The sequence below is a fragment of the Microbacterium sp. ZW CA_36 genome (assembly GCF_044987475.1).
Taxonomy (GTDB): Bacteria; Actinomycetota; Actinomycetes; order Actinomycetales; family Microbacteriaceae; genus Microbacterium.
In genome coordinates, this window is record NZ_JBJDRL010000025.1 from 1 (window position 1) to 57,671 (window position 57,671).

The 57,671-nt window shown below is 68.8% G+C and carries 46 protein-coding genes, 3 tRNA genes and 1 pseudogene (1 of these 50 running past the window's edge); 26 read left to right on the forward strand and 24 right to left on the reverse strand.

The features are described from left to right. A partial coding sequence (locus ACI3KX_RS12145; RefSeq protein ID WP_404909907.1) for a DivIVA domain-containing protein occupies positions 1-496 on the reverse strand: 496 nt, incomplete at its 3' end. Positions 497-511: 15 nt separating this feature from the next. Then, positions 512-1,714 (reverse strand): globin domain-containing protein, encoded by a 1,203-nt coding sequence (locus ACI3KX_RS12150; RefSeq protein WP_404909908.1) that lies wholly within the window; start codon positions 1,712-1,714, stop codon positions 512-514. A 163-nt stretch (positions 1,715-1,877) separates the two neighbouring features. Between ACI3KX_RS12150 and ACI3KX_RS12155 the strand changes: the two genes are divergently transcribed. Further along, positions 1,878-2,306: a helix-turn-helix domain-containing protein gene (locus tag ACI3KX_RS12155; protein WP_363356021.1), complete on the forward strand. Its 429-nt coding sequence runs from the start codon at positions 1,878-1,880 to the stop codon at positions 2,304-2,306. Between the two features lie 23 nt (positions 2,307-2,329). After that, on the forward strand, positions 2,330-2,890 hold the full coding sequence (locus tag ACI3KX_RS12160) for a hypothetical protein (protein ID WP_404909909.1): 561 nt from the start codon (positions 2,330-2,332) through the stop codon (positions 2,888-2,890). A gap of 41 nt (positions 2,891-2,931) precedes the next feature. On the opposite strand, the gene ACI3KX_RS12165 is transcribed toward ACI3KX_RS12160, so the two are convergent. Both ACI3KX_RS12165 and ACI3KX_RS12170 read right to left on the reverse strand, forming a co-directional pair. Beyond that, complete coding sequence (locus tag ACI3KX_RS12165) at positions 2,932-4,359, reverse strand: CCA tRNA nucleotidyltransferase (RefSeq protein ID WP_404909910.1); 1,428 nt, start codon at positions 4,357-4,359, stop codon at positions 2,932-2,934. 134 nt (positions 4,360-4,493) lie between these two features. After that, on the reverse strand, positions 4,494-6,017 hold the full coding sequence (locus ACI3KX_RS12170; protein ID WP_404909911.1) for a methyltransferase: 1,524 nt from the start codon (positions 6,015-6,017) through the stop codon (positions 4,494-4,496). A 159-nt stretch (positions 6,018-6,176) separates the two neighbouring features. Here ACI3KX_RS12170 and ACI3KX_RS12175 point away from each other — a divergent pair, with 159 nt between their 5' ends. From ACI3KX_RS12175 to ACI3KX_RS12195, 5 genes are all read left to right on the forward strand, one after another. After that, the gene (locus ACI3KX_RS12175; protein ID WP_404909912.1) at positions 6,177-8,501 is read left to right on the forward strand and encodes a DUF6049 family protein; all 2,325 of its coding nucleotides are present in this window, start codon (positions 6,177-6,179) and stop codon (positions 8,499-8,501) included. After that, complete coding sequence (gene murJ / locus ACI3KX_RS12180) at positions 8,498-10,111, forward strand: murein biosynthesis integral membrane protein MurJ (protein ID WP_404909913.1); 1,614 nt, start codon at positions 8,498-8,500, stop codon at positions 10,109-10,111. Before ACI3KX_RS12175 ends, murJ begins: the two co-directional genes overlap by 4 nt. Before the next feature lie 173 nt (positions 10,112-10,284). Beyond that, a complete protein-coding gene (gene trxB / locus ACI3KX_RS12185) occupies positions 10,285-11,271 on the forward strand; it encodes a thioredoxin-disulfide reductase (protein ID WP_363356033.1) in 987 nt (328 codons plus the stop codon). Between the two features lie 91 nt (positions 11,272-11,362). Beyond that, a complete protein-coding gene (gene trxA, locus ACI3KX_RS12190; protein WP_363356035.1) occupies positions 11,363-11,686 on the forward strand; it encodes a thioredoxin in 324 nt (107 codons plus the stop codon). Between the two features lie 216 nt (positions 11,687-11,902). Further along, a complete protein-coding gene (locus ACI3KX_RS12195; RefSeq protein ID WP_308866345.1) occupies positions 11,903-12,319 on the forward strand; it encodes a YciI family protein in 417 nt (138 codons plus the stop codon). A 9-nt stretch (positions 12,320-12,328) separates the two neighbouring features. Here the strand turns inward: ACI3KX_RS12195 and ACI3KX_RS12200 are convergent, their stop codons facing one another. Continuing rightward, the gene (locus ACI3KX_RS12200) at positions 12,329-12,676 is read right to left on the reverse strand and encodes a tryptophan synthase subunit alpha (protein WP_404909914.1); all 348 of its coding nucleotides are present in this window, start codon (positions 12,674-12,676) and stop codon (positions 12,329-12,331) included. A gap of 57 nt (positions 12,677-12,733) precedes the next feature. Between ACI3KX_RS12200 and ACI3KX_RS12205 the strand changes: the two genes are divergently transcribed. Beyond that, the gene (locus ACI3KX_RS12205; protein ID WP_404909915.1) at positions 12,734-14,023 is read left to right on the forward strand and encodes an RNA polymerase sigma factor; all 1,290 of its coding nucleotides are present in this window, start codon (positions 12,734-12,736) and stop codon (positions 14,021-14,023) included. A gap of 42 nt (positions 14,024-14,065) precedes the next feature. Here the strand turns inward: ACI3KX_RS12205 and ACI3KX_RS12210 are convergent, their stop codons facing one another. The 8 genes from ACI3KX_RS12210 to rpmH form a co-directional block, all read right to left on the reverse strand. Continuing rightward, positions 14,066-15,043, reverse strand: coding sequence for a ParB/RepB/Spo0J family partition protein (locus ACI3KX_RS12210; protein WP_363356040.1), 978 nt, complete (start codon positions 15,041-15,043; stop codon positions 14,066-14,068). After that, positions 15,043-15,966, reverse strand: a complete 924-nt coding sequence (locus ACI3KX_RS12215) for a ParA family protein (protein ID WP_363357036.1) — start codon at positions 15,964-15,966, stop codon at positions 15,043-15,045. Before ACI3KX_RS12215 ends, ACI3KX_RS12210 begins: the two co-directional genes overlap by 1 nt. Positions 15,967-23,591: 7,625 nt before the next feature. After that, on the reverse strand, positions 23,592-24,215 hold the full coding sequence (gene rsmG, locus ACI3KX_RS12220) for a 16S rRNA (guanine(527)-N(7))-methyltransferase RsmG (protein WP_404909916.1): 624 nt from the start codon (positions 24,213-24,215) through the stop codon (positions 23,592-23,594). 49 nt (positions 24,216-24,264) lie between these two features. Continuing rightward, positions 24,265-24,783 (reverse strand): R3H domain-containing nucleic acid-binding protein, encoded by a 519-nt coding sequence (locus ACI3KX_RS12225; protein ID WP_308866339.1) that lies wholly within the window; start codon positions 24,781-24,783, stop codon positions 24,265-24,267. Positions 24,784-24,810: 27 nt separating this feature from the next. Further along, positions 24,811-25,950, reverse strand: coding sequence for a membrane protein insertase YidC (gene yidC, locus ACI3KX_RS12230; protein WP_404909917.1), 1,140 nt, complete (start codon positions 25,948-25,950; stop codon positions 24,811-24,813). Positions 25,951-25,958: 8 nt separating this feature from the next. Further along, on the reverse strand, positions 25,959-26,315 hold the full coding sequence (gene yidD / locus ACI3KX_RS12235; RefSeq protein ID WP_404909918.1) for a membrane protein insertion efficiency factor YidD: 357 nt from the start codon (positions 26,313-26,315) through the stop codon (positions 25,959-25,961). Continuing rightward, positions 26,312-26,647, reverse strand: coding sequence for a ribonuclease P protein component (gene rnpA / locus ACI3KX_RS12240; protein WP_363356048.1), 336 nt, complete (start codon positions 26,645-26,647; stop codon positions 26,312-26,314). Before rnpA ends, yidD begins: the two co-directional genes overlap by 4 nt. An 8-nt stretch (positions 26,648-26,655) precedes the next feature. Further along, entirely contained in the window at positions 26,656-26,793 is a 138-nt protein-coding gene (gene rpmH / locus ACI3KX_RS12245; RefSeq protein WP_055952712.1) for a 50S ribosomal protein L34, read from the reverse strand. Between the two features lie 309 nt (positions 26,794-27,102). Here rpmH and dnaA point away from each other — a divergent pair, with 309 nt between their 5' ends. From dnaA to ACI3KX_RS12280, 7 genes are all read left to right on the forward strand, one after another. Further along, positions 27,103-28,536, forward strand: a complete 1,434-nt coding sequence (dnaA, locus tag ACI3KX_RS12250; protein WP_363356051.1) for a chromosomal replication initiator protein DnaA — start codon at positions 27,103-27,105, stop codon at positions 28,534-28,536. A gap of 479 nt (positions 28,537-29,015) precedes the next feature. Then, on the forward strand, positions 29,016-30,170 hold the full coding sequence (gene dnaN, locus ACI3KX_RS12255) for a DNA polymerase III subunit beta (protein WP_349425715.1): 1,155 nt from the start codon (positions 29,016-29,018) through the stop codon (positions 30,168-30,170). 40 nt (positions 30,171-30,210) lie between these two features. Continuing rightward, on the forward strand, positions 30,211-31,422 hold the full coding sequence (recF, locus tag ACI3KX_RS12260; protein WP_363356055.1) for a DNA replication/repair protein RecF: 1,212 nt from the start codon (positions 30,211-30,213) through the stop codon (positions 31,420-31,422). Beyond that, positions 31,415-31,981 carry a DUF721 domain-containing protein gene (locus ACI3KX_RS12265; RefSeq protein WP_404909919.1) on the forward strand — a complete coding sequence of 189 codons (567 nt, stop codon included), beginning with the start codon at positions 31,415-31,417 and terminating at the stop codon, positions 31,979-31,981. Before recF ends, ACI3KX_RS12265 begins: the two co-directional genes overlap by 8 nt. A 121-nt stretch (positions 31,982-32,102) precedes the next feature. Continuing rightward, positions 32,103-34,136 carry a DNA topoisomerase (ATP-hydrolyzing) subunit B gene (gyrB, locus tag ACI3KX_RS12270; protein ID WP_349425718.1) on the forward strand — a complete coding sequence of 678 codons (2,034 nt, stop codon included), beginning with the start codon at positions 32,103-32,105 and terminating at the stop codon, positions 34,134-34,136. A 65-nt stretch (positions 34,137-34,201) separates the two neighbouring features. Next, positions 34,202-36,838, forward strand: a complete 2,637-nt coding sequence (gene gyrA, locus ACI3KX_RS12275) for a DNA gyrase subunit A (RefSeq protein WP_349425719.1) — start codon at positions 34,202-34,204, stop codon at positions 36,836-36,838. Continuing rightward, the gene (locus tag ACI3KX_RS12280) at positions 36,835-37,239 is read left to right on the forward strand and encodes a DUF3566 domain-containing protein (RefSeq protein WP_331906620.1); all 405 of its coding nucleotides are present in this window, start codon (positions 36,835-36,837) and stop codon (positions 37,237-37,239) included. Before gyrA ends, ACI3KX_RS12280 begins: the two co-directional genes overlap by 4 nt. 67 nt (positions 37,240-37,306) lie before the next feature. On the opposite strand, the gene ACI3KX_RS12285 is transcribed toward ACI3KX_RS12280, so the two are convergent. Continuing rightward, positions 37,307-38,032, reverse strand: coding sequence for a VIT family protein (locus ACI3KX_RS12285; RefSeq protein ID WP_404909920.1), 726 nt, complete (start codon positions 38,030-38,032; stop codon positions 37,307-37,309). Between the two features lie 74 nt (positions 38,033-38,106). Between ACI3KX_RS12285 and ACI3KX_RS12290 the strand changes: the two genes are divergently transcribed. From ACI3KX_RS12290 to ACI3KX_RS12300, 3 genes are all read left to right on the forward strand, one after another. Then, positions 38,107-38,180: transfer RNA gene (locus tag ACI3KX_RS12290), tRNA-Ile, on the forward strand. A gap of 11 nt (positions 38,181-38,191) precedes the next feature. Then, a tRNA-Ala gene (locus tag ACI3KX_RS12295) sits at positions 38,192-38,264 on the forward strand. A 77-nt stretch (positions 38,265-38,341) separates the two neighbouring features. After that, the gene (locus tag ACI3KX_RS12300; protein ID WP_363356064.1) at positions 38,342-38,779 is read left to right on the forward strand and encodes an NUDIX hydrolase; all 438 of its coding nucleotides are present in this window, start codon (positions 38,342-38,344) and stop codon (positions 38,777-38,779) included. A 15-nt stretch (positions 38,780-38,794) separates the two neighbouring features. Here ACI3KX_RS12300 and ACI3KX_RS12305 read toward each other — a convergent pair whose 3' ends face one another. Further along, complete coding sequence (locus tag ACI3KX_RS12305) at positions 38,795-39,292, reverse strand: YbaK/EbsC family protein (protein ID WP_363356066.1); 498 nt, start codon at positions 39,290-39,292, stop codon at positions 38,795-38,797. After that, a complete protein-coding gene (locus tag ACI3KX_RS12310) occupies positions 39,285-39,857 on the reverse strand; it encodes a DNA helicase (protein WP_349425723.1) in 573 nt (190 codons plus the stop codon). Before ACI3KX_RS12310 ends, ACI3KX_RS12305 begins: the two co-directional genes overlap by 8 nt. A 95-nt stretch (positions 39,858-39,952) precedes the next feature. Between ACI3KX_RS12310 and ACI3KX_RS12315 the strand changes: the two are divergent. Continuing rightward, positions 39,953-40,519 (forward strand): annotated as a pseudogene (locus ACI3KX_RS12315) (peptidylprolyl isomerase); the annotation flags it as partial. Positions 40,520-40,614: 95 nt separating this feature from the next. Continuing rightward, positions 40,615-41,508 carry a rhomboid family intramembrane serine protease gene (locus ACI3KX_RS12320; protein ID WP_349425725.1) on the forward strand — a complete coding sequence of 298 codons (894 nt, stop codon included), beginning with the start codon at positions 40,615-40,617 and terminating at the stop codon, positions 41,506-41,508. A gap of 206 nt (positions 41,509-41,714) precedes the next feature. Here the strand turns inward: ACI3KX_RS12320 and ACI3KX_RS12325 are convergent, their stop codons facing one another. Further along, positions 41,715-41,954, reverse strand: coding sequence for a cell division protein CrgA (locus ACI3KX_RS12325; protein WP_045301992.1), 240 nt, complete (start codon positions 41,952-41,954; stop codon positions 41,715-41,717). A 54-nt stretch (positions 41,955-42,008) separates the two neighbouring features. Here ACI3KX_RS12325 and ACI3KX_RS12330 point away from each other — a divergent pair, with 54 nt between their 5' ends. Genes ACI3KX_RS12330 through ACI3KX_RS12340 form a run of 3 tightly spaced genes read left to right on the forward strand, consistent with a single transcriptional unit; the run spans position 42,009 to position 43,632 of the window. Beyond that, on the forward strand, positions 42,009-42,800 hold the full coding sequence (locus ACI3KX_RS12330; protein WP_363356071.1) for a class E sortase: 792 nt from the start codon (positions 42,009-42,011) through the stop codon (positions 42,798-42,800). After that, entirely contained in the window at positions 42,800-42,988 is a 189-nt protein-coding gene (locus ACI3KX_RS12335; protein WP_349425727.1) for a hypothetical protein, read from the forward strand. Before ACI3KX_RS12330 ends, ACI3KX_RS12335 begins: the two co-directional genes overlap by 1 nt. Next, entirely contained in the window at positions 42,985-43,632 is a 648-nt protein-coding gene (locus tag ACI3KX_RS12340) for a glutamine amidotransferase-related protein (protein WP_349425728.1), read from the forward strand. The genes ACI3KX_RS12335 and ACI3KX_RS12340 overlap by 4 nt, the downstream gene beginning before the upstream one ends. 5 nt (positions 43,633-43,637) lie before the next feature. Here the strand turns inward: ACI3KX_RS12340 and pknB are convergent, their stop codons facing one another. From pknB to ACI3KX_RS12375, 7 genes are all read right to left on the reverse strand, one after another. Further along, entirely contained in the window at positions 43,638-45,332 is a 1,695-nt protein-coding gene (pknB, locus tag ACI3KX_RS12345; protein WP_363356073.1) for a Stk1 family PASTA domain-containing Ser/Thr kinase, read from the reverse strand. Positions 45,333-45,426: 94 nt separating this feature from the next. Next, on the reverse strand, positions 45,427-47,142 hold the full coding sequence (locus tag ACI3KX_RS12350; RefSeq protein ID WP_363356075.1) for a protein kinase domain-containing protein: 1,716 nt from the start codon (positions 47,140-47,142) through the stop codon (positions 45,427-45,429). Beyond that, entirely contained in the window at positions 47,139-48,599 is a 1,461-nt protein-coding gene (locus ACI3KX_RS12355) for a penicillin-binding transpeptidase domain-containing protein (protein WP_349425730.1), read from the reverse strand. The genes ACI3KX_RS12350 and ACI3KX_RS12355 overlap by 4 nt, the downstream gene beginning before the upstream one ends. A gap of 1 nt (position 48,600) precedes the next feature. Next, on the reverse strand, positions 48,601-49,995 hold the full coding sequence (locus ACI3KX_RS12360; protein WP_349425731.1) for an FtsW/RodA/SpoVE family cell cycle protein: 1,395 nt from the start codon (positions 49,993-49,995) through the stop codon (positions 48,601-48,603). Further along, on the reverse strand, positions 49,992-51,230 hold the full coding sequence (locus ACI3KX_RS12365) for a PP2C family serine/threonine-protein phosphatase (protein ID WP_349425732.1): 1,239 nt from the start codon (positions 51,228-51,230) through the stop codon (positions 49,992-49,994). The genes ACI3KX_RS12360 and ACI3KX_RS12365 overlap by 4 nt, the downstream gene beginning before the upstream one ends. 18 nt (positions 51,231-51,248) lie before the next feature. Further along, entirely contained in the window at positions 51,249-51,788 is a 540-nt protein-coding gene (locus tag ACI3KX_RS12370; protein ID WP_363356080.1) for an FHA domain-containing protein, read from the reverse strand. Continuing rightward, positions 51,785-52,546 carry a DUF3662 and FHA domain-containing protein gene (locus ACI3KX_RS12375; protein WP_363356083.1) on the reverse strand — a complete coding sequence of 254 codons (762 nt, stop codon included), beginning with the start codon at positions 52,544-52,546 and terminating at the stop codon, positions 51,785-51,787. The genes ACI3KX_RS12370 and ACI3KX_RS12375 overlap by 4 nt, the downstream gene beginning before the upstream one ends. Positions 52,547-52,703: 157 nt before the next feature. Here ACI3KX_RS12375 and ACI3KX_RS12380 point away from each other — a divergent pair. The 3 genes from ACI3KX_RS12380 to ACI3KX_RS12390 all read left to right on the forward strand — a co-directional run. Next, positions 52,704-52,787: transfer RNA gene (locus ACI3KX_RS12380), tRNA-Leu, on the forward strand. 89 nt (positions 52,788-52,876) lie between these two features. After that, positions 52,877-53,902 carry a helix-turn-helix domain-containing protein gene (locus ACI3KX_RS12385; protein WP_363356085.1) on the forward strand — a complete coding sequence of 342 codons (1,026 nt, stop codon included), beginning with the start codon at positions 52,877-52,879 and terminating at the stop codon, positions 53,900-53,902. A 143-nt stretch (positions 53,903-54,045) separates the two neighbouring features. Then, positions 54,046-57,671, forward strand: partial view of a S8 family serine peptidase gene (locus ACI3KX_RS12390; RefSeq protein ID WP_404909921.1) — the 5' portion only. It continues 796 nt past the right edge of the window; only the first 3,626 of its 4,422 coding nucleotides appear in the window; its start codon is at positions 54,046-54,048; its stop codon lies off the right edge, out of view.

Genomic DNA, 57,671 nt, shown 5'->3' on the forward strand with positions numbered 1-57,671 from the left:
CATGGCCACCGCCCAGGTGCACTCGCTCCTCGAGTCGATCGAACGCGAGCGACGGCGAGCGATCCGCGGCCCAGGGCTCGGCGGCCCGCGGGCTCTCGGGGGCCGCGGCGGCGGCGGCGATCTGCCCGGGGTGCGCTGCGGCCTGCTTCTCGATGGAGTGGGCGACGTGCTGCGCGCGCTCGATGATCTCGCGGTACTGCTTGCGGGCCGTCTCGATGAGGTCCTTCGCGTACGACTCGGCCTCCGCCACCGCGTCGTCGGCGATGCGCTGTGCACTGCTGAGCAGCAGGACGGCGCGACTGGAGATCTCGCCCTCCTCGGTGGTGACGCCGCTCGCGGTCAGCGCCTGGTTGTCGCGCCACGCGACCTCGAGGGCATCGGCCGCGGCCGCCAGTAGCGCGTGGACCTCGCTGCGGGCATAGCCGCTGCGCTCGTCCGCGAAAGAGACTCCGCGGAGCAGTTCCGGGGTGATGGATACGGATTCGGTCGCGGTCATGTTCGTGTCTGCCCTCTACTGGATTCCCCGCATGACGCCCGGCTGAACGAGTTCCGGGGGGACTGCCTCATCGCCGGCGATGCTGGGGTGCTGGGTGAACGGGTCTTCGTACTTCTCGCTGCGGATGCGGTGCGCGTCGAGTCCGGCACGCTGCAGGACGGCGGTGGTGTGCTCGACCATGCGCGGCGATCCGCAGACCATCGCGAGGCGGTCGTCCCACGGCCCGTCCGCGGCGGCGAGGTCGCCGATCAGTCCCCGGGGTCCGGGGAACGACGGGTCGTCCGACACCGCGTACCGGATGCTCAGCCAGGGCGCGTCGGCGTAGCGCTCGAGTTCGGGCTTCGCGTAGAACCCCCACGGATGCCGCACGCCGTGGTACAGCGCGACGCGGGGACCGCTTCCGCGCGCCGCGTGGCGTCCGGCCACCTGGTCCAGCACGGCGAGCAGCGGGGCGAGCCCCGTGCCGCCGCCGATCAGCAGCAGGTCGGGCCACTCGCTGTCGAAGCGGAGCGTCAGCAGCTCGCCGATGGGCGGGCCGAGCCGCACCCGGTCGCCCGGCTTGACGTCGCGCAGCAGCGCTCCGCTGACCTGTCCGCCCGCGACGAGCTGCACGTGGAATGTCATGGTGCCGTCGGCGCGGGGCGCGTGGGTCGGCGACAGGTATCGCCACTGGCGCGGTCGTTGCGGGATCTCGACGGCGAGCGACTGACCGGCCTGGAAACGGTACCTGTCGTCGGGCCGGATCGTCACGGTCCCGACATCCATCCCCCGCCGTTCCGTCGCGATCACCTCGCCGGCCCAGGTGGCGGGCTCGGACTCGACCGCCTCGGCCGCGGTGATCATGGTCGTCGCGATCAGGCCGTACGCTTCGGCCCAGTCGGCCGCGAGGTCAGGGGTCCACGCGGCGCCGAGGAAGTGCTTCAGCGTCGCGAGCAGCGATGCGCCCACGGCGGGGTAGTGGCCGGCGATGGTGCCGAACTTGCGGTGATCACGCCCGAGGTCCTCGATGTAGCCGACGACGTCGCCGACGTGGTCGACGTTGCTGACCATGTGGCCGAGCGCCTTGACGAGCCGGTCGCGCTGGGCGGCCATGGCGACCGGGAACAGATCGCGGGTCTCGGGGTGGGCGAGGAAGAGGTGCGCATAGAAGTACCCGGGTACCGCGTCCCCGTGGGCCGCGACCTGAGCCCAGGTCCGCTTGAGCGCTACCGCATCCACCTGTGTCGTGTCCCATCCATCGGCCAGTCGGTACCGGCCGACGCTAGCGCGTTGCAGATGTATCTGCAAAGCATTCACCTGTAAGTGCAGCCGCATATCATGGATGGGTGCGGCGCTGGATCTGACGGCGCGTCACGGGTCGGGGGGCCTCATGACTGTGTTGTTGAGCAACGGAACCGTCTTCGTCGAAGAGGGGCTCCGCGAGCAGGCCGCCGAACTCGTGCGGCGCACGGAAGACCTGGGCACACGCGATTTCGCGCTGGTCGCCGGCGACGGCTCCCGTGTGGGCGTGCCGGCAGACGTGAGCGCATTCCTCGTCCACGTGCTGAGAGGACTCGCCCGGGGATCCGTATCGGTGACGACCCTTCCCGAGGAGCTCACGACCACCGTGGCGGCCGAGCTGGTCGGCGTCTCGCGGCCGACCCTGATGAAGCTGGTGCGCAACGGCGAACTGCCCGCCCGGCAGGTGGGAAGCCACACACGGCTGCGCACCGACGACGTCCTGGCGCTGCGCCGCACGCGCGCACAGGATCGACGCGCCGCCCTCGACGCCCTGCGCGAGCTGGACGACGAGTTCGAAGCGGACCGATAGGCGGCGCCAGGTAGCCTGACCTGGTGCTGCAACGGGTTTTCGTCGACGCCGACGTCCTCGCCGTGCGCACTCCCTTCGAATGGCTGGCGCTCGTCCGCGACGAGACCCATGCTTTTCAGCTGCACTCCTCCGCCGCGGTCGTGGCCGACGCGGTCCGGATCTGGCGGGATCGGGACCCGGCCGCCCGCGGCGCCTCCGCGCGGCGGCGGCGTGAGCTCCTCGTGGCCGCGCTCGACGAGCTGGCCGAGGCGGACGTGGATGTCGATATCGACGCCCTCCCGGACGGTTCCACCGCACACGATGCAGCCGTCATGAGCGGAGCGCACGTCCTGCTCTCGTCGCGCGCCCGCGAGACCCCGGACGCCGACCTCCTCCCGTTCGAACTCGCCACGCCCGACGAATTCCTCTGCCTGGTGGACGACCTCGCCGGCGCTGCTGTCCGCCAGGTCGCCCTGGAGCTGGCCCGCCGCGACGGCGCCGAGACGCGCGGCGCCGTCGATCGTCTCGCTCGCGCGCTCATCGCAGCCGGCTGCCCTGCCTTCGCCGGGCGGGTGCGTGCGCATCTGCGCACCTCGGGGGCCTAGGCACCCCGCGGCGGATGACGGCCTAGGCACCCAAGACGGAGTCAGTCCCGCGTCGCCCACCAGTCGCGGAGGCGCCGCTCGGCCTCGTCCGCTCCGAGGACACCCTCGTCGAGGCGCAGATCGAGCAGGAACCGGTACGCCTCGCCGACCTCACGACCAGGTGGGATGCCGAGCACCTCCTGGATGCGGTTGCCGTCGAGCTCGGGCCTGATCGAGGCGAGCTCCTCCTGGGCGGCGAGCTCGGTGATGCGGCGCTCGATGTCGTCGTAGGCGCGGGCCAGGCGCGTGGCCTTCTTGACGTTTCGGGTCGTCACATCGGCGCGCGTGAGGATGTGCAGACGCTCGAGCTCGGCATCCGCATCCCGCACGTAGCGGCGCACGGCGGAGTCGGTCCAGGCGCCCTCGGAGTACCCGAAGAAGCGCAGGTGCAGCTCGATCAGCCGGCTGACCGTGGAGATGGTCGCGGAGTCGAAGCGCAGCTCCTGCAGCCGCTTGCGGGCGAGGCGTGCACCCTTGACGTCGTGATGGTAGAAGGTCACCCCGCCGCCCGGCTCGAGCCGTCTCGTCGCCGGTTTGCCGATGTCGTGCAGCAGCGCGGCGAGCCGCAGCGGCACGTCGGGTGCGGCATCCGGGTTCCGCGTCTTCTCGAGATCGATGGCCTGGCGCAGCACCGTCAGCGAGTGCTCGTACACGTCCTTGTGATGGTGATGCTCGTCGACCTCGAGCTGCAGCGCAGGGATCTCGGGGAGGAACTCGCCCATCAGCCCGGTCTCGACCAGCAGACGGATGCCGCGCACCGGGTCGTCGGTGCTGAGGAGCTTGACCAGCTCGGCCTGGATCCGCTCGGGGCTCACGATCTCGAGCGTGCGCCGCAGCTCCGCCATGGCCGCCTCGGTGGCGGGGTCGACGGCGAACCCCAGCTGCGCGGCGAAGCGCGCGGCACGCAGCATGCGCAGCGGGTCGTCGCCGAAACTGACCGCGGGATCCGCGGGCGTGCGCAGGATGCCGCGCACCAGGTCTTCGACGCCGCCGGTCGGGTCGACCAGGGTCTGCCCCGGCACCCGCAGCGCCATGGCGTTGACGGTGAAGTCGCGGCGCACGAGGTCGCCCTCGATGGTGTCGCCGAATTCGACCGTCGGCTTGCGGGTGACCCCGTCGTAGCTGTCCGCTCGGTACGTCGTGATCTCGACCTGCTCGCCGCGGACGCGGGCGCCGATGGTGCCGAAGGCGCGCCCGATGTCCCACTGCGCCGTGGAGACCGGCTTCACGATCTTGAGGATGTCGTCGGGGCGGGCATCCGTCGTGAAGTCGAGGTCGTTCGTCGGTCGGCCGAGGAGTGCATCGCGCACGGGACCGCCCACGATCGCGAGGTCGAACCCGGCGTCGGCGAAGGCGCGCGCGAGCGTGGCGACGACGGGGGACTCGGCGAGCGCGCCGAGGCGCACAATGCCCTCGGCCATGTTGAGCATGGGTTCCAGCCTACGGCCCGGTCGTTGAGCGAGCGAAGCGAGACGAAACGCCTCGAGCCAGCTCATTGCGACCGGATGCGTGTTTCGTCTCGCTCGTTCCTCGCTCGCTCAACGACCAGTGGGAGCGGCCGAGGTCACTCCGCGAGCCGCAGGAATCCGGCGAAAGCGAGCTCGCGGACGCGGGGAAGCAGATCGGCACGCAGCGCCGCGGCGTCGACCTCGAGCAGGTCGGCGATCGCATCGACCAGCACTCCGATCGGCAGGTCGCCGTCGCACGCGCCGACGAGCGCCGCCAGGCCCGGGTCCACGCCCAGGGCACGGCCGAAGCCGCCGCCCTGCCGGAGCTCGATGACCGTGGGGTCCTCGGCGCCGGGCAGATGGTGCCGCGCCTCCGTGACGTCCGGTGCCACGACGAAGACGGATGCCGCGAGCCCGGCGTCGTCGACGCCGGCCAAGCGGTCGTGGGCGTCGAGGGCGGCGGCCAGGTGAGCGCCGAGGCCGTCGCCGGCGAGCGCCGTGTGCAGTGACTCGTAGCGCGACAGCGTGGGCGCGCCCTCGGCCGGACGCCTCAGCAGCAGGTAGCCGAAGCCGACCTCGGTCACCCCTCGCGCCGCGAAGTCGTCGAGCCACGCGTCGACCAGCCGCGCGAAACCCGGCGTGCCGGCGAGGGTGCCCCCGTCGCGCACCCACAGCTCGGCATATGACAGCGGGTCGAGGCTCTCGCGTTCGACCACCCAGGCATCCAGCGGGACCGACGACGACGCGACCCAGCCGCGCACGCGCTCGAGGCCGGGCATGCCGTCACGGGTCTCCCAGTTGCCGAGCAGCTGCGCCACGCCGCCCGGCGCGAGATGCGCGCCCACGCCACTGACGAACGCGGCCACGACGTCGTCGCCGACCATGCCGCCGTCGCGGTATTCGTACGCCGGCACATCGGCGACCCGCGGCGTGATGACGAACGGCGGATTCGACACGATCCGGTCGAACTGCTCGCCCGCGACGGGCTCGAACAGGCTCCCCAGCCGCACCTCGATGCCATCGATGCCGTTGAGGAGCGCGTTCAGCCGGGTGAATCCGAGGGCGCGCGCGGAGATGTCGGTCGCGACGACGTTCGCCGTATGCGCGCGGGCGCGCAGCGCCTGGATCCCGCATCCTGCGCCGATGTCGAGCCCGCGCGGGGCGGGCGTCGGCAGCTGCAGGCCGGCGAGTGTCAGCGACGCGCCGCCGACTCCGAGCACGTGGTCCTCGGGAAGCGGTCCGCCGAGCGCGGCCTCGTCGAGGTCGCTCGCGACCCACCACTGTCCGGATCCGGAGGCGTCCGCGTACGACTGCGGCCGCACCACCGCGAGCGGGCGGACCTCGCCCTCGGCGACCGTCGCCAGGCCCAGTCGCGCGAGCCCATCGGCGCCGGCGCGCACCAGCGCCCGGTCGACGGATGGCGCGGGCTGCGGCATCCCGAGCACCAGCAGTCTGCCCAGCACGGCGAGGGCGTCGTCGCGATCGCCGAGGCCGCGCGACGCCGGGGACCGCAACCCGCGCGCGATCGCGTCGTCCGCCGCAGCGCCCCACGCGTCGCGGAGGGCCTCGGCGGTGAAGCCGGCGTCGCGCAGATCGCCGGCGAGGTCACGACAGAGGCGGGTATCCGGTTCGGGGAGCACGAGTCCATTCAACCGCGCCGGTGCGCCCGCGAGGAGCAGACCGGTCAGCGACGGCCTGCCCGGCCCGGCGTCGGGCGGGCTCGGAGGCGCTCACCGTAGAATCGCAGTCGATCGTGCGGTCAGGCCATCGCACAGGAGCGAACCCCCGACAGGATGATCGTGACCCCACCGCGAGCCCCGCAGCGCCCCGCGCGCCGCGCCCCGCGTTTCGTGACCGCCACCGTCGCGGCGGTGGCGGTGGTCGCCGGGCTGCTGCTCCCAGCTGCCGCGATGGCGGCGATCCCCGAGCCGTCACCGAGCCCCACCGCCAGCATTCCGGTGGGCACCACCGTGTTCACGCTGTCGCCGCAGGCCGACGGCATCGTGCGCCCCGGCGATGCGCTGAGCGTCTCGATCTCGCTCCAGAACGGGACGGATGCCGCCGTCACGCCGTCGACGGTGACGCTCTCGCTCGGGCGAACGCCGCTCGCCGACCGCGACGCGCTCGACGCGTGGCTCGACGGCACGGACTCGACCGTGGCCATCGAGCCCATCGCCTCGGACGCGCTCAGTGCCGTCGAGCCCGGCTCGTTCCAGGTGCGGGGCATGACCGTCGCGGCCGACGACCCGGCCCTCAGCGGCCTCGCGCCGGGCGTATACCCGCTCGCCGCGTCGTACGAGGGCGACTCCGGCACGGTGAGCTCGACCAGCGCGATGGTCGTGCCGGCCGACGACGCCACCGACGTCGGCATCGGCGTGATCGTGCCGATCACCGCCGGTGGGCTGAACGAAGGGCTCCTCACCGCGGAGCAGCTGGCCGAGCTCACGGCGCCCGACGGCGACCTGACCAACCAGCTCGACGCCGTCACCGGCACGTCGGCGATCCTCGCGGTGGATCCCGCCGTGCCCGCTGCGATCCGCGTGCTCGGCACGTCAGCGCCGGAATCCGCGCTCGAGTGGCTCACGCGGCTCGAGAGCATCCAGAACTCCCGTTTCGCGCTCCAGTTCGGCGACGCCGATGTCACCGCGCAGCTGCAGGCCGGCCTGCCGCAGCCACTCGCCCCGACGTCGTTGACCGCCTACATGTCGCCGTCGAACTTCGCTGCGCCCACTCCCACCCCGACGCCCACCTCGACGCCCCCGGGCACGCCGACGCCGACGCCGACACCGACACCGCAGCCCGGCGACGCACTGCCCAGCACCGACGCGCTCCTCGCGGTCGGACCGGCCAGCCGCCCGGGCGTCTACTGGCCGGCCGACGGCACGGCCGACACCGAGATCGTGACGCGACTCGGCGACCTCGGCAGCGACGGCGCCCCCACGGCGACCGTCCTCCCGTCGGCCACGACCGAGGCCGGCGCCGACGGTCGCACGGTCTCGGCACACGGTCAGGTGGGCGACGCCGAGGTGCTCGTCTACGACAGCGACATCTCGTCGGCCCTCGACGCGGCGTCGCAGAGCGACGTGTCGTGGCTCCGCGGAGCGCCGCTGACGACCGCCACCGCGTACCTCGCGTTCGCAGCCGCCGAGGCGGACGGCCCGCTCCTCGTGACGGTCGGGCGCGGCGACGGACGCTCGCGCGTGGAACTCGGGGCCGCCATCTCGGCCGCCCTGTCGGCTCCGAACGTCACTCCTCGCACCATCGCCACGATCGCCGCGAGTGAGGCGCGTGAGGTCGAGCTCGCGGGCACCGAGGCATCCGCCGAACGGGCGGCTGCGGCATCCGCTCTCGTCGGAGAGGAAGGCGAGATCGCTCGGTTCGCGACGATCCTCGATCAGCCGTCGCTGCTCACCGGGCCCGAGCGCGCCGACATCCTGCAGCTGCTCGGCGTCGCCTGGATCGGCGACGACACGTGGCCGACCGCACTCGCAGACCACCGCACCGAGACCGCCGGCACGCTCACGTCGGTCTCGCTGCTGCCGACCAGTCCCAGCGATCTCTACGGCTCGAGCGCCGCACTGCGGTTCTGGGTGCGCAACGATCTGCCGTACCCGGTCAATCTGGTGCTCTACACCACACGCGACAACCTCCGTCTGGACGTTCAGAGCGAGACCCCCGTGGTCGCGACGCCCCAGAGCAACACGCGGGTCGAGGTGCCGGTGCAGGCGAGGGTCGGGCGCGGAGACGTGACGCTCACCCTCCAGTTGCGCAGCCCCGCCTTCGTCGCGATCGGCCAGCCGGAGTCGGTCGACGTCAACGTCTACGCCGACTGGGAGGCCGCCGGCATCGCCGCGCTCGCCGTGCTCGTCGGCGCCCTCCTCGTGGTCGGCATCGTGCGAACCGTGCTGCGCATGCGCCGCCGGCGCCGGGGAACGGATGCCGGTGGCCCGGGTGAGCGCTCGGGGGCGTCTGGGGATGGAGCCGGTGAAGGGGGCGTGACCGGTGAAGAGGTTCCGGTCGACGAGGGCTCTGCGACCGACGGCAACGATCCGGTGGACGGCAACGATCCGGTGGACGGCGAGACTGCGGCCGACTCCGCTTCGAGCGACGGGCCGCGGCGATGAGCGGCATCGGGCGCGCGAGCGTTCTCATCGGCGCCGGCACGATCGTCTCGCGACTGACGGGTTTCCTCCGCGCGGTCGTGCTGGTGTCGGCAGTGGGTGCGACGACCGCGGGCGGCAACGCATTCGCGATCGCGAACCAGCTTCCGAACAACATCTACGCGATCATCTCAACCGGTCTGCTGAGCGCGGTCGTGGTCCCGCAGATCGTGAAGGCCGCTGCTCATGACGACGGGGGCCGCGCGTTCGTCTCGAAGCTGTTCACCCTGGGCACCGTCGTCCTCCTGGGAACGGCGGTGCTCGCCACCGTCGCGGCTCCCTGGCTGGTGGCTCTCTACGCGCCGGGATACCCGCCGCAGCAGCAAGCGTTGGCGACGGCGTTCGCCTACTGGTGTCTGCCGCAGATCCTGTTCTACGGCCTGTTCGCCCTCGTCGGTGAGTCGCTCAATGCCCGTCGGGTCTATGGCCCGTTTACGTGGGCGCCGATCGTCAACAACATCGTCTCGATCGTCGGCTTCCTCGCGTTCATCTGGCTCTTCGGTCCCGCGGGGTCCTCGACCCAGTGGACTCCCGAGATGGTCGCCGTATTGGCGGGCACAGCCACCCTCGGCATCGTCGTGCAGACGGGGATCCTCTTCGCCTTCTGGCGCCGGACCGGTCTGCACATCCGGCCCGACTTCGGGTGGAGGGGCGTCGGGCTGGGGCAGATCGGCAAGCTCGCCGGCTGGACGTTCCTGATGGTCGCTGCCGGTCAGCTCGCTGGTCTCGTCCAGTCACAGGTGATGTCGGAGATCCCGAAAGGCGACCCAGGCGTCTTCGTCGCGCAGAACGCCTGGCTGCTTTTCATGCTCCCTTACTCGATCATCGTGCTGTCGATCGGCACCCCCTACTTCACGCAGCTCAGCGAACACGCCGCGGCGGGGCGGGACCAAGAGGTACGCGGCGACATCGGCCGAAGCATTCGCACCCTCGGACTGTTCGTGGTCGGCGCGACGGCGGCGCTGGCCGTCGCTGCGGTTCCGGCCTCGCGCATCTTCACCAACAGCACCGAGGAAGCGATCGATGCCGCAGGTGTCCTGCTCTGCTACCTCGTCAGCCTCATCCCTCTCGCGGTGCTGTTCGTGGTTCAGCGGAGCTTCTACGCCTACGACGACACCCGCACCCCGTTCTTCTTCACCATCGTCCAGTGCGCCCTCGTGGTGCTGACGGCGTGGGGCGCTCTCTGGGCATTCCACGAAGGCGTACTCCCCGCGGGTCAGCTCGTCGCCGCCGTCGCACTTGGCCAGTCGTTCTCCAGTGTTGTGCAGGTCGTCGTCGCGACGTGGCTGTTGCAACGGCGGCTGGGTGGGCTGCGTGTTGGCTCATGGCTGCTCGCCCTGGGCCGTTTCGCCCTTGCCGCGGTGCCCGCCGCGGCCGTCGGATGGTTGATGTTCCAGCTCCTCGGCGGCGTCGACGGGTGGACGGTCTCGGACAAGGTACTCGGCGCGGTCGGTGCTGCGATCATCGGCATGGTCGTGCTCGTGGTGTACGCCGCGGTCCTGGCGCTGCTGCGCGCACCGGAGCTTTCTGTCGCCACCGGACTCGTGCGGCGGTTCCTGCCCGGCAGGCGCTGACCTTCCCGGCTCGCGTCGGACGGGCAGGACGCGACGCTCGTCACCCGGCCTCTCGCCGCGCCCGCAAGGGGGCGTAGCACGGAATGCCGCGCGGTTACCATGTGTTGAGGCATCCGAGGCCATCGCGTCCGTCGCGGAACGCTTCGCAAGGCTTCACGAGGAAAGGTGCGCACGTGCGTCAGGTCATCATCATCGGCTCCGGTCCCGCAGGTTATACGGCGGCGATCTATGCCGCTCGGGCGAACCTGAATCCGCTCGTCGTGGCGAGTTCCGTCGAGGCCGGCGGTGAGCTGATGAACACCACCGAGGTCGAGAACTTCCCCGGGTTCCCTGAGGCGATCATGGGCCCGGATCTGATGGCGAAGATGCAGGAGCAGGCCGAGCGGTTCGGCGCCGAGGTGCTCTACGACGACGTCGTCGGGCTCGACATCGACGGCCCCGTCAAGAAGGTCATGCTCGGCAGCGGCGCGAGCCACGAGGCCGACGCGATCGTGTTCGCGACCGGTTCCGCTCCCCGCAAGATCGGCATCGAGGGCGAGTCCCGGCTGTCTGGTCGTGGCGTGTCGTACTGCGCCACCTGCGACGGCTTCTTCTTCCGCGAGCGCGTGATCGCGGTCGTCGGCGGCGGCGACTCGGCGATGGAGGAGGCGACGTTCCTCACCAAGTTCGCGTCGAAGGTGTACGTGATCCACCGCCGCGACGAGCTGCGTGCCTCGAAGATCATGCAGGAGCGGGCGTTCAAGAACGAGAAGATCGAGTTCGTCTGGAACAGCGAGGTCGTCGACATCCTCGGTGAAGACGCCGTCGCCGGCATCGTCCTGAAGGACACTGTCGACGGGTCGACCCGCGAGCTCCCACTGGACGGCGTGTTCGTCGCCATCGGCTACGACCCCCGCACCCACCTGGTGCACCACAAGCTCGACCTCACGCCCGAGGGCACCGTGTGGGTGGACGGCCGCTCCTCACGCACCTCGGTCCCGGGTGTGTTCGCCGCCGGCGACGTCATCGACCCCACCTACCGCCAGGCGGTCACCGCCGCGGGAAGCGGTACGGTCGCAGCGCTCGACCTCGAGCACTACCTGGCCGCGCTGGGCGAGGCGGGCGATCCGGACGTCTCGGGCGACCAGATCGCCGGCTTGCCTGAGGTGAGCGCGGTCTGACCTTCCGCGGTGTCGCGACACGCCCGGGAACAATCCCGCTGCCGGTGCTGTTGAACACCACCGACAGACTTCCATCGAAGGAGAAACACAGATGACCGCCAAGTCGACGACCTCCGCCACGTTCGAGCAGGACGTGCTCCAGGCCGAGGGTCCGGTACTCGTGGACTTCTGGGCGGAGTGGTGCGGCCCGTGTCGCATGGTCTCGCCCGTCCTCGACCAGATCCAGTCGGAGCACCCCGACAAGATCACCATCCTCAAGCTCAACGTGGATGAGAACCCCGATCTCGCGATGAAGTACCAGATCACATCGATCCCCGCGATGAAGGTGTTCAATAAGGGCGCAGTCGAGACCACGATCATCGGCGCCAAGCCGAAGTTCGCGCTCGAGAAGGACCTGGCCGCCTACATCGGCTGAGGCCACACTCTCAGTTTTAGGAAGCCCCGCCGGCTCTGCCGGCGGGGTTTTCCTTTTTCATCTGGTGTTTCCACTGTATGCCGCTCAGGACATCCAAAACCCGTCGTATCTTCTTGTCGATCGATGTCGATCTGCGCGAGGCTTGTTCGACGCACAGAGTGAAGGGGCCACTCGGGCCCTCGACACCGGGCCCAGCCCCGACGGAAGGGAAACCCCATGCGTTACATGCTCATCATGCAGGTCGGTGCCGAGGCGGCAGCCGCGTTCGACCCCGAGACCTACGACATGGCCGAGGCGTACGCCGCCATGGGCGCCTACAACGAGGAGCTCCAGAAAGCCGGGGTCTTCCTCAGCGCCGAGGGACTCTCAGATGCAGCGGAGGGCTTCCGCGTCGACTTCGATTCGGTGCCGCCGGCCGTGACCGACGGACCCTTCGCAGAGGCGCGCGAGGTGTTCACCGGCTTCTGGATCATCGAGGTGTCCTCGCGCGAAGAGGCCGAGCACTGGGCCCGGAAGTGCCCGCTGGGTCCGGGGACGGCGCTCGAGGTTCGGCGTGTGAACGAGATCAGCGACTTCGACCAGAGCGACGAGTGGGTCGCCAAGGAGCAGGAGTGGCGCGCCGCCAACTCGTGACCGCGGGCGTCAGCTCGCCTCCGCACGCACCGTCGGGTCCCACCGGCGGTGCGTGTTGGCGTCGCCCAGAAGCGACCACACCGCCTTCGTCAGCGGGGGATACTCCAGCGCGATCTGCCGCAGGACCCGATAGTGACGACTGGCGTTCGGACGCGATCCGCCATCGGCGGCTATGTTCTCCGCACGCAGCAGGTACACCACGAGCTCATCGACGGTCGGCAGCTCGTCCATGAACTCCCACGGGTCTTCGCCGGCTCGCAGCCGCTCGTGCACCAGCACCGAGAGCTCGTCCGCGGCCTCCGCGCGCAGCAGCTCCAGGCTCGCTCGCCGTCGCAGGGTGTGCTCCTCGTTCGCCACCAATCCAGGGTACGTTGCGATTCCGACACCGGGGGTCACCCCGCCTACGCTGAGAGCATGACCTCCGACGACGGGCACTCCCGGCGCGCCGTCGAGGCGGTGTGGCGTGACGAGTCCGCACGCATCGTCTCGGCGCTGACCCGCCACACGGGGGACTTCTCGTGGGCGGAGGATCTCGCGCAGGAGGCACTCGTCGAAGCCCTCGCGAGCTGGCCTGTCAGCGGCATCCCTGACACTCCCGGTGCATGGCTCATGTCGGTGGCCAAGCGGCGTGCGATCGATGGATGGCGGAGGCGGGAGCGGCTGACGCAGCGGGAACCCCTCTTCGTGACGGACGCACTGCAGGCGGAGACGCTGGACACCGTGCCCGACCATGCCGACCCGGACCGTATCGACGACGACGTGCTGCGACTGGTTTTCGTCGCCTGCCACCCCGTCCTCCCCGCGCAGGCCCGTCTCGCTCTGACGCTGCGCACGGTCGCCGGCCTCACCACCGAGCAGATCGCGCGTGCCTTGCTCATGACGGTGCCGACGGTGCAGCAGCGGATCGTCCGCGCGAAACGCTCACTCGCGGACGAGGGCGTGCCATTCGAGGTGCCGGACCGCACGGAGCGACCGGCCCGCCTCGCGAGCGTGCTCCAGGTGATCTACCTCCTCTTCACCGAGGGGTACTCGGCGACGGAGGGGGAGGGGCTGCTGCGCCCGGATGTGGCGCGCGAAGCTGTGCGACTCGGCCGTCAGCTCGCGGCGTTGATGCCCCGCGAACCAGAGATCTGGTCGCTCATCGCGCTGATGGAGTTCCAGTCGTCCCGGTTCCGCGCGCGCATCGACGCCGACGGTCTGCCTCTCACCCTGGAACAGCAGGACCGCCGCCGCTGGGATCGTTCGGCGATCTCGCGCGGCAACGAAGCGATGACGCGAGCGGATGCCGCCTCCCGCGGTCTCGGCTACTACGGCCTGCAGGCGGCCATAGCGCAATGCCACGCCGTGGCACCGACGTTCGCCGAGACCGACTGGGCGCGCATCCTCCGGCTGTACGACGCGCTCGACGCCCTCGCCCCGTCGGCTGTCGTGCGGCTCAACCGTGCGGTGGCGCTGTCGATGGCAGCAGGCCCGGAAGATGCCCTCGTCGAGGTCGACGCGCTCGCGTCCGAGCTGTCGGGCTTCCGCCCGCTGCCGGCTGTCCGGGCCGAGCTGCTCGAGCGCCTCGGGCACACGGATGCCGCAGCTGCCGCGTTCCTCGAGGCCGCCGCGCTTCCGGGCAACGACGCCGAGACGGCGCTCCTGCGGCGTCGTGCAGCGCAAGCGGAGTCTTCCGCGCCGCGGCGCGCACAGCCCCACCCCTGACGCAAGGCGCTCCCGACCCGGCAGGTGGGAGACTCCCCGGCATCAGGCCGGGCCGTAGCCGGTCTCTCCCAGCTCTCCCAGGATTCGGTTGAGATCCTCGATGCTCGCGAAATCTATTGCGATCTGGCCTTTTCTTGCCGTGAGTGAGATCTTCACGCGGGTGTTGAGGCGATCGCCAAGCCTTTCTGCAACCTCATCGAGATGCGCGCGGCGCGAACCCGCCTGAGGTTTCGCCGCACGCGTGGGCGAAGCATCCGGCAGCTTCGCCGCGGCCTCCGCGGCACGCACCGACAGATCCTCGTTGACGATCTTGTCGGCGAGGCGCTGCATTGCCGTGGCGTCCTCGAGCGACAGGATCGCGCGGGCGTGGCCGGCCGTCAGTACACCGGCGGCCACGCGCTGCTGCACCGGCATCGGCAGCTTCAGCAGCCGGATGGTGTTGCTGATCTGCGGCCGCGAGCGGCCGATGCGCGTCGCCAGCTCTTCCTGGGTGATGCCGAAGTCCTCGAGCAGCTGCTGGTACGCCGATGCCTCTTCGAGCGGGTTGAGCTCGGAGCGATGGAGGTTCTCGAGGAGGGCATCACGCAGGAGGTGCTCATCGGCGGTGTCGCGCACGATGGCGGGGATCGAGGTGAGTCCGGCTTCTCGGGCGGCGCGAGTGCGGCGCTCGCCCATGATGAGCTCGTACTCGCCCTTGTCGTTGCTGCGGACGACGACCGGCTGCAGGACCCCGAATTCGCGCACGCTGTGCACGAGTTCCGCGAAGTGCTCGTGGTCGAAATTCGTGCGCGGCTGACGCGGGTTGGGAACGATGTCGTGCGGGTCGATATGTGCGAGCCGCGCCCCGGGGACCTCGACGAGGTTCCCCTCGGTATCAGCCGTGACCGCTTCGATTGGTGGGGCTTCGTCGACGGCGACGGCACGGGGAAAGAAGACATCGGAGGGGCGGTCGTCAGCCTGCTCGTTGGTCGGGATCAATGCGCCGATTCCGCGGCCGAGCCCTGTGCGCTTCGCAGCCATCAGTCGCCCCTTTCATTCGAGGCGCTGTCGCGCCGGATCATCTCGACAGCCGCTTCGCGGTAGGCGATGGCGCCGGCCGACTGTCCATCGTAGGCGAGAACCGACTGCCCGAAGCTCGGCGCCTCAGAGACCCGGACAGACCGAGGAACGACGGTGTCGAGCACCTCCTTTGGAAAGTGCTCGCGCACCTCATCGGCGACCTGCTGCGCAAGACGCGTGCGACCGTCGTACATCGTCAGCATGATCGTCGAGAGCTGCAGCCGCGGGTTGAGGTGCTTCTGGATCATGCGCACGGTGCCGAGCAGCTGGCTCAGCCCTTCGAGCGCGTAGTACTCGCACTGGATCGGGATCAGCAGTTCGGTGGCCGCGGTGAAGGCATTGATCGTGAGCAGACCGAGCGAGGGCGGGCAGTCGATCAGGATGAAGTCCAGCTGTCCCTCGTGCTTCTCGAGGTAGTCGTCGACGGCAACGCGCAGCCGGTGCTCCCGCGCGACCTGCGACACCAGCTCGATCTCAGCGCCGGCGAGGTGGATGGTGCTCGGTGCGCACAGCAGGTTGGGGGACTCGGGACTGACCTGGATGATGTCAGCGAGGGGGAATTCGTCGATGAGCACGTCGTACACGCTCGGGATGTCGGCGGTGTGCGGCACGCCCAGCGCCGTCGAGGCATTGCCCTGCGGATCCAGATCGATCACGAGAACGCGGGCGCCGCGCTCGGCGAGGGCCGCCGCCAGGTTGACCGTCGTGGTCGTCTTCCCGACGCCGCCCTTCTGATTCGAGACCGTGAGCACGCGCGTACGGCCCGTGAGCTGAACCTCGGCTTCTTCGAGCGCCTTGCGGCGCGCCGTCAGGTCTGCGAGTTCGCGGGCGATCGGCGAGTCGTCTTCGTCGTGCCCGATGGTGACGCCGTCGTGCTGCGCGATGGGGGAGTCCTCTTCCTGCGTGGCGGGGGTGCTCTCTTCCGTGGCGACGGGGGGAGCGACGTCGGGAGATGCGTCGGATGCCGGACCATCGTAATCGTCGGCCGCGACATCGGCGTCGGTGTCCGTCGCGTCCGCCGGCTCCTCGTCTGGCGTGAGGCCCTCGCCCGGCGTGACGTCCTCGCCCGGCGTGAGGCCCTCGCCCGGCGTGAGGTCCTCGCCCGGCGTGACGTCCTCGCCCGCTGCGACCTCAGCGGCGGCGAGAGTCACATCGGCAGACATGGACGAGTCCTCTTCGCGGATGATGTCAGCGGACGCGTCGGCGACGTCTGGGCCCGCGTCATTGATGTGAGGCTCGACTGCAGACTCGGGCGCGGTATCTGTAGACAGGACCCCAGGAGTGGCGGACTCTGCTGCGCCGGACGCCTCTGGTGGCGATCCGATGCTGTGGTCCGTGGAGGCTGACGGAGACTCTGTCGCCAGCGCGGTGAGCGGGCGATTGGACGAGAAGGATGCCTGAGCCTCGGTCTCGTCGGGTTGTTTCACGTGAAACTCTCCCCTTTGCGCGCGCCGCTCAACATCGCCTTCCACCTTATCCCGCCTTCCCCCCATCCCCAGCCGTCGGAGCCAGTTACTCATGCGTTCCTTACCGTTGCGAGCGGGACTGCCATCGCCTCTAGTCAACATCGCATGACCCCGTCGGCGGCGCTAACCCGCCGCTGCACGGGAAGCCCGGCGCCCGATTGTGACAGCGGCGGCGCGGTCCCGACGGGCGTGTGCGATTCGAGCCCATCCCCCGCTTCGAAGGTCGCTCCCGTTGCTGCGTCGACATCGGTATCGGTGCGGAGGTCACACTCCGCAGAAGTGCACGTGTCTCTCACGTCGATGGACCGAAATCCACCGCCCCGCCTGACCCCACCTGGCACGGAGGGACGTGCGGGGTCCTTGGGTGCGGGTGTTTCACGTGAAACATGGTGCGCTAGATCCGCGTGTGTCTGCTCTCTTAGCCGCTGCGAGTCCCGGCGGATACTGGCGCTGGGTGAATTCCGGCCTGTTGCGGGGATCTGTAAGACCTCGCGGAGCCCGGTCTCGTCGCCCGCAGGCGCAGGCTGTCGGGGTTCGAGTTCGCGGGCGCGCACCGGAGACCGCACCTGTAGGCCCCTTGATGGACGACCTCGGGCACGGCCGTGTTGTCCCGTCACAGGACCCGTGTCCTTCACTGGGGGTTCCTCGGGGAGGAGGGTGCTGGTGGGGGATGCGGCGGGCCGAGCGCTCGAGCCGCGGCCGAATGCCGGGACCATCTTCCCCCGGCCCCGCGCGCGATGGTCGCGGGGGTCGGATACGCCGGTGTCCCACGCCGACGCGCGCCAAGGTCTCTTTCGCGACGACGATGACACCTGACGCCTCACTGGCACCGCCGTTGCCGACACCGATCTCCTGGCGTAACCACGGCCCGTAACTGCAGCGCGTCGCTACCGAAGCCGACGCGCCTGCTGCTGCGTGACCAGCCGGGCCTCCGAAACAAGGTCCCCTGGCTCGCGACCGCCACAATTGCATACCGGCATCCACGCCTTCACCGGATCGCAGACGACACGGGGATCCACGTCGACTTGTAGGCCGCCAGGTCGCCCAGCACCAGGTTCCTACAGCTGCTCGCGCTGACGTGCGTACTCCTCCTGGCCACTCGACCGCTCAGCCCAGGGAACGTGTTCGTCAGTTGATACGGGGCGACGGTCACGTCGCGATCAGCACGGGTCATTGGCGGCTCCTGCCGTGCACATGTTCTTCAACGAGCACCACCACCCCTACCTTCCTGTCGGACCGCTATCGGCGACTCACCGTCGTCCGCGGTGCATCCGCCGACCGATCAGGGCATCGCGCCTCCGGGGCGTCGTGGTCACCGTCCGGCCGAACCGTGGAATCGAGCCTCCCCGATCAGCAATGAGCTGCGAACGCGGGCGAATCTGTGCGCAGACGTGCACGGCGTTTCACGTGAAACACTGTGCATCCACCCCGCGGTCGCCGCGCAGGATGCGATCTGCGGCGCCAACGCACTCTGTCGACTCTCGACGCGCGTGGCGAGCTCGCCATCTGCGGGAGCACGCGTGAGGATGCCGGACGCCATACACCTCTGTTTCGAATACAGAGGCGACACCCGTGGGGACCCTCGACCACGGATCGGCTCGACACCAGGCACCGAAGGTCCACTTCCGACGTGATACCGATACCCCGCCCCCAACCAGCAACGGAGGTGGCCTCGCAGCGCGTGAAACTCCGAGCACACACTGATCGTCACGCTACCGGCCCACTCGCTCGCCACGCCCGCCGCATTCCGCTGTACGGCCGGGGCCGCGGTACACGACCATCTGCCGACGCGCGAGGTCGAGAGGGCCGGTGTTTCACGTGAAACATCGATGCCGCAGCGTCCCTCTCGCACCGTGACTCGGCGGCATTCGGACACGACCGCACCGCGGCCTGACCAACCGTCAGCTCTCTGAGTGGGCGCGCACGAGTGGTCCCTGCGGAGCCTCGAGACGCGGCCGCCACGGCACAACCGCGCTTCGATTCGCACCGCCGCCCAAGAAGGCACACCGCTATGTACGCCGATCCGTGACTTCACGGTACCGGCGACCGTGTGTTCCACGTGAAACATCCCCGTCCCGCAGCGACTCGTTTGCGCTGTGATTCGACGGCGTTCAGACCATGACAGGGGGCCACTAGCCAACCGTCGCTGCTCAGTGTGGGTCAGCAGGAGTGTCCGTACAGGTCATCAAGCTGCGGGCGCCGCCGCACAAGCATGCGCTCGTCTACCCCACCCGACCAACAGAGCAACCCCATGCGCCATCGCACACGCCGATCCGTCAGCTCGGTGGCGGTCGGGCCGTTTCACGTGAAACATGGCCGCAGCGACCGGCTCGCACCGTGATTCGAGGGCGTTCAGGCCACGACTGCAGCGCTGGCGAACCGTCAGTGCTCAGCATGGGCGAGCAAGAGTGTCCCTGCAGATCTTCGGGCTGCGGCCCAGCCGCTCAACTAAAGGCAGCTTCGCACCGCCGGCCCACAATGCACCGCGCTGAACGATCGCATATGCCCCCTCCTTCAGCGCAGCGAGCCCGGGTAGTTTCACGTGAAACACCGAGCCGTGCCACCGTCCAACAACGAGCGCCCCGTCCGTACCGACACCCGAGCTGCAGCCTGGTCACGTCCGCCAGCCAACGGCCATGGTTTAGATCGGCGGCCTTCGGGGATCAAGCAATGTGTGCGACGCCCGTCGGAGGCACCGCCGGACCTGCCACCAGTTCGCATCGTCAGCCAAGCAGCCACTGACAACGACGGCACATGCTGCCGATGTGACCGCGCTCTTCAGTGGTGTTGGCTTCACGTGAGACATCCGCGGCGGCCACAGCCGTGCAGCTGGCAACCGCTTTTGCAGCATCGTGCACCTCACGACCGACAACCACAGCACGTGCCGCCCGTCCATCGATGCTGGGAGAACTCGGTTCGCGTAAGGCAACGAGTGGCGGCCGCCTTGACACGCAATTTGCCGAGGGTTCTTCCCTCAGCGCAGACGAAGCCCGGCAGACCCGCAGACGGCCGTCAGCGCCTGGGAGGGCGGTAGTAGTGGCTCACACGACGTAGTCGCGTCGCCTCCGGTGTGGCACTGCCACCGCACACCCGACCGCATCGTCGTCCGAGCAGCAGCGACGACCACGGCGCATCGCACCCCGAAGTCTGTACTCACAGCGCGCGTGGGTGTTTCACGTGAAACATCAGGCTGCCGCTATTGCCCAGCGCGACCCACACCGGTTCGCACCGTCACCCAGTAGATGTGTCCGCGCACGACGGTCAACCATCACCCGTGGAGGGAGCGCATCGGCTCTCTACGCTGAGTGCTCGAGTCGCGGCGAAGGCGCCGCCGCGCAGCCGGCAACCGGTTCGCGCCGTGCATCAGCACACGGCAGGCCATCCGCACGGCATCTGACAGCGCCCACCCGTCAGTGCTCATCAAGCGACAGGTCTCGCGATCACATCGAGCCGCGACCGCCGTCCTGCGTAGATAGCTGCCGGTCTCTCCCTGGCGTCTCGTGCGACAACGAGACCGCAGGCTCACCCTGACCGCCCACAGCCGCGCCACGGATGATTCACGCGACGCGCTCGAATCACGGCCGCGGCGTCGCGCTCACCAGTTGCACCCTCACCCAAGCCACGACTGACCACAGCGACGATCGCCACACATCAGTCTGACTCTGCAAGCGCAGGGTGTTTCACGTGAAACATCCACCCAAGGCCCACCACCCATCGCCAGCCAAGATCGGTTCGTACCGCCACCCAGTCCAGATCCCGACGACTAGCGATGGCGAATCGTCAGTGGGCGGATGCGTGGTGTTTACACCACCTCTGTGAGTCACCGTGGCCCGCGCGCTGCCCGCCGGCTCGCACCGCTCCGCGCCGCAGGCACTACCGACCGCGGCGACACGTGTCGACCACGCGCCGGCCCGGGAAGTGTTTCACGTGAAACATACGATTCGGTCATCGTTCAACCACCAACCACCGGATCGCACCGTCATCTCAGGGGAGTCTGCGCCATGACAGCAACGAATCCGATATCAACCCAACTGCCAACGGGTGCCGCCGCGCCTCCTGTCAGGCCTTCGAGCCGCTGCAATCTACGGCGCGCACCCAGGCACCGGCCTCGCGCGGCACCCGAGGCGCCACCGACCGCGACGGTAGATCGCGGTCGACACGTCAGCTCAGGAGAGCGATGGTTTCACGTGAAACACTCGATGCGCGAGACTGTTCAGCCCACCAAACCCAGGTCGCATCGTCATCCCAGCGAGGTTCCGCCAGGACAGGACTGACCCGCAGACCGATTCGCAGTGCCCAACGGGTGCCGCCACCCTTCGTGCGAGCTTGCGGCCCACTGTGGGCGACGGCGCACAACCAGGCACCGGCTCGCGCCACAATCCGAGGCGCCACCGACCGCACCGCGTCTCGTGGCACCACCGACCGCGACAGCAGATAGCGGTCACCCCGCCTCAGGGGACACTTGTTTCACGTGAAACGCTCGGTTCCGGCCAGTACTCGGCCCGCCAGCGCCGGCTCGCGCTGTCATCCCAGGGATTCTCGGCCACGCCACGACCGCACCGCAGATCAACCCAAAGCACTCAACGGGTACCACCACCCCTGGCGTGGGGCTTTCGAGCCGCTGCAATCGATGGCGCGCAAGAGGCACCGGGTCGCGCCGCGCGCCCCCACAGTCAACCGAACGCGACGGCAGATAGCGGCCACCTTCGGCGCAGTAGAGCGACTGCTTCAGGTGAAACACTCGTTTCCCACCGTTGGTCAGCCACCAGACCCGGGTGGCATCGTCAACCCGGCGATTCCGCTTCACAACAGGACCGAACCAAGATCGACCCGACGTGCCCAAGAGGTGCCACCGTGCCTCCCGTGAGGCTTTCGGGGCGCCGCCCACGGCACGAAGCCAAGCACCGGCTCGCGCCGCTGCCGAGGCGCCACCGGCGGCGACGGCGCATGGCAACAACCCGGCAGGTGGCGGGAGCGCTCTGTTTCACGTGAAACATCCGATCCGGCCATCGTTCAGCCACCGGTCCCGGCTCCGCGCCGTCATCCCAGGGAATCTCCGCCACGACAGCACCGAACCACACATCAACCCAAACTTCCCAACGGGCGTCACCGCGCCTCCTGTGAGGCTGTCGAGCCGCTGCAATCGACGACACGCACCGGCAGTTGGCACGCCCTGACATCCAGGGCACCACCAACCGCAGCAGCGCCTGCTGGACCATCAGTCAGAGCTGTAGACGGCGAGAAGCGCGGCGACGGGGAGAAGCGCGGTGACGGGGAAGTTCGGGCCCATTGCCGGTGCCAGCCCGATCCCTCCACCAGCTCGCTCGGTCGCCGGGCGCGTCCAGCGACCGCCGCACCAGGGACCAACAAGCGCGCTCGCGTCGAGCGAGAGTGGAGTGTTGACGCGAGGCATCCGAGGGGCGGCCTCACCGTCGATCAACCCGCCGACGCGGCTCACACTTGTGCACGCCAGCACGACCGTCACAGCATGGGCATCGCATCCATACGCGCTCCCACGGATGGCTGATTGACGCGAATGCCGAGCTGTGAACCCCGTCCCACGAACGCAACCACAGATTCGCGCCGTCATTCCGGGTAGCAACGGTCACCACTCCAACCGTCGACCAGTCGAAAACGCCGTGAACGGCTGCACGGCGGTTTGCGCGAGCACTTCGAGCGCCGTCGGCCGTCACGCGTCACCGACCACCGACTCGCAGCGACGACGTTCATGATCCCATCGACGACGGCGTCGCCTTCCATCCCATCGGACACCGCCCTGCGTGGGGGAGAAGCATGGTCCTCCAGAACCATGCCCGCAAACTCGTCGCCCACCGGTCGCTCGTTCGTGCAGGCAAGTCGCTCCACGACTTCCCGCCGACCAACCGTCGCGCACTCTGCAGGCAAGTGATGTCGTAGAACGCGACCCATCCGAACTGCCGCCCCGGGCAAGCAATCGGCCGCCCCTTGCACCCTCCTCCAAAGCCACCGCCGATCAGGCCTCCAATGTCGACCGTCCGTCAGATCTCGTCGATGGGAAGGATGTTTCACGTGAAACATCCCCAAGCACGCTACGAGCGAGCGACCAGGGCGCTCGCACCGGCGCACACCTAGCACCGGATGCGACCAATCGTCGGTGCCGCAACGGGTACGTCGGATGCACACGCTCACCCCGCCAGGCCCGCCGCCCCGCGCGAACCAGGCCCGCACGGGCAGGAGCCCTTACCTGCCAACCCACCTGCCGGTGACCCGACTGCACCGAGCCTCGTGCACCGCGCGGGGGAGGGCCTGAGCCCGTCGCCTTTCGAGAGCCCGGCTATGCGGTTGCTCCTCTACCAGTCGCAGGAAATGCGACAACTCAAGAGCCCCTATTCGCCGGAGGCTGCTTCGGTGACCTGTGACTCCGGCGCATCACACCCCAGCAGTGCACTCGACGACCAATCGTCGGTGCTCCAACAGGTGGGGCGGGTGCATACTCATCCGTCGCGCGCGCCGCCCGAGCGGAGCGGCCCGCGCAGTCAGGCGACCGTATTGATTGACACATCAGACGGCGCCGCGCGCGGCGTCGCCCCGTCCACCGCGCGCGGGGGAGGATCCGAGTTCGTCGCCTGCCACACCGATGCTCCGCGGCTTCTGGCACGAACCGCACGAACCCGCGAAGTGCGACAGCTTCCGCTGTTCCAATCCGGCGGAGCAGCCAACCTCGTTCCGGACGGAACACCCGACCTCGTTCCGGACGGATGAGTACGAGTGCGGCGGGTATCGTTTCGGCACCTCGTCGCGAGATGGGCGCAGCCGTCAGTCCGTCGAGCGTGACACAGGCTGAGACTGGTCACACGGGGTGTTTCACGTGAAACATGTCCACTGGCGCGGCGCATTCGGCCGCGTAAGCGTGCCGTGACTGTGGTCAGCTGCCACCCGCAGAGGCAGATGCGCGTCGGGGAAGGGAAGCCCGAACCGCCCTAGGGACGCCACTTTCAGCACATCCGATCCGTGGGCACGCGACAACGGCGCACAGCCCACACTCCCGGAACGCCGAACCGGAATCAGCGGACGGTGGCGCGGATCACCCGCGAAGGCTCCTCGAGCAGGTCCTCGCCGATGACTTCGACGCGCGCGTTCGTCACCTTGAACTTGCGGAGCTGCTTTTCGGCCGCCTCGATCTCGTTCGTGGCGCTCGTTCCCTTGAGGAGAATGAGTTCGCCACCGTCGCGCACCAGGGGAGCGGTGATCGGCACCAGGGTGCGCAGCGCGCTCACGGCCCGTGCGGTCACCGCATCCAGAACCGGCCCGCGCTTCCAGTCCTCGGCGCGCGCCCGAACCACCTCGACGTTGTCGAGTCCGAGCGTCTCGACCTGCTCCGACAGCCACGCGACGCGTCGCTCCATCGGCTCGATGAGGATCCACTCCACGTCGGGCCGGGCGATGGCGAGCACCAGACCCGGAAGCCCGGCGCCCGATCCCACGTCACCGACGCGACCCGAGAACAGCGGCGCAATCACGGCGCTGTTGAGGATATGCCGCGACCACAACCGCGGCGGCTCGAGGGGACCGATCAGTCCACGCTCTTCGCCGTGTGCGCCAAGTGCTGCGGCGAAGTGGCGGGCGACCTCGATGCGGTCGCCGAAGATCTCGGCGGCAACCGCGGGCTCCTGCTCGATCTCGATCATCGACGACCCGTCACACTCGACAGCGGATGTTTCACGTGAAACGTGCGGCTCAGCCGCGACGGATCACGGTGTGACGGTCGGCGCCGTCGCCGTACGACTCCGACACGAAGCCGCGCTCGGCGACAATGTCGTGCACGACCTTGCGCTCGTAGCTGGACATCGCGGGAAGCGAGGCCTGGGACGCACCATCGTCCAGTCGGGCGATCGCACGGTCGACGAGCGCAGTGAGCTCGTCGCGGCGCGCATCGCGCGACCCGCCGACATCCAGGATCAGGCGGGAGAACCGGCCTGTGCGGTTCTGCACCGCGATACGGGTCAGCTCCTGCAGCGCCTGCACCGTGTCGGGCGCGGCGATCAGGGCGACGGACCCGCCGGCGGGCGCTTCCACCGACACGTAGGCGCGGCCGGCACGGACATCGAGGTCGAGGTCGCCGTCGATGTCGGCGATGTCGAGCAGGCCTTCGATGAAGTCAGCGGCGACGTCGCCTTCCTCTTCGAGCTGCGCGACGGTGGCGGGAACCCGCTCCTCGCGCGTATCGACGGAAGCGTACTCAGGGGACGTGGTCATGGCGTGATCCTCGTGTGTGACGTCGGGTCAGGAACTGGAGCCGGCTGAGCCGCCGGAGTCTGTTTCCGCAGCGGGCGCAGCGCCGGGCTTCTGGCCAGGCTTCTGCCCCTGCTTCTTGGCGCGCTGCTTGCTCACCGGCTGCTGGCGCTTGGGGGTTGCCGCCTTGGCCTTCTCGGCCTCTTCGTACAGACGCCGCTGCTCGGCGAGGTACTTCTCCATCGGCACGACCTTGCCCGACGCATCGAGTGCCTTGCCCTTGCGCGCCAGACGCTCTTCGCGGGCCTTGGCCGCGTCCGAGCCCGGAGTCGGCATCTCGCGGATGACGAGGAACTGCTGGCCCATCGTCCACAGGTTCGACACGAACCAGTAGATGACGACGCCGAGCGGGAAGAAAACGCCCGAGAAGATGAAGCCCAGCGGAAGGACGTAGAGCATGATGCGCTGCATCTGGTACGCCTGGCCGGTCTTGGCCTCGGGGGAGAGGTTCTTCGAGATGATCTGAAGCTGCGTGAAGAACTGCGACGCGATCATCAGCACGACGAGCGTGATCAGGATGATGATCGCGGGGGTGTTGCCCGTGTTGAAGGCATCGATCAGCGTCTCGTGAAGCGACGCCACACCGAACAGCTTGGCGTTGTAGAACTCGGCGGTGAGCTCCGCGTTCAGCAGGCCGACGCCACCGATTCCGAGGTTGTAGTGCTTCGTGACGTCACTCAGCACGCTGTACAGCGCGAAGAAGACGGGCATCTGCACGAGGAGTGGCAGACAGCTCGACACCGGAGTGGTGCCGTGCTTCTTGTACAGCGCCATCGTCTCGCGGCTCATGGCCTCACGCGAGAGCTGGTCCTTCTTACCCTTGTACTTCTCCTGAACTTTCCGCAGTTCAGGAGCGATTTCCATCATCTTGCGCTGGCTCTTGATCTGGCGCACGAAGAGCGGGATGAGCGCCGATCGAACGACGATGACGAGGCCCACGATCGACAGCACCCAGGTGATGCCGTCCGCGGCCGGCAGGCCGATGGCCGTGAAGAACCAGTGCCAGAAGACGAGCACGGCCTCGACGGCCCACTTCAGGGGCCAGAGGATTATCCCGAAGAGATCGAACCCGCCGCCCGTCGGTGGGGGTGTGGGCGAAGGCGTCGAGGCCAGGGCTGACATGAGATCCATGTGGAGGATCAGTCCTTTCCGGTGGGGGCAGGCACGACGAACCCATGACGGGTCAGTTCGTGCCGGAAGTGCTTGTGGGGCGGCACGTCATCGACGCCGCCGACGGCCCACGGGTGGCATCGGGCGAGGCGCGCTGCGGTGAGCGCTGCGCCCTTCACGGCTCCGTGCTGCTGCACCGCGCCGACGGCGTACGCCGAACACGAGGGGTAGTACTTGCAGACGTCGCCGTAGGTGTGGGAGATGGTGGCACGGTATCCGTGCAGTAACGCCAGAACGGCGTTGCGGGGGAGCAGTGGAACGCTCCGGAGGGAATCGGATGCCGAGAACTCGGCCTCGCCGAGGGCGTAGCCGGGCAGGACGCTCATCGGGTCCTCCGCGCCAGGCACTTCTCGACGTCGCGGCGCAGATCGGCGAACGACGCGGAGGCCGCGCTCGGCAGAGCGCGGATCACGATGTCATCGCCGGCAGCGACAGTCTCGAGCGACTCGAAGCAGAGGGCTTTGAGCCGACGGCGGATGGTGTTGCGCACGACGGCGCCACCGACCTGCCTGCTGACGATGAAACCGAACCGCGCCGGACCATCGGTCACGGCGCGGTTCACGTATGTCACGGTGTGCGCTCCGGCACACCGACGGCCCCGACGGACGACGGCCTTGTACTCCGCTCCGCGGGTGAGTCGGTTCCGCCTCCCGAGCACCGCTCGGCTCAGGCCGAGAGCTCGGTGCGCCCCTTGGCGCGACGAGCCGAGAGGATGCCGCGGCCGGCGCGCGTGCGCATGCGGGCGCGGAAGCCGTGCTTCTTGGCGCGGCGGCGGTTGTTGGGCTGGAAGGTGCGCTTGCTCATGGGAACTACTTCCGATCAGGTGTCACCGGGACGCTCGAGACCGGGGACGTGTGTACAGGGGCGACTGCCACGAAGGCATAAGTCAACCGATTAAGGCTACGTCGTGTCGCCTCATAACTCAAACCGAGCGCAGAACGTGTCATTATGCACCGAGGATGCATTCGACCCTGGCACCGACACGCAGGGCGGATCTACAGTGGAGTTTGCTCACGCGACGCCCGCTGACTAGCGTGGCTCCGGCAGTTATCCACAGGCCTGGACCGACGTTTCCGCGGCTTCCGGTGGAAACATCGACAACCCGGGGGGGCCATGACACCGCACGAAGTTCCAGACGTTCCGGTCTGGACGGCCGTACTGGACGAACTCGTGCGCGACGATCGCATCACCCCGCAGCTCCACGGCTTCATCAGCCTGGCCGTGCCGCAGGGTGTCATGGGGGGAACGCTGTACCTCGACGTTCCCAATGATCTGACCGCCGCGCAGTTCACCAAGCGCATGCGCGCGCCGATCCTCGAGGCTCTCACGCGGGTCGTGCAGGACGGGCAGAACCCGGCGTCGACGTTCCGTGTCGTCGTCAATCCGGATCTGGCGGACGCGCATCTCACCGCGCCGATCCCGATCCAGTCGACCGCGCAGGTCATCCCGTCGGCCGCGCCCATCGGGCGCCCGCACCTCGACGAGCCGGCGGACACGGCATCCGTCTCGCGCAGCGACACCCGCCTCAACCCGAAGTACACGTTCGACAACTTCGTCATCGGCCAGTCCAACCGATTCGCCCATGCGGCGGCCGTCGCGGTCGCCGAGGCGCCGGCGAAGGCGTACAACCCACTGTTCATCTACGGCGACTCCGGGCTCGGCAAGACCCACCTCCTCCATGCCATCGGCGACTACGCCCTCAGCCTGTACGCCGGCATCCGCGTGCGGTACGTGTCGAGCGAGGAATTCACGAACGACTTCATCAACTCGATCGCCAACAACCGGGGTTCGGCATTCCAAGCGCGGTATCGGGATGTCGACATCCTGCTGATCGATGACATCCAGTTCCTGCAGGGGCGTGCCGAGACGCAGGAGGCGTTCTTCCACACGTTCAACCAGCTGCACGACCACGACAAGCAGGTCGTGATCACCAGCGACGTGCCGCCGAAGCACCTGACGGGCTTCGAGGACCGCATGCGCAGCCGGTTCGAATGGGGCCTCATCACCGATGTGCAGGCGCCCGACCTCGAGACGCGCATCGCGATCCTGCGCAAGAAGGCGCAGTCCGAGCGCCTCCACATCCCCGACGAGGTGATGGAGTACATCGCGACCGTCGTGTCATCGAACATCCGCGAACTCGAGGGCGCTCTCATCCGCGTCTCGGCGTTCGCGAGCCTCAACCGCTCGACTCTCGACATGTCGCTCGCGCAGACCGTGCTGCGCGACATCGTCGATCAAGATGACGCCAACGTCATCTCGCCGACCGACATCATCACGGCCACGGCCGCCTACTTCAAGCTCACCGTCGACGACCTGTACGGCTCGAGCCGCTCGCAGTCCGTCGCCACGGCACGCCAGATCGCCATGTACCTGTGTCGCGAGCGCACGAGCCTGTCACTGCCCAAGATCGGCCAGCTGTTCGGCAACCGCGACCACACCACCGTCATGTACGCGTACAAGAAGATCAGCGAGCTCATGAAGGAGCGCCGTTCGATCTACAACCAGGTGACGGAGATCACCGCTCAGCTCGGCCGCAACGGTCGCTGACGATCCGCTTACACCCCTCGATGGGTCCGCGCGTTACGACGCGCGGGCCCATCTCTGCATATGCCCGAAGAAGTTCTTGACAGGTGCCGCGCACAGGGCCATCATTCCGGTTCTGCACAGTGTGGAAAACCTGTGGATAACTCTTCAAGCCTGCGGAAACCCCTGTGAGCGAGCGGGGGAAGCCTGTGGATGGATTGCGGATGCCGGGAGCCGCGGCATCCGTCTTCCCGACGTCCCTCCGCAGCCGTTCCACAACTCACACTCTTGTGGTTTCCCTGTCCCGACTGGCAACGCGCGAGTTGTCCACAGTTTCCACAGTCGTTAACACCATGACAAGAAATCTCTTTGATGAACCCGTCCGATCACCTTGGCGGTGGAGAGCTCCGCGCCGGACGGAGCCGGACTGGCAATCTCGGAGCCTGGCACTAGCATGAGAACCCCGAGCCCGTAGCCTGTGGGCCCGCTGCAGAGGAGCGTTCGTGAAGTTCCACGTCAATCGCGATGTGTTCAGCGAAGCCGTATCGTTCGTCGTCAAGCTTCTACCGCAGCGCAATCCGCAGCCGATCCTCGCTGGCGTGCTGATCGAGGCATCCGCCGAGGGCCTCTCGCTCGCAGCGTTCGACTACGAGGCGTCGGCCCGCACCACCATCGACGCGACCGTCGATGACCCGGGCACGATCCTCGTCCACGGCCGGCTGCTCTCCGACATCGCCAGCCGTCTGCCGAACGCCCCGATCCAGATCGAGGTCGACGACGACGGTGGCATCCTGCTGACCTGCGGCTCGGCACGGTTCACCCTCGCGTCCATGCCGGTGCAGGAGTATCCCGCGATCCCCGAGGTCACCGGCGACTCCGGCCTCGTTCCCTCCGAGGACTTCGCCACCGCGATCGCGCAGGTGGCGTTCGCCGCGTCGCGCGACGACGTGACCCCCGTTCTCACCGGCGTGCAGCTCGAGGTCTCGGGCACGAGCCTCAGCCTGGTCGCGACCGACCGCTACCGTGTCGCACTCCGCGAGATCCCGTGGGACGGCGGCGGCACCGCCGCCGACGAGTCGACGACGGCGCTCGTGCCGGCGCGCACCCTGACCGAGGTCGGCAAGACGTTCGCGCACGGCGGTGACATCTCCATCGCCTTCTCGGGCTCGGGCGATCGCGAGATCATCGCGTTCACCGCGGGCAACAAGACCGTGACGTCGCTGCTCATCAAGGGCAACTTCCCGCCCGTGCGGCGTCTCTTCCCCGCGCAGACCGAGCACCACGCGGTGGTCAACACGGCAGAGCTCGCCGAAGCCGTGCGCCGCGTGTCGCTGGTGCTCGACCGTTCCGCGCCGCTGCGGTTCACGTTCACGGCCGACAGCGTCTCGATGGACGCGTCGGGAACCGAGCAGGCGCGTGCGACCGAGTCGGTCGATGCGACGCTCCTCGGCGGCGACGAGGTGACCCTCGGCCTCAACCCGCAGTACCTGCTCGAGTCGCTCGGTGCGGTCAAGAGCGAGTTCGTGCGGATCACGTTCACCTCGAGCGAGAACGCGAACAAGCTCAGCCCGGTGCTGATCACCCCGCAGACCTCGGTCGATCGCGCCGGTTCGGAATCGTTCAGGTACCTGCTGCAGCCCAACCTGCTGCTGCGCTGACCAGCATCCCGGCGTCGGCGCCGATCACTAGGCTTATCCGGTGATCGTGGAGCACCTGAGTCTGGTCGACTTCCGCAACTATGCGGCCGCCGACGTCGAGCTCGGGCCCGGGCCGAACGTCTTCGTCGGCCGCAACGGTCAGGGCAAGACGAATCTCGCCGAAGCGATCGCGTTCTTCGCGACACTGGGTTCGCATCGCGTCTCGAACGACGCTCCGATGGTGCGTGACGGAGCGGATGCCGCGATCATCCGCGCCCGGTTGGCGCACGGCGACCGTCGTGTGCAGCTCGAGGTCCAGGTCAACCGGCAGGGCTCCAACAAGGCGCGGGTCAACGGTGCGTCGGTGAAGCCGACCGAGTTGCCCCGGTACGCGCAGGTGGTGCTGTTCGCGCCCGAGGATCTGCAGATCGTCCGCGGCGATCCGTCGGCGCGCCGGCGTTTCGCCGATCAGCTGCTGGTGCAGCGCGCTCCCCGCATGGCGGGAGTGCTCGCGGACTACGATCGCGTGCTCAAGCAGCGCACCGCGCTGCTGAAATCGGCGAAGGCGCGGGGCATCCGGGGCGACGCGCTGTCGACGCTCGACGTCTGGGACGACAAGCTCGTCTCGCTCGGCACGCAGCTCATCGCTGCCCGACTCGCGCTCGCGACCGATCTCGCGACGCCCCTCGCCGCCGCGTACACCGCGATCGCCGGCGCCGACCATGACCCGCAGATCGAGTGGGCGCTCTCGGTCGCCGGCGCGGTGAGCGATGAGGACGGCGACGCCGGCTCCGGATCGGCCGTGTCAGCGTCCGCGGCGCCCGGCGAGCCCGCGGATTCCTCCGCCGACCGCATCGCGGATCTCTTCCGCCAGGCGTTGGCGGCGAAGCGCACGTCCGAGCTGGAACGCGGGCTGACGCTGGTGGGTCCGCATCGCGATGACCTGCTGCTGCGCATCCGCGGACTTCCGGTGAAGGGCTATGCCTCGCACGGCGAGTCCTGGTCCGTCGCTCTCTCGCTGCGCCTCGCGTCGGCGGAGCTGCTGCGTGCCGACTCACGCCTCGGCGACCCGGTGCTCATCCTGGACGACGTGTTCGCCGAGCTCGACACCGACCGCCGGTCCCGTCTCGCCCAGCTCGCCGCCGGCTACGAGCAGGTGGTCGTGACCGCCGCGGTGGAGGGCGACGTGCCGGAGGGGCTCCGGGCCCGCATGGTCCGGGTGGAGGCCGGGCGCATCCTCGACCCCGCGGACGCGGAGGCGGCGGATGCCTGATCCTTCGGCCGGCCCGGGCGCCGAGCCCCAGAAGTCGCCGGATGCCGTCGGCGGCCCCGCTACCGGGGGTGTCCCCGACCGCACGGACGTGCCCGAGACCATCGCGACGTACCTGCGGCTGCGTGGACTCGAGCCCTCGGCGCGGTCGTTCCGCAAGCGCCGCCGCCGCACCGTCGACGACGAGAACATCCCCTTCGCTCCCGGGCGCGACCCCCGCGGCGTGGGTGACGTCATCGCGGACCTCACCCGCGAGGCCGGGTGGAACGGCCAGCTCGCCCGTGAAGACGTCGTCCGCGCGTGGGCCGAGGTCGCCGGCGAGGACACCGCACGGCACACCCGCCCTGTCGCGTTCTCGGAGGGGTCGCTGACGGTGCAGGCGGACTCCACGGCCTGGGCGAAACAGCTCCAGCTGATGCGCGCGCACATCCTCTCGGAGATCGTCCGCCGCTTCCCCGAGGCGAAGGTCGACTCGGTCCGCTTCATCGGGCCCGACGTCCCCTCCTGGAAATGGGGTCCCAGAACGATTCCAGGCCGCGGTCCGCGCGATACCTACGGATAAGCCACGTTCGGAGTCATCCGAGCATCTTTCATCCCCTTACAGGGGCGTAGAGCGCTGTGATCGGGCCGTTACCCGATAGACTGTCAGGGCCCCCATCGAAGGATTTGGAGCCCTCGCGAAGATGACGTCTGACACCCCCGATAACGTTTCCGAGGAACCCGAAACGCCCGACAAGGCTCCCAACGCGTACGGGGCAGACGACATCCAGGTCCTGGAAGGTCTCGAAGCGGTGCGAAAGCGCCCGGGCATGTACATCGGCTCGACCGGTGAGCGCGGCCTGCACCATCTGGTCTACGAGATCGTCGACAACTCCGTCGATGAGGCACTGGCCGGCTACTGCGACACCATCAACGTCACGATCCTGCCCGACGGCGGCATCCGCTGCGTCGACAACGGCCGCGGCATCCCGGTCGGCATCCACCGCACCGAGGGCAGGTCGACGGTCGAGGTGGTGCTCACCGTGCTGCACGCCGGCGGCAAGTTCGGCGGCGGCGGGTATGCCGTCTCGGGCGGTCTGCACGGCGTCGGCTCGTCGGTCGTCAACGCGCTCTCGACGCGCCTCGAGGTCGAGGTCAAGCGCGAAGGGTACGTGTGGCGGCAGTCCTACCGCGACGGCGGGCAGCCGCAGGCGCCCCTCGCGAAGGGCCAGCCCACCGAAGAGACCGGCACGGTCATCGAGTTCTGGCCCGACGACACGATCTTCGAGTCGGTGCACTACGACTACGACACGCTGCGCACCCGCTTCCAGCAGACGGCCTTCCTGAACAAGGGACTGCGCATCACGCTGTCGGACGAGCGCCCCGGGTCGGCGTACGTCACCGACGCCGAGGGAGGCGGGTCCGAGGAGCGCCAGCCCTACGACGACTTCTACTACGAGCGCGGTCTCGTCGACTACGTGGAGTACCTCAACAAGGTGCGGCACGCCGATGTCGTCAACGACGAGATCATCGAGATCGAGTCGGAAGACACCACGCGCCACATCTCTCTCGAGCTCGCCATGCAGTGGACCACGAGCTACACCGAGAACGTCTTCACCTTCGCGAACACCATCAACACGCATGAGGGCGGCACGCACGAAGAAGGCTTCCGCGCGGCGCTGACGACCCTGGTCAACAAGTACGCGCGCGACAAGAACCTCCTCAAGGAGAAGGACGACAACCTCACCGGCGACGACATCCGCGAGGGACTCACCGCCGTCATCTCGGTGAAGCTGTCCGAGCCGCAGTTCGAGGGTCAGACCAAGACGAAGCTCGGCAACACCGAGGCGAAGTCGTTCGTGCAGAAGGTCGTGGGCGACCAGCTCGGCGACTGGCTCGAGCGCAACCCGGTGCAGGCCAAGCGCGTCATCACGAAGGCGATCGACGCGGCCACCGCGCGCATGGCGGCACGCAAGGCGCGCGAGACCGCGCGTCGCAAGAGCGTCTTCGAGTCGGCTGCGATGCCCGACAAGCTCAAGGACTGCACCAGCAAGGATCCCTCGATCAGCGAGATCTTCCTCGTGGAGGGCGACTCGGCCGGCGGTTCCGCGGTCTCGGGGCGCGACCCGCACACACAGGCGATCCTGGCCCTGCGCGGCAAGATCCTCAACGTCGAGCGCGCACGCCTCGACAAGGCACTGGCCAACAAAGAGGTCCAGGCGATGATCCAGGCCTTCGGCACGGGCATCGGCGAGGACTTCGACATCGACAAGGCCCGCTATCACAAGATCGTGCTGATGGCGGATGCCGATGTCGACGGCCAGCACATCACCACGCTGCTGCTCACCCTGCTGTTCCGCTACATGCGCGGGCTCATCGAGGCCGGCTTCGTCTACCTCGCGATGCCCCCGCTGTACCGGCTGAAGTGGACCAACTCGGCGCACGAGTACGTGTACTCCGACAAGGAGCGCGACGCGCTGCTCGAGGACGGGCTCGCAGGCGGCAAGCGGATCCCCAAGGACTCCGGCATCCAGCGGTACAAGGGCCTCGGCGAGATGAACGCCAAGGAACTGTGGGAGACCACGATGGACCACACGACCCGGACGCTGCGTCAGGTCACCATCGACGACGCGGCCGCCGCCGACGAGATCTTCTCCGTCCTGATGGGCGAGGACGTCGAGTCCCGCCGCACGTTCATCCAGCGCAACGCCAAGGACGTCCGCTTCCTCGACATCTGACCGGGCACAGGCCCGGTCATTGAGCGAGCACAGCGAGACGAAACGCACAGACACGAAAGAAGCCCATGGCTGAAGACGAACGCCCCGAGCCTGAGCACGAGCACGGCCGCATCGACCAGGTCGATCTGCAGCTCGAGATGCAGCGCAGCTATCTCGACTACGCGATGGCCGTCATCATCGGCCGCGCACTCCCCGACGTTCGCGATGGCCTGAAGCCGGTGCACCGCCGCGTGATCTACGGCATGTACGACGGCGGGTTCCGCCCCGACAAGTCCTTCTCGAAGTGCGCCCGCGTCGTCGGCGAGGTCATGGGCCAGTACCACCCGCACGGCGACACGGCGATCTACGACGCCCTCGTCCGTCTGGTGCAGCCCTGGTCGCTGCGGTACCCGCTGGCGCAGGGTCAGGGCAACTTCGGCTCGCCCGGCAACATGGGCGCCGCCGCCCCGCGGTACACCGAGACGAAGATGGCTCAGCTCGCGCTCGAGATGGTGCGCGACATCGAGGAAGAGACCGTCGACTTCCAGGACAACTACGACGGGCAGACGCAGGAGCCGTCGGTTCTGCCGGCGCGTTTCCCGAACCTGCTGGTCAACGGCTCCGTCGGCATCGCCGTCGGCATGGCGACCAACATCCCGCCGCACAACCTGCGTGAGGTCTCCGCGGGCGCACTGTGGGCGCTGGAGCACCCGGACGCCTCGCGCGAGGAGTTGCTCGAGGCGCTCATGGAGCGCATCCCCGGTCCCGACTTCCCGACCGGCGCGCAGATCCTCGGCACGAAGGGCATCCGCGAGGCGTACCGCACCGGCCGCGGGTCGATCACGATGCGCGCCGTCGTCGCGATCGAGGAGATCCAGGGGCGCACCTGCCTCGTCATCACCGAGCTGCCGTACCAGGTGAACCCCGACAACCTCGCGGTCAAGATCGGCGATCTCGCCCGCGACGGCAAGATCACCGGCATCGCCGACATCCGCGACGAGACCTCCGATCGCACCGGTCAGCGTCTCGTGGTGGTCCTCAAGCGGGATGCCGTCGCCAAGGTCGTGCTGAACAACCTGTACAAGCACACGCAGCTGCAGGAGAACTTCGGTGCGAACATGCTCGCGATCGTCGACAACGTGCCCCGCACGCTCGCCCTCGACGGCTTCATCGCGCTGTGGGTGGACCACCAGATCGACGTCATCGTCCGGCGCACCACCTACCGGCTGCGCAAGGCCGAGGAGCGCATGCACATCCTGCGCGGCTACCTCAAGGCGCTCGACGCGCTCGACGAGGTCATCGCGCTGATCCGCCGGTCGCCGACGGTGCAGGAGGCGAACGAGGGCCTCCAGAAGCTTCTCGACATCGACGACGTGCAGGCCGACGCGATCCTGCAGATGCAGCTGCGCCGCCTGGCCGCCCTCGAACGCCAGAAGATCATCGACGAGGCCGCCGAGCTCGAGCGCCAGATCGCCGACTACCAGGACATCCTGGCCACCCCGCAGCGACAGCGCGACATCGTGCGCGAGGAGCTGACGGCGATCGTCGACAAGTTCGGCGACGAGCGTCGCACGCACATCCTCCACGGGTTCGACGGCGACATGTCGATGGAAGACCTCATCCCCGAAGAGGAGATGGTGATCTCCGTCACGCGCGACGGCTACATCAAGCGCACCCGCAGCGACAACTACCGCCAGCAGCACCGCGGCGGCAAGGGCGTCAAGGGTGCGCAGCTGCGCGCTGACGACGTGGTGGAGCACTTCTTCGTCACGACGACCCACCACTGGCTCCTGTTCTTCACGAACAAGGGCCGCGTGTACCGGTCCAAGGCTTACGAGGTGCCGGAGGCCGGCCGCGACGCCAAGGGACAGCACGTCGCCAACCTTCTGGCGCTCCAGCCCGACGAGGAGATCGCGCAGATCCTCGACATCCGCGACTACTCGGTCGCCACCTACCTGGTGCTCGCCACGCGCAACGGCCTCGTCAAGAAGACCCGCCTGACCGAGTACGACACCAACCGCCAGGGCGGCATCATCGCCATCAAGCTGCGCGGTCAGGTGCCCGAGGAGGGCGACGACGACGAAGCGGGCCCCGACGACGAAGTCGTCAGCGCCCTGCTCGTGGACGAGGGCGACGACATCCTGCTCATCAGCCGGCACGGCATGTCGCTGCGCTTCTCGGCCACCGATTCGGCGCTCCGTCCGATGGGCCGTTCGACGTCGGGTGTGAAGGGCATGGACTTCCGCGCCGGCGACAGCCTGCTCTCGGCATCCGTCGCCACCGACGACGGGTATGTCTTCGTGGTGACCGAGGGCGGATACGCCAAGCGCACGGCCGTGGACCAGTACCGCGTACAGAACCGCGGCGGACTGGGCATCAAGGTGGCCAAACTCAGCGAGGATCGGGGCGATCTCGCGGGTGGTCTGATCGTCTCCGAGGACGACGAGGTCTTGGTGGTTCTTGCCAGCGGCAAGGTGGTACGCTCTGCCGTGGCCGAGGTCCCCGCCAAGGGTCGAGACACGATGGGTGTCGTGTTCGCCCGCTCCGGCGATGACGACCGCATCCTCGCAATCGCCCGAAACGGTGAACGCGGCCTTGCCGAAGAACCCGAGGACGCCGCCGACGGAGCCGAACAGGCACCGTCACCTGAGACCCCGTCATCAGAAGACACCGACGGGTCGGATGCCTCCCCCGAGACCCCCGAAGAGAGCACTGACGCATGAGCACGGTAGCCGACAAGCTCGCCAAGAAATCGAGTCACAAGACCAGCGCCAAGCAGGTGCGCCTGCGCCTGGTGTACGTGGACTTCTGGTCCGCGGTGAAGCTGTCCTTCCTCGCCGCGATCGCGATCGCGGTGGTGACCGTCGTCGCCTTCGTGATGGTCTTCCTGGTGGTGCAGACCACCGGCCTGATCGACAAGGCCGATGAGTTCTTCTCCAGCTTCTCGGACGGCAGCATCCTGCTGTCGGACTTCGTGAGCTTCCCGCAGGTGCTGGCCTTCTCGGCCGTCGTCGCGATCCTCAACCTCGTGGTCTTCACGGTGCTCGGCGCCGTGATCGCGGGCATCTACAACCTGGCTGTCAAGGTCACCGGCGGCCTGCTCGTCGGCTTCACCTCGAACTGACGCCCACGCGCCTGAGCGCCGGCATCCGCGGAGTCGATCTGCGGATGCCGGCGCTTCGTGTATGCGGTCAGACGACCGTCGTGCCGAGCAGCGTGCCGATGAGCCAGGTGACGACGAGCGCGAGCGCGCCGCCGATCACCAGACGTGTCGCCGCGCGCAGGCGCGGTGCACCGCCGAGGCTCGCCGACACCGTCCCCGTCGCCGCGAGGGCGAGCAGCACGGCGACGAAGGTGACGGGCACCCGCCACTCCGGTGGCGGGAGCAGGATCGCCAGCAGCGGCAACAGCGCACCGAGGGTGAACGCGATCGCCGACGAGAGCGCCGCGTGCCACGGATTGACCAGGTCCTCCTGGTCGATGTGCAGCTCCACCTCGAGGTGGGCCGACAGCGCGTCGTGCGCGGTGAGTTCGTGGGCGACCACGCGCGCCGTCGCCTCGGACAGGCCGCGGTCGCGATACAGCTGCGTCAGCTCCTCCAGCTCCTGTTCCGGCATGTCGCGCAGCTCGCCGCGTTCTTTGGCGATGAGCGCGCGTTCCGAGTCGCGCTGACTGCTCACCGACACGTACTCGCCGAGTGCCATGGAGATCGCCCCGCCGACGAGCCCGGCGATGCCCGCGGTGAACAGCGCGCCGGTGTCGGTGGTCGCGCCGGCGACGCCGACGACGAGTGCGGCGACCGACACGATGCCGTCGTTCGCACCCAGTACGCCGGCACGCAGCCAGTTGAGTCGCTGCCCGAGTCCGGCGCCGTGGGGCTCGCCGGGATGAGAGGTCGCGGTCACGTGCCCAGTCAACCAGCCCGATTCGTGAAATCGAGCTTCGTCGGGTAAAGTCTTGGAGGTTGCGGGACGCAGTTCCGCAGACATTCGGGGCTATAGCTCAGGCGGTTAGAGCGCTTCACTGATAATGAAGAGGTCCCAGGTTCAAGTCCTGGTAGCCCCACCGAAAGCCCCGGGGCCTTAGCTCAGTTGGTAGAGCGCCTGCTTTGCAAGCAGGATGTCAGGAGTTCGAATCTCCTAGGCTCCACAGAACACACGAAGCCGGTTCCCGCAAGGGGCCGGCTTCTTCGTTCTCTGGGAAGTCTCGCGCGGATAGGGTGAAGCATGGACCTGCGTGTCGCGGCGTACGCGGTGATCATCGACGAACACGACCGCCTTCTGCTCGCCCACTGGAACGAGGGCCGCCGCGCCGCGTGGACGCTGCCCGGGGGCGGGCTCGAAGAGGGTGAGGATCCTGAGCGTGCGGCTCGCCGCGAGGTCAGGGAGGAGACGGGCTATCGCGTCGCGATCGGGCCGCTGCTCGGCATCCACTCCCGTGTCATCCCACCCGGCCGCCGGTTGAAACCGGGCGCCGACCTGCCGCTGCACACGCTGCGGATCGTCTACCGTGCGCACGTCACCGGTGGCCGCCTGCGCCATGAGAAGAACGGCTCGACCGACCGCGCGGAGTGGTTCCCGCTCGCGGAGGTGAACGCGCTGCAGCGCGTGAAGCTCGTCGACATCGCGCTCGAGATGGCGGCCGTCGAGCTGCCGCCCTCGTGAGCGTGGGCTCAGCCGTCAGTCGATCGGCTGCGTGATGTCGGCGACCGTCGCCCCATAGGCGGCGATGAGGTCATCGGCGTCGACGAACATGCTGTAGCCGTGTGCGCCCGCGCCCATCGCGATGCGCTGGCCGACGATCTGGCTGTCGGCGTAGATCGGCCAGTCGTGGGTGCTGCCGAGGGGCACGATCGTCCCCCGCTCGTACCCGGTGGCGGCCAGCGCGCGTGCGGGATCCGGCAGCTGCAGCTTGTTCACGCCCACCACGGCCCGCAGCTTCGGCCACGAGATGGCCCGGTCACCCGGGACGAGCGCGAAGAGAAAGGTGTCGTCGCTGCGCTTGACCACGAGGGTCTTCACGATGCCGGACGCGGGGATGCCGAGGATCGCGGCCGCCTCGGGCAGGCTGTTCGCCGCCGGACGCTCGCGGATCTCGATCTCCAGACCGCGCGCGGAGGCCGCCGCGCGAACGCGGTCGACCCCCGTCAGTGCCTCGCCCGTGGCGGGCTCAGGCATCCGGAGCGCGCAGCGGGTCGTCCGCGACCCAGAGCTCGTCGTCGGCGCGGAGCGTCTGCCATGCGGCGTAGAGCACGCCGACCGCGGCTGCGACGCCGAGGATGATGGCGATCACGCCGCCGGCGCCCATCCCCTTCTTCTGCGGTGCGGACCGCTCGAGCTTGGCCGAGAGGTACCGGCTCGCCTCGCGAGCGTACTTGTCGGCCTTCTTGCCGTAGTTCTTCGAGTCGGGCAGTGCGAATCCGCGGCCGCTGGCGAGCTGCGCGCGCGTGTCGTTCGCCGCATCCCAGACCGACAGCGCGGAGCCGACCACGGCGCCTGCCGCGGGGATCACCGTGCTGTTGACGACCTTCTTGCCCTTGTCGACGTACGGTGCGGCGTACTTGTCGTAGCCGGCCTGCATCTGCGGCTTTACCTGTTCGCGGCCGAAGTGCCCGAGCTGGCGACTTGCTTCGCGTGCGACGGATGCGGCCTCACCGACCAGCACCTGCTGCGACTCCCACAGCTGGTTCGCCTGCTTCTGAAGCTTCTCGAGTTCCTTCTTGCGCTTGCGGCTGACGCTCACGGTTGCCCTCCCTGTCGTGGGGATGTCGTCTCCCCATCTTGCCAGACCCCCGCCGAGACGGGAGGGGTTGCAGTGAACTCTGAGACAATGTAGGAATGCCGCTTCATACAGCTGTCGCAACGATCCACACCAACTACGGCGACATCGTCGTCAACCTGTTCGGAGACCACGCCCCCCGCACCGTGCAGAACTTCGTCGGGCTCTCCGACGGGTCGCAGGCGTGGACGCACCCGGCGACCGGCAAGCCGGGCGAGGGCCCGCTGTACAAGGACGTCATCTTCCACCGCATCATCTCGGGCTTCATGATCCAGGGCGGCGACCCGCTCGGCCAGGGTGTGGGCGGACCGGGCTACAACTTCAACGACGAGATCAACGGCGAGCTCACCTTCACCGATCCCTACAAGCTCGCCATGGCGAACGCCGGCCTGCGCCGCAACGCGATCACCGGTCAGCCCGAGGGCACCAACGGCTCGCAGTTCTTCATCACCGTCCCCGGCCAGGGGGGCCGCGGACCGGAGTGGCTGCAGGGCAAGCACACGATCTTCGGCGAGGTCGCCGATGATGCTTCGAAGGCCGTCGTCGACACCATCGCCGAGGTTCCGACGGCCGCCGGCGACCGCCCGGTCGAGCCGGTCGTCATCGAGTCGATCGACATCGCCTCGGCCGACGGTTCGCGCACCGGGCGTGCGGCGGAACACCGCCGCGCGCCCGGGTCCGCCGCAGCCCTGAGCCGACGAAACCCACAGACGGGGGCCGCGTGAGCACCGACGACTTCCAGCGCAACCGCGAGAACTTCTGCTACCGGCATCCGGATCGGCAGAGCTTCGTCCTCTGCCAGCGATGCCTGCGCACGATCTGCCCGGAGTGCCAGACCCCCGCCGCCGTCGGCGTGATCTGCCCCGAGTGCCTGCGCGACCAGCAGAAGTCGCAGTCGCCGGCGCAGCGCAAGGCCGAGCGCCGCTGGTCGCGTCCGCGCGCGGTGTCGGCGTCGTCGGGACAGCCGATCGTCACCTACACCATCATCGGCCTCACCGCCTTCGTGTACCTGCTGACACTCATCCCCGGCGGAGTCGGCGATGCGGTGCAGCAGACGCTGCTCTACTGGGCGCCGTTGATGTACCCCGACGTGACCGGTCGCTTCGAGCCGTGGCGTCTGCTCACCGGCGCCCTCGTGCACGCGGGCATCTGGCATGTGGGCCTCAATATGCTCGCGCTCTGGATGATCGGCCGCAGCCTCGAACCGCTCCTCGGCCGGTGGCGGTTCCTCACCCTCTACGTGCTGAGTGCCATCGGCGGCTCGGTGGCGGTGACGCTGCTCTCGTTCACGACGCCCGTCGTCGGGGCGTCCGGCGCCATCTTCGGCCTGTTCGGCGCGCTGCTCGTGATCGGGCGCCACATCGGCGCGAACATCGCCGGCATCGCGGTCGTCCTCGGCATCAACCTCGTCATCGGGTTCATCCCCGGATTCAACGTGTCGTGGCAGGCGCACGTCGGCGGCCTGCTGGTCGGCCTGCTGGTCGCGTTCATCTTCACGCGCACCCGCGCGGTGCGGCAGCGCGGCCTGCAGATCGGCCTGCTGGTCGCCGTCGGTGCCGGACTCGTGGCGCTCCTCTTCGTGCCGGTGGTCTTCCCCGGTGTGGTCCTCGCGTAAGGCTTCAGGCGCGCCGAGCCGGAGTTATCCACAGGTCCATCCACAGCCTGGGGAGAATGACACGGGTGTAATTCACAGGTGTTAACAGAGTTGTTAACAACTCAGGATGCGGGCCATCACGCGGGTTCTGCCGCCGAGATGACGGCATCCGCGCACGGAAAAGCCCCGGTCGCCATAGACCGGGGCTTCTCGCTCGCAGCAGCTCGCTATCGCCAGCGCGTCGTCATGAGGAAACCGATGAAGGCGATACCGAAGCCGATCACCAGGTTCCATGCCCCGATGTCGGGGATCGGGAACGCCATGCCGCTCAGGTAGAAGACGAGGATCCAGACCAGACCGATGAGCATCAGTCCGATCATGATCGGCTTGAACCACACCGGGTTGGGTGCGGCCTCGCCTTCTGCGCGCTCGACGAGCGAGTCGTCGTCTTTGCCGGGTCGTGCCATGGGAAGAGTCTAACTGCCAGCCGACCCCAACACTTGCTGTGCGAGAATCCCCCTGTGGATGAAGCGGTGTCCGGTCTGGGGCGCGCCGCGCGGAGGCAGCAGACCCCGCGCCGGCGCACGTCCGTCGTCGGTGTCATCGGCGAGGTGCTCATCACCGCCGGTGTCATCGTGCTCCTCTACGTCGTCTGGCAGCTGTGGGTCGGCGATCTGATCTATGGCGCCGAGCGCAACGCCGAAGGGACCCAGCTCTCGCAGGAGTGGGCGGAGCAGTACGAGGGCGAGGATCCCGTCGTCGCCGCGCCGGAGCCGGATCCGTCCGCACCGGCCGCTCCGGTCACGGCGCCGCCGCCGGTGCTCCCCGAGCCCGGCGACGGCGAGAAGTTCGCCGTCATGCACGTCCCCCGCTTCGGATCGGACTACGCGGTGCCGATGGCTGGTGGTGTGACACGTTCCCGCACCCTCGACCCGATCGGCATCGGCCACTACCCCGGCACCAAGATGCCGGGCGAGCCCGGCAACTTCGCCGTCGCCGCCCATCGCACCACGTGGGGCAAGCCGTTCAACCGCATCGCCGACCTGCACGTGGGTGACGCGATCGTCGTGGAGACGCAGGCCGGCTGGTACACCTACCGCTTCCGGACGCTCCAGTACGTCCGCCCGAACGAGGTCGAAGTGCTTCTTCCCGTACCCCAGGCCATGGACGTCCCCGCCGGCACCGCCTACATCACCCTGACGAGCTGCAGCCCCATGTACGCCATGACCGAGCGCATCGTCGCCTACGGCGTGTTCGAGTCGTTCACGCCCCGCGATGCCGGGGAGCCGGCATCCCTCCAGGCGGTGGCCTGATGTACGCGGCGCTATGGCGAGTCCTTCCCGGCCCGGGGTGGGTGCGGGTGCTCATCCTGCTCGTCCTCATCGCGGCGGTGCTCTACGGTCTGCTCTTCTACGTCTTCCCCTGGGTGAGCCAGTTCGTGAACCCGCAGGATGTCACCGTGGGGCTCCCCGCCGCCCCGTCGGGTGCGCCGGTGTCGTGACCGCGGCACCGTCAACGGGGCGCATCCTCGTCGTCGACAACCACGACAGCTTCGTCCACACCCTGATCGGCTACCTGCACGAGCTCGGGGCGGAGACCGACATGGTCGAGGCCGATGCAATCGACGACCCCGCGGGTGTCGTCGCGGGTCGCCGCGCGGTGCTCGTCTCACCCGGACCGGGCACCCCCGCAGCCGCCGGCGCGTCGATCGCCGTCGTCCGTGCGGCGGCATCGGGCGGCATTCCGCTCCTCGGCGTGTGCCTGGGCCACCAGGCGATCGCCGAGGCCTACGGGGCGACGGTCGACCACGCTCCCGAGCTCATGCACGGCATGACATCGCTCGTGCAGCACGACGGCTCGCCGCTCTACGCCGGGCTCCCCGACCCGTTCACCGCGACGCGCTACCACTCGCTGGCGATCGTGCCCGAGACGCTGCCGGCCGAGCTCGTGGTCACCAGCAGCACGGCGAGCGGCGTCATCATGGGCGTCGCCCACCGCACCGCGCCCATCGTGGGCGTGCAGTTCCATCCCGAGAGCGTGCTGACCGAGGGCGGACACCGCCTGCTGGGCAACTGGCTCGCATCGGTCGGATTCACGGATGCCGCAGCCCGCGGCGCGACGCTCAGTCCCCGACGCGACGCCTGAGCTCGCTACGGGCCCGTGCAGTAGATCAGCGTGATCTCCGAGTGCACCGGCACGTCGCCGGGGGTCAGCGACTGCGACTGCACGGTCGCGGGGTCGGCGCCGGCGCAGTTCGGGTCCTCCTGCGCGGTCACGGTGAGCCCGACCTCTTCGAGCTCACGTGTGGCCGCGTCGACGGTGTAGCCCCGCACGTCGTCGATCGCCACCCGGCCGGAAGCCACGACGAGGTTCACCATCGTGCCGGCGGCGACACTCGCCCCGTCGACCGGATCGCTCGAGATCACCGTGCCGGCGGCCAGGTCCTTGTCGTTCTGCGGGGTGACGGTGCCCAGCTGCAGCCCGGCGGTCGTGATGGCGGCTGTCGCGGCATCCTGCCCGAGTCCGACCAGCGTCGGCACCGTCGACATCTGCTGTCCGGTCGAGACGTACACGCTGACCTGCTGGTCGGGCGTCACCGACGTGCCCGCCTCGGGGTCGGTGCGGATGACGTTGCCGGCGGCGACCTCGGTGTTCTCCTCGTCGACGCGGATCGCCCGGAGGTCGGCGTCGGCCAGTGCTTCGTTCGCCCGCTCGTAGGTCATGCCCGACACATCGGGCACCTCGCGCACGTTGTCGGGCAGATCGTCGCGCGGCTGGATGGTGAGCACCCAGAACAGCAGCGAGATGAGGAGCACCGCCAGCAGGGCGACGCCCGCCCAGATCCAGGCGACCGGCGGACCGGCCTGCGTGCGCTTCATCGTCGTGTCGGTGCTCAGCTGGCGCAGCGACCGCGCGGTCTCGGCGGCCTGGCGCGGGTTGGGGCCGTACAGCTCGCTGGTGAGGGCCCCCACCTGCCGCTTCGACGGCTGCCGGCCGTCCACGGTCGCGTCGAGCGCCTCGCGGAAGCCCGCGGCGTCCTGGTAGCGCTGGAACGGGTCCTTCGCGAGGGCGCGGAGCGCGACGGTGTCGAGGGCGCGGGGCACCGTGTCGTTCACCTCGGACGGCGGAACCGGCGCCTCGCTCACGTGCTGATAGGCCACCGCCACCGGGGAGTCGCCGCGGAACGGCTGGCGGCCGGTGAGCAGCTCGTACAGCACGACGCCGGTCGAGTACACGTCGGCGCGGGCATCGACGGGCTCCCCCTTCGCCTGCTCCGGCGAGAAGTACGCGGCGGTGCCCAGGATCTGGGTGGTCTCGGCGACGGTCGACGAGCTGTCCGACACCGCGCGGGCGATGCCGAAGTCCATCACCTTCACCTGACCGGCATCCGTCACCATGACGTTGCCGGGCTTGATGTCGCGGTGCACGACACCGGCGCGGTGCGAGTACTCGAGAGCCTCGAGGATGCCGTCGACGTAGCGGACGGCATCCGTCACGGGAACGGGGCCTGCGGCGATGATCTCCTTGAGGAGCCGGCCCTTGACCAGCTCCATCACGATGAACGGGACCGGGCGGACGGTGCCGTCGGGCGACGTCAGGGAGTCCTCGCCGGCGTCGTACACCCGCACGATCGTCGGGTGGGCCATGCGGGACGCTGCCTGCGCCTCGAGGCGGAACCGGGTGCGGAAGGCGTTGTCGTCGGCCAGCTCGCGGTCGAGGATCTTGATCGCGACCTCGCGGCCCAGTGTGAGGTCGTACCCGCGGTAGACGCTCGCCATGCCGCCTCGGCCGATGGGCTCATCGATGCGATAGCGCCCCGAAAGCACACGCGGCTCAGCTGTCACGGTCACTCCCTGCCTGGAACATCAGCCACACTAGCCGAGCGAGAGCGGGTCACGCGTGCCGCGCGACCCGCTCTGCGGATTCACTCAGCCAGGCTCACTCGTCGTCGGACTCGTCCGTGGGTCCGGGAGTGGGAGCGGCCTGGATCAGCACGGTGGCCTCGCCCGACTCGCCCGACGTGCGGTTGCCCGCGGTGCCGCCGCTGCAGGTGACGTTGTACGTGACGATCACCGTCTGGCCCGCTGCGTCGCCCGCCGTCACGGTCGCCGACCGCGCGTTCTGCGGGAAGCTCGGCCCGTTCGTGATCGTGCCGTTCTGCACCGTGAAGGTGTAGGCGCTGACCGAGCCGGCGCCTGAGGGGCACGTATAGCCGTCCCACATGACGGTGAGCTGCTCCCCGGGGGCGACGGATGCCGGAGCGCCCTGGAACGTCGGGGAGCTCGGCGTCGGCATCGGGGTCTGGCCGGCGTACGCGGTCAGCTCGATGATCGTGCCCTTCGGGACGTTGCCGGTCGGGCTCACGCTGTAGACCTTGCCCACGCTCGCCTCGTCGGGCGCCGCGTTGCCCTCGACGCAGTTCGCACCGAGGCCGAGGGCGTCAAGTGCCGTCGACGCGGCGGCGCAATCCTGCCCCACGTAGTCGTCCGCGACGACGTTCGCCGTGGTGGGTGTCGGCGTCGGCGTGTCGGTCGGCGTCACCGACGGCGTCGAAGTGGTCTTCGTCGGGTCGGGCGCGGGCGTGTCCTGGTTCGCCACGACCGCCCAGATGGTGCCGATGAGCACCAGGAGGAGCAGAGCGATGAGGGCGATGAGCGGCCAGGTCCAGGGGCTGCGCTTCTTCTTCTCCGCCGCCTCTTCGGCGCCCTCTTCACCGGGCGCCGGCATGATGCGCGTCGCGGCCGACGTGTCGGAGCCCGCCGCGAGCAGCTGCGTCGCCGCATCGCCCGCGGCGACGCCGGCGATGGCCGGGACCGCCGCGGCGGCTGCCGCGACATCGCCTCGGCGCAGCGCGGTGGCGGCGCGCGCGACGGCAGCCGCGGAAGCCGGACGCTCCTCGGGCTTCTTCGCGATCATCGCCATCACGAGGTTCTGGACCGGGACGGCGACCGTGGCCGGCAGAGGTGCCGGCTGCTCGTTGATCTGCGCCATCGCGATGGCGACCTGCGACTCGCCCGTGAACGGGCGCTTGCCCGCGAGGCACTCGTAGGCGACGATCCCGAGCGAGTAGATGTCGGTGGCCGGCGATGCCGGATGCCCGGACGCCTGCTCGGGCGACAGGTACTGCACCGTGCCCATCACCTGGCCGGTGGCGGTGAGCGGCACCTGGTCGGCGATGCGCGCGATGCCGAAGTCGGTGATCTTCACGCGGCCGTCGGGCGTGATGAGGAGGTTGCCGGGCTTGATGTCGCGGTGCACCAGACCGGCCGCGTGCGCGGCCTGCAGTGCGGCCGACGTCTGCGCCACGATGTCGAGGGTCTTGTCGGTCGACAGCGATCCGTCGCGCTCGAGGACCGTCGACAGCGCCTCGCCGGGAACGAGTTCCATGACGAGGAAGGCGCTGCCGGCCTCCTCGCCGTAGTCGAACACGCTCGCGATGCCCTCGTGGTTCACGAGGGCCGCATGGCGGGCCTCGGCACGGAAGCGCTCCAGGAATCCTGGGTCTCCCATGTATTCGTCTTTGAGGATCTTGATGGCGACGGTCCGTCCGATGACGTGGTCGGTCGCTTCCCAGACCTCGCCCATGCCGCCGATCGCTATGCGCGAATCGAGTTCGTATCGGCCGCCGAAGGTCACGCCCTGCGTCGGTCTCATTTGCCCAGCACCGCCTCCATGACCTTCTTCGCGATAGGAGCGGCGATGGTGTTGCCGCTGCCCGACTGTCCTTGCCTGCCGCCGTCCTCCACGACCACTGCGACCGCGACTTCGGGGTTCTGGGCCGGGGCGAACCCTGTGAACCAGAGGGTATATGGCTCGTCGCCGGTGTTCTCCGCGGTTCCGGTCTTTCCGGCCACGTCGACCCCGTCTATTCTTGCACCCGACGCAGCACCGTCACTGACATTGGCCACCATCATCGTGACCAACTCATCCGCGAGGGCCGCGTCGAGAGCCCGCCCGAACTCCGTGTCGTCGAAGGTCTTCTGTACCGACAGGTCCGGGCCGATCACACGATCCACCATGCGGGGGTTCATCACCGTGCCGCCGTTCGCGATGCCGGCCGACACCATCGCCATCTGCAGCGGCGTCGCCGTCACCTGACCCTGGCCGAACCCGCTCAGCGCCGTCTGCGCGTCGTCCTGGATCGTCCGCGGGTATCCCGACGGCGTCGAGATGAGCGGCAGCTCGAACGGCTGGTTGAAGCCGTACTTCTCGGCCTCTTCGCGGATGGCGGTGTCGCCGAGCTCCACAGCGAGTTCCGCGAACGGGATGTTGCAGCTCAGGCGCAGCGCGTCGGCGAGCGTGACCGTGTCGCCGCCGCCGCACGTGCCGCCGCTGGCGTTGTGGACGATGCTGCTGGACTGCGGCAGCTGGTAGGTCGCGGGGTTCGGGAGCGTCGACTGCGGCGTGTAGTCGCCGGACGCGAGGGCGGCCGAGGCCACCACGAGCTTGAAGGTCGAGCCGGGCGGATTCAGGTCGCCGGCGATCGCACGGTTCGACAGCGGTTTGCCCGGATCGGCGACGAGGGCGTCGTAGGCGTCGTTCACCGCGTCCGTATCGTGTGATGCGAGGACGTTGGTGTCGTAGCTCGGGCTCGTCACCAGCGCCAGGATGCGCCCGGTCGACGGCTCGATCGCGACGATGCCGCCCTGCAGGTCGCCGAGCGCCTCGTAGGCGGCCCGCTGCACATCGGCGTCGAGGGAGAGCACGACGTTCGAGCCGCGCGGCGGCTGTCCGGTGAAGATCCGCTCGACGCGCGAGAAGAACTGCGAGCCGGCTGTGCCGCTGAGCTCCTGGTTCATGGCCAGCTCTATGTTGGTCGCCGAGTTCAGCACCGGGTTGATGTAGCCGGTGACGGGCGCCCACATGTCGGCATCCGTGTACACGCGCTGCCAGCTGTAGAGGTCGTCGGACGGCACCGACGAGGCGATCGCGGCTCCGCTCGCGATGATCGACCCGCGCTGCACCTCGTACGAGTCGTAGAGCGAGCGACGGTTCTCCGGGTTGGCCGCGAGCTCGTCGGCCTGGATCACCTGGATCCAGCTCGTCGACGCGAACAGCGCGAGGAACATGACCAGCATCAGGACGCTGAGGCGACGCAGTTCTTTGGTCATGTCAGCCGATCACCACCCGGGGCCGGCTGCGGACGGCATCCGAGATGCGCAGCAGCAGCGCGACGATGATCCAGTTCGCCACGAGCGACGAGCCGCCCGCCGCCAGGAACGGCGTCGTGAGGCCGGTGAGCGGGATGAGGCGGGTGACGCCGCCGACCATGATGAAGACCTGCAGCGCGATCGTGAACGACAGGCCGGTGGCGAGCAGCTTGCCGAAGTCGTCCTGCCCGGCCAGGCCGATGCGGATACCGCGGCTCGTGAAGACCATGTACAGGCACAGGATCGCGAACACGCCGATCAGGCCGAGCTCTTCGCCCAGCGCCGGCAGGATGTAGTCGCTCTCGGCGACCGGCGTGAGGTACGGCCGCCCCAGCCCGAGCCCGGTGCCCAGGAGCCCGCCGTTCGCCATGCCGAAGATGCCGTTGACGAGCTGGTAGCTGGATCCGCCCATCAGGTCGGGGTTGAACGCGTCGAGCCAGTTCGTGAACCGCGCGCCCACGTACGGAAGGATCCGCGACGCGAGGAACGCGCCCGACACGGCGAGCACGACGCCGATGAGCACCCAGCTGGTCTTGCCGGTCGCGACGTAGAGCATCGCGACGAACATGCCGAAGATCAGCACGCCGGTGCCGAGGTCGCGCTGCAGCACGATGATGCCGAGCGAGACGAGCCAGATGACCAGCAGCGGCCCGAGCTCGCGTCCGCGCGGCCAGGTGAGGCCGAGGAACCGGGTGCCGGTGGAGGTGAGGCTCTCGCGTGTGCGCACCAGGTAGCCGGCGAAGAAGATGCCGAGGGCGATCTTGGCGAGCTCACCCGGCTGGAATGAGAAGAAACCCAGGTCGACCCATACATCGGCGTTGCCGCCGCCGCTGAGGCCGGGGATCACCGGCAGGATCAGCAGGGCGATGCCGACGAAGCCGAAGATGTATGTGTAGCGGAACAGCACCCGGTAGTTGTGCAGGAACATCACCACGAGGATCGCCGCGATGAGCGCGATCGCCGCCCACGCCAGCTGCCGCGTCGAGTACGCCTCCCAGCCGTGGCGCTCCCAGTTCAGGTCGAGCCGGTAGATCATCGCGAGGCCGAGCCCCGTGAGGAGCGTCGCGATGGGCACGACGAAGGGGTCGGCGTCGCGGGCGCGCAGGCGCAGCAGGATGTGCAGCGCGATCACGAGGGCGGTGAGGCCGCCGCAGTAGACCAGGAACGTCCAGTCGATCGCGCCGAGCGCGCCCAGCTGGACGAGGGCGATCGCCGACCCGTTGATCGTGAACGCGAAGACCAGCAGGGCCAGCTCGCGGTTGCGCTGGGTCTGCGGCACGCGGATGCGTCTGAGCGCCCGCACCACGGCGGTGTCGGTCGAGACGGCGTCGGTGGGTGTGCTCGTGGGGGCGCTCATCCGCCTCCTCCCGACAGGTCGCTGATTCCCGACACGATCTGCCGTGCGTGCGAGAGCGAGTTGGCCGAGATCGTGCCCTCCACCGTCGCACGGGCGAAGGCGGACAGCGAATCGAGCGGGATCTCGGTGTCCTCGTAGGGCGTCGACAGCGAGATCGGCCCGATGTTCTGCTGCACGCCCTGATAGATCACGACGGTGTCCTCATCGGCGCCGACGAAGTAGCGCGTCTGGGTCCACTGGTAGCCGATCCATGCGGCGCCGGCGAGGAGCACGAGCACGAGGGCCACGCCGACCATCCACCCGACGCGCCGGCGGCGGGCGCGCCGCCGGTCCTCCTCGATGAGCTCCTCGAGGAACTCCGCGGCAGGCTCGAAGTGCGTCGGCTCGTTCGCCGACTGACGGTTGGGGTGCAGCCAGCTCGTGCGGCCGGGGCGGGCGGCGGGCACGTCGATGCCGGTCGGGTTGGACGCGGAGCCCACGATCGTGGGCGTGCCGGAGAAGAGCGGATGCTGCCCGCCGACGTCGACGATGACGATCGTGACGTTGTCGGGGGCGCCGCCGTCGAGGGCCTGCTTCAGCAGGCTGTCGGCGGTGCGTCCCGGCGCGAGTCCGAGACCCATCGCCTTCGCCGTGTGCGGGTCGTCGACCACGCCCGACAGGCCGTCCGAGCAGAGCAGCCAGCGGTCACCCGGCTGCGTCGGCATGATGAACGTGTCGAGCTCGGGGTCGGTGTCCATGTCGCCGAGCACGCGCATGAGCACGGAACGGCGCGGGTGGTAGCGGGCCTCTTCGGGCGTGATGCGGCCGGAGTCCACGAGCCGCTGCACGAAGGTGTGGTCGGTGGTGATCTGGGTGAGCGCGCCGTCGCGGTAGAGGTAGATGCGCGAGTCGCCGATATGGGCGATGACGGCGTATTCGTCGACCATGATGAGCGCGCTGACGGTGGTGCCCATGCCGGCGAGCTCCGGCCGGAGGCCGACGGTGTCGGCGAGGTCGACCGCGGCATCCGATATCGCGTCGCGCAGCGCCCGTTCCGCGTCGGCCGTGGAGTCGTAAGGGCGGTCGAGCACCTGCAGCCGGGTGATCGCGATGCTCGAGGCGACGTCGCCGCCCGCGTGGCCGCCCATGCCGTCGGCGACGACGAAGAGGTTCGAGCCGGCATAGCCGGAGTCCTGATTGTTGGAGCGCACCTTGCCGGTGTGCGAGATCGCGGCGCTCGAGCCCTGGAAGACCATGTGGGAGGGGTCCGCCCGCTACTTCCGCAGCTCGAACGTCGTCGCGCCGACCTTGATGGGCGCGCCGATGTTCACGGGGACGGGAGAAGTCACGCGGGCGCCGTCATGCCAGGTGCCGTTCGTCGAGTCGAGGTCCTGGATCATCCACTGGTCCCCCCACAGCACCAGACGGGCGTGGTGGCTGGAGGTGTAGTCGTCGCGGACCACGAGGCCGGACTCGCTCGAGCGCCCGATGGTGAGCGGCTCGTTGCCGAGCGGGAGCTCGAGCCCGGTCTTGGGTCCGCTCGTGATCACGATCCGCGAGACAGCGGCCGTCGTCGCCGGTCCGCCCGGCTTCGCGGGCGCTGCAGACGCCACGGGTGCGACCGGCGCGGTGACCGAGGCGGCCGCGGCGGGGACGGATGCCGCAGGCCCGACCGCGGCGGCCGCGGCATCCGGCATCCGGCGCACCTTGACGCCGAACAGGTCGGCGCGCAGCGAGTACACGACGGCGAAGACGAACGCCCACAGCAGCACCAGGAAGCCGATGCGCAGCAGCAGAAGGGTCAGCTCGCTCATGCCAGCGGCCCCCGCTCCTGCGGGTCGTACGCGGCGCGCGCGTCGAACGCCCGCGTGGCGTCGTCGACCGGTGCCGCCGGTCGCGCGGTCGCTGCCTGTGCGACGACGCGGAACACGATGTCGGTGCGACCGATCCGCACCGTCGAGTCGGGTGGCAGCGCGGCCTCGCCGACCTTGCGGCCGTCGAGCAGCGTGCCGTTGGTGGAGCCCAGGTCGCGGACCATGGCGCGCTCGCCGTCCCACAGGATCTCGACGTGCTTGCGGCTCGTGCCCGAGTCGGCGACCGTGATGTCGGCGTCGCTGCCGCGGCCGATGACCGTGCGCGACTTCGTCAGGGGGATGCGGCGGCCCTCGACGTCCACCACGCCGCGCCACGCGACGCGGCCGCCCTGGGCCGTCGTCGACTCCACTCGGAGCGTGCCGGTGGACAGTTCGTCGTCCCGTCGCAGCGAGATCGTCACCGGGCCGGCGAACGAGTAGCCCTGGGCCTTGGCGTGCGCGTGCACGAGCGTGTCGAGCTCGTGCGTGAGCGCGTCGCCGAGCGCCGAGATGCGGTCGTCGTCGGCGGGCGAGAGCCGCACGGTGAAGGTGTTCGGTGCGAGGATGCGGTCGCGGCTGACCACCGCGGCCTTCTTGTCGAGTTCGCTGCGCAGGGCGGACGCGATCTCCACAGGCTGGATGCCGCTGCGAAAGGTCTTCGCGAACGCGCTGTTCACCGCGCGTTCGAGACCTTTCTCGAAGCTGTCAAGTAGTCCCACGGAGCTCCTCTTGAGGGGGGTGCCGGTTGCTACATGCTAATTGCACAGTCTGTGCCGACGATGGATCGTGCTGGCGATCAGGCGAGTTAGAACCAGGCCGCGACGCATGATATCCTCGGCAAGTTGAGTTTCGCGGGATCTTCGGATGCCGTGACTCGCGCGAGTGGCGGAATAGGCAGACGCGCTGGCTTCAGGTGCCAGTGCCCGAAAGGGCGTGGGGGTTCAACTCCCCCCTCGCGCACAGCGCATCGAAAGCCCCCGGGTATCCCGGGGGCTTTCGGCGTCTCACGCACCTCCGAGGGGCGACGACAGGCGCATTAGGCTCGCATCATGAATGGCCGGGACTCCGCCCAGGATGACAAGCCGCTCGACCTGCCCGGGGTCGATCCACTGGGCGAGAGTGTGTACCTCGCCGTTCTCATGGCGGGACGCATCCGGGCGCGAGACGTGGCGGCGAAGCTCGGCCTGGATGAGCCGACCACGTTCGCGGGCTTGGAGGAGCTGCGCTCCGCCGGGCTCGTCACGCGACTGGAATCGGCGGACCCCGATTACTCGGCCGTTGACCCGCGCTTTGCCGTGCGTGCGCTGGCCGAGCAGCTGAGTGAGCAGACGCAACGGCTGCGCGAGGCCATTCCAGCGCTCGCGGATCACTTCGATGCGGCTGCCACCACTTCTGCGGATGTGCCGCAGAGCATGTTCGTCACCGATCCGGATGCCGTCGCCGGCTGGTACGCGCGTCTCCAGCACCAGGCGGAGCGTGAGTTCCTCGCGTTCGACCGTCCACCGTATGTGGCCGCTTCCTTCGACCCGTTCGAGTCCGCTGTCCTGGCCCGGGGCGTCCAGTGGCGCGCGATCTACACCGTGTCGAGCTTCGACGAGGGCGCGACCTGGGACGAGGTCGGAGCGCTCGCCGAGCAGGGTGAGCAGTCGCGCATCACCGACGACCTGCCCATCAAGCTGGTCGTCGTCGACCGCGCCGTCGCCCTCGTCTCACTGAGTCTCGAACCTGGCGAGGTCGTGGCGCTCGTGACCCACGCGCTGCCCCTGGTCGCTGCGTTGTGCACCCTCTTCGAGTACGAGTGGGCGAGAGCCGTCCCGCTGACCGCGGCAGCGTCCCCGCACGGTCTGCCCGAGACGACCAGACGTTATCCCGCACCGCAGACGGACAGCCCCTCGTCCGAGGATCTCGCCATCCTGACGCTCATGGCCGTGGGGATGAAGGACGACGCCATCGCGCGCCGACTGGGGATCTCGGCGCGCACGCTGCGACGGCGCAGCCAGGAGCTCATGGCCGGCCTCGGAGCGAGCAATCGTTTCCAGGCCGGTGTGGAGGCATCCCGGCGCGGCTGGATCTGACCGCGGATGTAACGCTGGCGTTTCAACAGTTGGCCGGTTGAGGTCGGTGGCCATATCCGGCCAGAGCTGACGGCACGGGACCTCGCAGAATGAGGTCCAGCCCGACCCACCCCGGGGTCGCGCCGCACATCTCGAGGACCACCGTGACCTACTCCACTCGCGCGCCTCTGCGCACGACGGCCTTGTGCGCAGTCGTCGCGTTGCTGTCCACGCTCGCGCTCGCCATGACCCCGACAATGAGCAGCGCTGCGGCGGCAACGCCGTTGACGGCTCTGCAGCCCGATCCCTCCGCATACGACGACGGCCGCTATATCGTCACGCTCCGCGATTCGTCGGTCGCGACCTATCGGGGCGGTGTCGCCTCGTACCGCGGCACCCAGCCCGGAGAGGGTGACGAGCTGGATATGCGCTCGAAAGCGGTCGCGGCATACTCCGATCGCCTTACTGCGGAGCAGCAGGCCGTCGCTGCGGATGCGGGGGCGAGCATCGTCAGCTCGTACACGCTCGCGACGAACGGCTTCACGAGTGCGCTGACCGCTCAGCAGGCCGCCGATCTCGCCGCAGACCCGCGCGTCGCTGCAGTGGTCAAGGACGAGCTCCTGCACCTGCAGACGGCGGGTCCCTCCACGGACTTCATCGGACTCAGCGGCGAGGACGGCGTATGGGCGACTCTCGGCGGGATAGATGCCGCAGGCGACGGCGTGGTGATCGGGATCATCGACTCCGGCGTCGCACCGGAGAATCCTTCGTTCGCCGGCGACCCGCTCGCCGCCGACCCTGGCGCAGACCCCTACCGGGACGGCGACGCCATCGTGTTCGAGAAGGGCGACGGCAACCAGTTCCGCGGCACGTGTCAGGCAGGCGACGCCTTCGACAGCGACGACTGCACGACCAAGCTGATCGGAGCACGGTACTTCGTGGACAACTACGGTGCCGACTACATCGGATCGGACCGTGGCGAGGTCGTATCTCCCCGTGATGGCAACGGCCACGGCTCGCACACGGCGAGCACCGCGGCAGGCAACGCCGGTGTCACCGCGCACGTCGCCGGCCGCGACCTCGGTGAGATCTCGGGCGTTGCGCCGGCGGCGAAGGTCGCGGTGTACAAGGCCTGCTGGACCGGCCCGACTGCCTTCGACGACGGCTGCATGACGGGCGACCTGCTCGCCGCCATTGATGCCGCAGTGGCCGACGGGGTGGACGTCATCAACTACTCCATCGGCGGCGGCGGCGCTGTCAGCACCGTCGCGCTGACCGATCAGGCGTTCCTCGGCGCGGCCGCGGCGGGCATCTTCATCGCCGCCTCCGCCGGCAACGACGGTCCCACGGAGTCCACGGTCGACAACGCCGCACCGTGGATCACCACGGTGGCAGCCAGCACCATTCCGAGCTACGAGGCGACCGTCCGCACCGGCGACGGCAACGCCTACGCAGGTGGCACGATCGCCGACACGGCCGGAGTGAGCGGTCCGTTCGTGACGGCGAGCAGCGTCGCTGCCGCCGGAGCGGCGGACGCGCACCTATGCGGCCCGGAGACGCTCGACCCGGGCATGGCGGCGGGAGCGATCGTCCTGTGCGAGCGCGGCGTCGTGGACCGGACCGCCAAGTCGGCCGAGGTTGCCCGCGCCGGCGGAATCGCGATGGTGCTGGTCAACCCGACCGCGAACTCGATCGACCTCGATGTCCACGCTGTCCCGACCATCCACGTCGACGCCGACGCGTTCGAGGCGCTGGAGGCCTATGCGGCGACGCCGGGGGGCACGGCCGTCTTCGAGGACGGCAACACGAGCGGCAGCCCATCGCCGGTGACGCCGCAGCTCGCAGGCTTCTCGTCCCGCGGCCCCGTGCTGGCCGACGGCGGGGACATCCTGAAGCCGGACATCACGGCGCCGGGCGTGGCGATCCTCGCCGACGGCCGCAATGCCGAGGGCGAGGAACCGACCTTCGAGCTCCTTTCGGGCACATCGATGGCCTCGCCTCACGTCGCCGGGCTCGCGGCGCTGTATCTGGGCGCGCATCCGGAAGCCGCGCCTTCGGAGATCAAGTCCGCGCTCATGACGACGGCATCCCACACCCTCGAACGCGACGGATCCGAGTTCACCGATCCCTTCGGCGAGGGCTCGGGACACGTCGAGCCGGCGCGCTTCCTCGACCCCGCGCTCCTGTTCCTCAACGGGATCGATGACTGGAACGGCTACATCCAGGGAATCGGTGCGGCGGACCTCGGGGTGCAGACGATCGACCCCTCCGACCTCAACCTCGCCTCCGTGGCCGTCGGGAGCCTTGCCGGCGTGCAGACGATCACCCGCACGGTGACCGCGACGCGCCCCGGCTCGTACACCGTGGCCGACGTGACGGTGCCGGGAGTCGATGTGACCGTGAGTCCGACTCTTCTCGAGTTCGCATCCGCCGGAGAGGAGAAGTCGTTCACGATCACCTTCCGTCGCCAGAGCGCACCCCTCGACGTGTTCACCACGGGCACACTCCGGTGGGCCGGAGCGGAGGGCGACACCGTGGTGGTGCCTCTGGCTGTGCGACCGAGCATCATCGCCGTCCCCAGGACGGCGACCGGAGAAGGCGTCGACGGCTCCCTCGAGCTGCCGGTCGCCGCAGGCGAGACGATGGAGGTGCCGCTCGCCGTCTCCGGCCTCGTCGCCGGCCGGATCGCGCGAGGTTCGGGCGCCACCGGCGCCGCTCCGGCCCGTCACGTCATCGAGGTCCCCGAAGGCACCACTTCCGCACGATTCGAGCTCGAAGGCGCCGATGCACAGAGCGATCTGGACCTCGCGCTCTACCAGGTCGACGATTTCGGTGGTCTGCTGTACCTCGACCAGTCGACCTCACCCGGAGCGGACGAGACCATCGTTCGCGCCGACCTGGAGGCCGGTGAGTACGTGGTCGACGTCTCCTTCTTCTCCGGTGAGGGCGACCTGGACTACGAACTGACCACTTACCTGCTGGGTGGCGACGCCGACGAGGGGACGCTGCGTGCCGACCCCGCCGTGCTGGCCATGCACATGGGCGAGACATCCCCGGCCACGATCTCCTGGTCTGCTCTGGCGCCCGGCTCTCGCTACTTCGGACGCGTGGCCTACGGGGCGACCGGCGCCACGACCGACCTGTACGTGACGACGCCCGGCGAACCACCGGCGTCGTCGGACGAGCCCGCGATCGTGGTCTCTCCCGATTACGTCCGTCCGGGACGCACCTTCACTGTCGCAGCCGTCGGCCTGCCCGCCCGCACCGGCTTCGAGATCGCACTCGACGGTACCGTCGCCTCGGCCGGAATCACGGGCGACGACGGCACGGCAGCACGTCGGCTGACCCTTCCGGAGGACGCGGCCGACGGCGTACACGAAGTGACCATCACGGCCGGGGATGCCCACCTCGCGGGCGGGCTCGTCGCCACACGGCTGCTCGTGCACGATGTGTTCGAGAACGTCGAATACCTCGCCGACGGCGGCGCATCGGTGTCGGCCGAGATCATGTTCGGGGGCGCGGGCGTCGTGCACACGACGCTGACCAGCGCCGGCGGCACAGAGATGCTGCGCGAGGATGTCGACGTGTACAGCGATCCCATGTTCGAGGTGGACTCGGCCCGCACCACCGCGGTGCGACTCGCGCCCGGCGACTACGTGGTGCGGGCGTGGGCAGAGGGTGAGGAAGGCCCGATGCAGGCGAGGGAGCGGGCGTTCGTCGTGGAGGAGACTGCGCCGAGCCTTCTCACGCTCACCCGGAATCCAGACGACGAGAACGCTGTCGACCTCTT

Excerpts from the sequence above, each read along its gene's own strand:
- ACI3KX_RS12370 (WP_363356080.1), bottom strand. The coding sequence starts at position 51,788 with ATGAGCGAGCTGACCCTTCTGCTGCTGCGCATCGGCTTCCTGGTGCTG.
- ACI3KX_RS12325 (WP_045301992.1), bottom strand. The coding sequence starts at position 41,954 with ATGGCACGACCCGGCAAAGACGACGACTCGCTCGTCGAGCGCGCAGAA.
- ACI3KX_RS12210 (WP_363356040.1), bottom strand. The coding sequence starts at position 15,043 with ATGGCTGCGAAGCGCACAGGGCTCGGCCGCGGAATCGGCGCATTGATC.
- murJ (WP_404909913.1), top strand. The coding sequence starts at position 8,498 with ATGAGCGGCATCGGGCGCGCGAGCGTTCTCATCGGCGCCGGCACGATC.
- dnaA (WP_363356051.1), top strand. The coding sequence starts at position 27,103 with ATGACACCGCACGAAGTTCCAGACGTTCCGGTCTGGACGGCCGTACTG.
- ACI3KX_RS12365 (WP_349425732.1), bottom strand. The coding sequence starts at position 51,230 with ATGGTCTTCCAGGGCTCGAGCGCCGCGATCTCGCACACCGGCAAGGTG.
- yidD (WP_404909918.1), bottom strand. The coding sequence starts at position 26,315 with ATGAGCGTCCTGCCCGGCTACGCCCTCGGCGAGGCCGAGTTCTCGGCA.
- gyrB (WP_349425718.1), top strand. The coding sequence starts at position 32,103 with ATGACGTCTGACACCCCCGATAACGTTTCCGAGGAACCCGAAACGCCC.
- ACI3KX_RS12205 (WP_404909915.1), top strand. The coding sequence starts at position 12,734 with ATGACCTCCGACGACGGGCACTCCCGGCGCGCCGTCGAGGCGGTGTGG.
- rsmG (WP_404909916.1), bottom strand. The coding sequence starts at position 24,215 with ATGATCGAGATCGAGCAGGAGCCCGCGGTTGCCGCCGAGATCTTCGGC.
- ACI3KX_RS12305 (WP_363356066.1), bottom strand. The coding sequence starts at position 39,292 with ATGCCTGAGCCCGCCACGGGCGAGGCACTGACGGGGGTCGACCGCGTT.
- rpmH (WP_055952712.1), bottom strand. The coding sequence starts at position 26,793 with ATGAGCAAGCGCACCTTCCAGCCCAACAACCGCCGCCGCGCCAAGAAG.
- ACI3KX_RS12335 (WP_349425727.1), top strand. The coding sequence starts at position 42,800 with ATGTACGCGGCGCTATGGCGAGTCCTTCCCGGCCCGGGGTGGGTGCGG.
- ACI3KX_RS12385 (WP_363356085.1), top strand. The coding sequence starts at position 52,877 with ATGAATGGCCGGGACTCCGCCCAGGATGACAAGCCGCTCGACCTGCCC.
- ACI3KX_RS12280 (WP_331906620.1), top strand. The coding sequence starts at position 36,835 with ATGAGCACGGTAGCCGACAAGCTCGCCAAGAAATCGAGTCACAAGACC.
- ACI3KX_RS12350 (WP_363356075.1), bottom strand. The coding sequence starts at position 47,142 with ATGAGACCGACGCAGGGCGTGACCTTCGGCGGCCGATACGAACTCGAT.
- ACI3KX_RS12265 (WP_404909919.1), top strand. The coding sequence starts at position 31,415 with ATGCCTGATCCTTCGGCCGGCCCGGGCGCCGAGCCCCAGAAGTCGCCG.
- trxA (WP_363356035.1), top strand. The coding sequence starts at position 11,363 with ATGACCGCCAAGTCGACGACCTCCGCCACGTTCGAGCAGGACGTGCTC.
- gyrA (WP_349425719.1), top strand. The coding sequence starts at position 34,202 with ATGGCTGAAGACGAACGCCCCGAGCCTGAGCACGAGCACGGCCGCATC.
- ACI3KX_RS12360 (WP_349425731.1), bottom strand. The coding sequence starts at position 49,995 with ATGAGCGCCCCCACGAGCACACCCACCGACGCCGTCTCGACCGACACC.
- yidC (WP_404909917.1), bottom strand. The coding sequence starts at position 25,950 with ATGGATCTCATGTCAGCCCTGGCCTCGACGCCTTCGCCCACACCCCCA.
- ACI3KX_RS12300 (WP_363356064.1), top strand. The coding sequence starts at position 38,342 with ATGGACCTGCGTGTCGCGGCGTACGCGGTGATCATCGACGAACACGAC.
- ACI3KX_RS12355 (WP_349425730.1), bottom strand. The coding sequence starts at position 48,599 with ATGACCAAAGAACTGCGTCGCCTCAGCGTCCTGATGCTGGTCATGTTC.
- ACI3KX_RS12195 (WP_308866345.1), top strand. The coding sequence starts at position 11,903 with ATGCGTTACATGCTCATCATGCAGGTCGGTGCCGAGGCGGCAGCCGCG.
- ACI3KX_RS12165 (WP_404909910.1), bottom strand. The coding sequence starts at position 4,359 with ATGCTCAACATGGCCGAGGGCATTGTGCGCCTCGGCGCGCTCGCCGAG.
- ACI3KX_RS12225 (WP_308866339.1), bottom strand. The coding sequence starts at position 24,783 with ATGACCACGTCCCCTGAGTACGCTTCCGTCGATACGCGCGAGGAGCGG.